Below are 57,671 nucleotides of genomic sequence, written 5' to 3' on the forward strand. Positions count from 1 at the left end.
CGCCTCAACAAACCACCCGGACCAGCCCCGAAAACAACAAACCCCTGAACCCGCGACCGCAGGTTCAGGGGTTTCCGATGTCTCGAGACATCACATCGCGCGCCCGGCAGGATTCGAACCTGCGACCCCTTGACCCCCAGCAAGTGGTAGGCCCAGCGACGTGCTCAGTGACGTTTCCCAGGTCACTGGAAATCATATCAGGCCGAGTAAAGGTGTCGCTACCAATCACCTCCCGCCGATCCCATCGCAACCATCCTACCTGCGGTTTCGTCGCGCGGGTTTCCTCAGAAGAGTTCTCTCGAGCGTCTTACGTGGGTTCCAGCGACGCCGCGGCGGCCAATTCGGGATAACGAGCGGCGTGCTAACCCGAAATCGAAGCGATCCCTTGACTCGCACCTACGCACCTGCCGGTCTGGTTCAACCCTATTCTGCCAATTCTCGCCGAGTGTTCAACAAATAGTCGACCATTCTCTGCTGCTTCTTTGCTGAAGCGCAAGCTGGCATCTTTATCGCATCGGCGATCGCTTGGACCCTGATAGCCGCTTTCCATACCTCCGGGTACGCGTGGCTTGGCAAACCCTACGGACCTCAGGGACGACGGCTGGCGATGTCTCGCCCGGCCGGTTCCGCCGCGAGCCTGCCTGACCTTCGGGCAACGTCATCAATTCCGCGATCCGGTCCGTGGCCTGCAGGCGCCTGGCCGCGTTGACCCGGGTGTAGTAGCGCATCAGCGTGGCCGGGTCATGGCCGAGCCGTTCCGCGACCTCGTGCACGCCGTAACCCGCGTCGAGCAGACTCGACGCGGTCAAATGCCGAATCTGATGCGGGCCGATCGGCCGCACGTTCGCCGCCACGGCCAGCTGGTTGAACCGGTCCGTGAGATTGTCCGGCCGCATCGGCCGGCCCGTACGCCCGGCGAACAAGTACCGCGACAGCGGCCCTGCCGCGGCCGCCGTCAGCAGATCGAGGGTCACCGGGTCGAGCACCAGCGTGCGCGCCCCGTTGTGCGACTTCGGCGGTTTCACCCGGAGCCGGCTCCCGGGAGCCTCGACCACCAGTTGCCGGCGCACCGTTAGCGTGCCCTGGATCGGTTCCAGGTCACCGCACCGCAAACCACACAGCTCCCCGCGCCGCAGGCCGGACACCAACAGCAACCGCCACATCGGGTACAGGCGGTCCTCAGCGACATAGTCGCCGAAGCGTCGCGCTTCGGTGAGCGACCACACCGGCCGCTCGTCGTCGCTTTCGCGCGGCTTGCGCACCCCGAGGCTCCGGCCGGTCTGCTCGACGAACGCCTTCGCCAGCACCAGATTCAAGGTTCGCAGGGTGGTGCGGGAGTAGCCGCAGCCTTCCAGCTCGCGATAGGCACGCTCGACCATCCGGGCGCTGAGTCGGGAAGCCCGCACGTTGCCCACATACGGGTAGATCAGGCCAAACAACCACCGGTACTGATACACCGTGTTGGGCTCGAGCTCCTGCTCCCGGGCCAGCACCCAGCCCTCGCAGATGCTCTGCACGCTGTCACTGGGCCGCGGTCTCGGATGAAGCGCGTCCCGCTGCCGGCACAACCGGCCGTACTCGGTCTGCGCCGCCTTCACCGTGGCGAAGCCGGCCCGCCGCGCCTGCATCCGGGTCCCACCGTGGTCGCGGCCCATCTCCAACCGGAACCCGTACAACCCTGTCACCGGATCTTCAACGATCGCATCGGTATCGGACATCGTCCGCACCTCCGCTCCTGTCATGGCTCCAAGATAAGAGGAACCTTCACCTTGACCAACGAGCCAGCCGGGGAGAGGCAACCCGCAACCGTCGATATCACTCGATCAGGAAGCGTCGGAGCGCGGGCGGACAGGGGCACTCGAGGATCGGCGGTACAGGTCTCGGCCCAAACGAAAGACTTACCCGGGTTCGACGCGGTCGGCATCGCCCCTGCTCGGCCGGCAATGAGGCCCGACCGGCTCCACTTCACTGACAGCGATGCCCTGCTATGGCCGTTATGCCGGTTCACTTGGTTGGCACAAATGGCACAGCCATCTTGGATGGCACTGTGCTATCTGTGCCATCGTCGGACCATGACGCCGATCCCGCTGTCCCAATGGGCCGACCGCAACGGCATCCCCCGACGCACCGCCTACAACTGGGCGAAGTCCGGCAAACTCAACGTCCCGATCCACCGCACCCTCACCGGCCGCCTAGTCGTGCTCGACGACTCCGACCAGGGCACTCAGGACGCGCACCCCTTCACCGCCGCGTACGCCGAAGCACTCAGCCTTCCGGTCGGACTGCACGCCGACGACCTCCACCACTCCCCCGTCCTCGAGGCCTGGGGCATCGACCTGTACGACGCGGTCGCCGACGAGCTCCGACCGATCGTGCTGCAGCTGGCCGTGCCCGCCGCGAGCTCCCGCGTCAAACGCGACACCTGGTGGCGACTGACCGACTGGCTCGGCCGCGTCGAACTCGCCGACTGGTACACCTCCACCGGATTCCCGCAGATCGCCGCCCTGTTCACCGAGCGCACGCCGATCGCCGACAAAGACAGCTACCTCCACTGGTGGCCCTGCGGCGTCGGCTCCTTCGAGTTCTGGCGCGACTTCGACGACCACGCCACCGACGCGGTCAACGCCGCTGGCCTAGGCGTCCCGGACGACAACGGCGCCGCGACCAGCCTGGCCGAAAACGCTCTCGCCGACAACGCTCCGATCGCCGGCCGCCGAGAAACCCTGCGCAACCGGCTCGACAGACTCGCCACCACCGAACTACCCGGCACACCCGCGCCAAAGGCCCCCGACCGCAGCGACCTGTGGAGTCTGCGGGCCATGTACGCCGAACCACTCTGGGCGGTCGCCCGCCCCTACGCCCGCCGCACCGCTGAAGAAGTCTGCGCACTGATCGGCTGGGACCCGCTCAGCCCCGCCCCGCCGGCCGGACACCCACTACACGAAGTCGGTCACCCGGCCTGCCTGCACGCCTCCGAGACAGCCCAGGTGCCATACGTCCACGACGCCCACATTCGCGAGATCGACGCCTTCCGGCGCATCGCCCTCGGCAAACCGTTCGACAGACGACCGCCTGAACCCCTCCGCCACGGGTAAAGCGCCTTTGCCGCGGACCGCGACACGCCGACCACACCTACGGCGACGTGCGGCGGAACGAATGGCATCGCCCGGACCGTTCACCTGGCGTAGTGACGAGCTACTTTCAGGTAGCGCGCAGGTCGTTGACGACGACCGAACGAACTCGCTCCGCGGCGTCCTCAAAGACGCTCCTTAACCTGCTTGCCGCTCGCGACAGATCCCGCAGTGGACTCGAACGGCAACAGCGTCAGGTGACGCCATCTCCTATCGCGCATCACTCCGGCCTCGCTGCCGCATGGCGCCCGTCAGGTCGTGCACTCGTACCGGCTCTGCCGGCCGCCTGCAGGCAGGGCATTCCGGGACGCCCGGAATTTGGGGAGACCTGCCGTTACACCCGTAGTGCTGTCCGCGGCGCTCCCTCGGGGCTCAAGTCCCGATCGGAATGTTGCAAAAATGATCTCGGAATATTTTGGGCTTGCTGTGTTACTGTGCGTCAGGAAATCCTAGACAGTGCAGAGGTGACTGTGCGAGGCAGCGGAGCGGCACTGGCAGTTGTACGTCAGGCAAAGGGTGGAGGCTGGACCCAGGCCAGGCTGGCCAAGGAGGCCGGCCTGTCCCAGGGCTTCCTTTCCAAGGTCGAGAGCGGACAGGCCGAGATAGAGGGCGAGGCTCTGATCGCAGTTGCATCGGCCCTGGAGGTGCCGGCCGATCTGCTCGCGTTGCGGGATCCACACCTGGGCGGCGGCGTTTCGTGTGTGCACCACCGACGTCGACGCAGCCGACTGGCTGCCGGAAGTGCACGGCGCATTGAAGGCCTGACCCAGTTGGCCAGCCTGTCAGCTACCCGGCTGCTGGAAGAGGTCCCTCGCCGGCTCGCCTTCGACCTGCCAGAACTGCCCATTGAGAACCACAGCCCCGAGCAGGCTGCTCAACTGTTCCGCTCACAGGCTGGCATCAAGGACGGGGAACCAGTCGTTGACATGATCAGGCTCGTCGAAAGCTTCGGCGTCGTGATCGTCCGGCGCGACCTTGGCACCGATGCACAGGACGCGGTCAGCCTTCGCGTACCCGGCCGCAGCCCGATCATCGTGGTCAACACGGCATTGTCCCCCGACCGGCAGCGCTTCAGCGTCGCCCACGAAGCCGGCCATCTGGTACTCCACGGTTGGCAGGTATCAACCGGCGAGGACGATGTCGAGCAGGAGGCCAACGACTTCGCTCGCGAGATCATTGCCCCGGCCGCCTCGATACGGCCGTTTCTAGCCGGCCTGACACCCCGAGACTTCCGGCCGCTGATCGGCCTCAAATTGCATTGGGGTATCTCGATCGCCGCACTGCTTGAGACCGCTAAGCGTGTAGGCACCATCGATTCCGATACGCATCGGGCGCTACGCATGAGACTCAACACGCTTGGTTGGCGTCTAGTAGAGCCCGGCGTCCTCCCGGAGGAGAACCCCCAGTTGATCAACAGCGTAGTTGACCTTCACCTCGACACACTGCACCGCTCAGTAGAGAAGGTCGCCGCTGTGGCCCTCATGCTTCCGCAGCCATTCGAGTACCACTATATGAGCCATCGTGCCGCCCGTGGCCGCTGCGGGGCGGAGGCTGTGAAGTGATGCCCCCAGACCTCCCGGAGGCCAGCAAGCGACGAGTGCCCACGTATGCGGCGCAGCTCCAGGAGACGCTGCTGATCCAATGCAGGAGCGAGCAGGCATTATCAGCGGCGGTCACGGCCAATACCGACGGCTGCGGCCTGGTCATTACCGCGGCGGGTCACCGAGGCCACGCCGGGCAGATACAGGCCTTCCGCGCTGCCAGCCATCTACGGAACCGGCTCGGCTTCCAACGGCCAATACTTCTGGATGCCGAACGATACGCGGGTAAGAATCGGCTAACAGCAGCAGCGGAATTCGATCAGGGATGGATCAGCCGACAGCGCGAATTGGGGTTGCCGGTGCTGACAGACTCCGGGTACGTCGCCGAAGGCGACGACACTGGAATCGGAAGCATCCTGGAGCGCACCGCAGCCCTCGGTGACGCGATCGCACTGCTACCGCTGCACCTCTCATGGCTCAGAAACCCCGGAGCCACCACCAACCTGGCCGACCAGATCGCTACCGCCAGCCTTCCAGTCGCCCTCGTCCTGGAACATAAGGACGACCCGTTCGGGCTCGTCGGCGTCGCCGCCAGCCTCATGCGCATCATCGAGGCTGGACCACCCGTATTGCTGTTGCGGTGCGACATCTCAGCGGTGGGATCACTATGCGCCGGCGCACTCGCGGCGGCAGTCGGTACCACTACGTCCCTACGACACCTCTACCCAGCCCCGAAGGACGGAGGAGGCGGGGGCGGCAGCACCGAGTCACCGATGATCGCAGCGGTCATCCGAGAGTGCATGGCCTACATCAACCTGGCGAAAATCCTCTTCGCGGCGAAAGCCGATCCGGACGACGTTCTCTGGCAGTGCCACTGTGACGCCTGCTTGCGCGTACCGATCAGCCAGCTTGCCTTGCACCCCGAAGAACGTCAGGAGGAACTCGCGTTCATCCATTCCGTCACCGCTGTGCTCGAGCTGCGCGCCAAGCTTCTGACACCCGGGTCCACTCGCGCCCAACGCCTGGCCAGCTGGCAAGCCCACTGCCAACAAGCTCAGGTCAGGCACATGGAAATAGAAGAGACCACCGACAGATTCGACCCGCCGGCAGCGCTTCGCCGCTGGCAGGAAGCGCTAGCCCAGCTGAGCCGGAAGCATCGCGTCCGGTGACTCTGCACGCCTCAGCAGCGTTCCGTAGAGTTGCTCCTCGACCCACCTGTCAGCCACGGTGCGCCGGGCAGTGGCAAGCCGTCCTGGACATCCCTGCTGGAGTACCTCGACACGCTGCCCGGTCCCAGCCACGACCGCGATACCGGAGTATGCACATTCGAGCTGCTGTTGCTTCGAAAGTCGGCGCCCGCTCGGGACCAGAACCGCGCTAGCGGAGAAGCCGCGCCACTTGCGAGCGGTTCCGACCAACGTTTTGACTGACTGCGCCTCGTGAGCCAGCACGCCAACAACCGAGATCACACTACGCGGAAAGGTCCCATCAGCCTGCGGCCACTCCCACATAGCCAACGTGTCGGCATCGACCATAGGCTGCGCCGTACCGCCTTCTTGCCGGGCTATGTGCGCATCACGGTCGAATTTGACCACCATCGACGTGACAGTGCCGAGCAGCGCCACTCGAGCAACGAGAAACCCCTGCCACCCCAAAGCATCGATCGCCAGGTCCGGCAACGACAGCTGGCCAGGTGGGGCCGCGACCGTATCGTGACGGCTGGCCATCTATTGTCCCCCCACGATCATGACCCGATGGTCGCGCATCGAGCACCTCACCGCACTACCGAACCCGTACCCACGCGGTCACTCTTCGCAACAACGAAGGTGACGACCCGTCAAGCTGGCTGCTCAACAGCCTATAGAACAGATGTACGGCTGTTGGTGGAGAGTCGGTAACACAGCACAGTTCCCTCGTTCAGTGGACTGCATCAGCCGTCGGTGGCAGAGCGATACACCACCTTCGTCGGCGATCATCGCAGCGATCGGATCGGGCCGGGCGCGACGGCCGGCGTGACGTGCGCGCGCACGGTCGCCAGGTATGGAGACGGAGTCGATGAGTTCGGGATTCCGGAGCTTCCGTGCCATCGATTTCCCTCGATCAGGATGACGGCACGTCTGTCGGCTCCGGCTGAAACCGAACACGTGCTTCCCAGAACCCGCCCGGAACACGATGGTCAAGATTCGGGCGGCGTTGATACTCGGCCTTCAAGAGTAAGACGGCGATGCGCCGGCGAGCAGGGCGGCGCTTCCGCCGACCGCGTCTTCGAGGTGGTCCTCCGGGTGTAACAGGTCCGGGAAATCATTGGGGTGCCGAGTCCCACATGTCCAGGATCGCCTGCTCATGCTGCCGGTACCCGTCTTCGCTCAGCCAGTCCCGCAACGTCGCCGCCGCGTAGTCGCTGGATCCGGATCGGTAGCGGTAGACCTTGGTGCGTTCGCTGCGATTCGCGGCGCCGCGCCGTTGGTAGGCGCTGAGGTCGACGACCTCCGCGAGCCCTTTGGGTGTTGTCAGCGACAATCGCAGGAGTGCGGTATCAGGTAGGGGCGTTTGGTCGTCGAACCTCGTCCACAACTCCTTCGCGGTCTGCGTGCATTGAACGAGCGCATCAATGAGTTCGAACAAGCCCTGCAGAGTGAGCCCGGCGGAGGCGGAAGCCACTGGGGTCTCCGCCGGTGTGGTCGGACCATGTTCTGCGAGTTCGGCCAGGTGGAACCCGATACCGATCGTCATCAGCAGTGACTGCGGATTCGGGCTTCCTGCAGCCTGTCCGGTAAGCAGTTCGACGCCGAGCCTGACAGGCGATGCTTGAGGAGAATAGGCATCAGGCGCGGCGGCCGGGGCGTCGGAACGCGCAACGGTGTAGTACCGGCCGTCAACCTCGCTGATGACCCAGGGCTCGGCGGCGACACCCCATTCGTCGAGACGATTACGAAGCCAGGAGCTGATCGGCGAACCTTGCATTGCGGCGAGAAGGAACTTTTCCCGTGCGTCCGGGGCAGGGCCCCATCCGTTGTTGACCCGAGCAGGAATTTCGTTCGACGCGGGTATCAAGACGGAGACGTGCAGCGTCAGGTCGATCGGTTCGCCACCACCGTCCACCAGTACGCGGCGATTCGCGAAGGGGTGCAGCGATTCCTCAGCCGGGCTCGGCAACAGCATCCCCGGTTCCGTGGTGCCCGCGAAAAGCGCCTCGACGAGGCAGCCGGCAGCGAACCGACGCCGATTCGCCCACGACACGTCGGCCCGGTCGATAGCACCCGGCCGGGTGCCTTCCGCGGCCTCACCCAGCTGCGACCTCCCGGCGGCGACGCGCTGACGTCCAACGCGGCGTAAGAAGGCCGCCGTATCGAACCCGCCGATACGGGTCTGGTGGCCGGCGGATCCGTAGACGGTCTCGGTTTCGACGAGGCGGGCCGCGAACTCCGCGATCGGCAGGCCGTTGTTGACAGCGGCGGTGATCCGCCGGTCGATCTCGGCGTCACCGAAAGCCGACTCCAGCCGAGAGACGTACAGGCCAACCGGCTCGATCGGGGCAGCATCTCCGAGCCCCGTATTCTGCACGACCCTCGTCCACGCCGCCTCGTACGCGGCTCTCACCATATCCGCGATCCACGACGAGCCAGCGGTCTGAGCGGCCAGGCGCGCAATGGTGACGTCTCTTGGCTCGGGAACGGCCAGCCGGATCGCATTCAACAGATACTGCAACTGACCGGATTCACTAGGCCCGGTGTCCGGCAGCGGCGCCCTATCGGCTCGTTGCAGCAGCGCCGCGAGCCAGACGGTGGCTTCCTCATCGGGCCCGAAGCCTCCGGCCGCAGGAACGCGGAGATGACTGAACTGTTCGAACACGTACGGGATGACCGCAGCGGCCTCGCTGCTGGACAAGTCCGCGGACAGCGATGCGGCCCGGCGCAGGGACCGTGCCGCTCGGGCGCACGCGTGGGCGTCGGTGAGGTCCGGTCGTAGAGCCGCGGTTAGTTCCGTGGTCGCCGTGCCGCGGCGTCCCTCGGCCAGTTCCCGAATCGCCCGGCCGATCGCACCGTCGCTGATCTCCCCGATGATCGAGGTCAGGGCGAAGTACCGCTCGGTGTAGTCGGGGTCGCTGATCCGTTGTTGCCCGCTCCGCCGGTGCTGAGTCAGCATCGCTCTGATCGTGTCAGCGGCCAGCAGCGGAAAGAGCCGTTGCAAGGCGGCGGCTACCCGGCCGGTGTGCGGCGCCGGCACGTCAAGTTTGGCCAGCGCGTCCTCATCGAACTCGGCGCGGAGATCATCGACCTCGCTGTTATCGACGAGCGCGCCACGGTGCATGGCGATGGTCTGATACAGGCGTGGATAGGTGATCCGCAGGAAGGTGAGGGTGATGAAGTCGACGACGTCGACCTCGGCTGCGTCGACCAGCGGCAGGTAGATGTCGACCTGAGCGAGCAGCCGGGCGATGCCGCGCGGCTCGGTTAGGACCGGCAGCAGGAGCGACTCGCGTTCCTCGACCATCCGGCGCTGCGCGTCCTCGCTCAGGGTCGCGGACGCCCGGCTCAACGCACCGGCGCAGCCGGTGTTGAACAGCGATTCGGCGTGCTCCAGCCGGACAGGCGGCTGCTCGAGGCGCAGCGTGACGATCTTCTCCAGGAATGCGACCGCCCGGGCGCCGTGCTTGTCGGCGATCGGGGTCGTGGACAGCACCTCGAGGACGGTCTGCTGGTCGTACGCGAGGACGTAGTGCACATGCGGCAGTCGGCCCAAAACCCGCACCGCCCGGAACACTGCCAGGAGTTGGTCGGGCTGCAGCCGGTCGACATCGTCGATGACGATCAGCGTCGGGCGAGCCAGCTCAAGCAGCGCCTCTCGGACCTGGACGGCCTGGTCCTCGAGCGTGCCCTGGTCGGTGAACCGCTGCAGGGCTTCCTTCGCCACCTCCGACATGGCCCCGCCCACCAACGGCACCACATTCAACGCTGGCGCGGCCAAAGCTCCGTACTTAGAAAGCTGACTCCGGACCCGGGCGCCGGCGCGGCTCTTCTCTGGGACCGCGCTGCGGATCGCGGCGAGCAATTCGGTGACCACCGCGTCAGGGCCGGACAACGCCCATGGGTTGATCCAGGCGACGCCCCACGAGTCGGGTTTGAGGCCCGCCACCATCATCTGGATCGTGCTCGTCTTGCCGCTGCCCCACGGGCCGACCAGACCGACCACCGTGCTGCTCGGCCGGGAGCCGATCTGCTCGAGCAAAGTGACCGCGCGTGCCACGAAAGGGCCGCGCCCGAACAGGTCCTCGCTCTGTTCGTCGATCGGGTCGTCGACCCACCAGCTGCCGTCGGCCAGGCTGGACACTGCCATAGGTAAGCTACCTCCAAAGCCGCGACCAGCGTAGCGAGCCGACGCTCCCACGACGCACCTGACGCAGGATCACTTGGACGTTCACCCTGCCGCGCGACACTCAGCCATCGGCGTACCGCTGCAGGGTTCGGCTTGGCCCAGGCTCAGCGCCGAAACCCCCGGCGGCCGTCCCGCGGAGCTGGCCGCGTGGTGCGGGTTAATACAAGGATCCGCGACCGGGCGACCTCAGCTGTCGATCTCAGCTGGTCGCGAACGGGGGGCTATCGCGGGCCGCGATGCCAGGCCGGCGATCAGTGCAGACGGATGCGTCAGCGCGAACGCGCGGGTGGCGTAGAAGTCGGCGTACGCGCGCACGGCACCGTCGTCATCTCGTCGCCGTGGCCGGACGGCGTCGCGGAACTCCCTAGTCACGATGGCGTTGACCCCCATGAGATAGCGCTCGGCCAGGATCGAGTCGATCGATTCCCATAGCCTGTAGAACTCCGGTCCGGTTGGCCGGCCAGGTTTGACGGCCTGTCCGCGTCGGGCCGCGGCGCGACGCTGCAGCTGTTCCAGGGCCGAGATCGGTTCCTGGGGTGGAGGCAGGAGCCGCAGCCGGTCCGCATCGAGATCGCGTTGGAAGCTGTCGAGCCGCTCGGTCAGCTCAGCATCGTGATCGGGCACCAGACCGTGTCCGTCGAGGTCCACCATCTGCACCGCGGCGATCGCGTCCGCGGTCACCGCCAACGACAACGACCCTGGCGACTCGTAGACGTTGAGGTAGCGGACCGCTTGCAAGCCCTCGTCGCGACGCTCGGCATTGGACAAACGTGCCGCGCGCTGCTCGTTCTCGTCCCGGTAGCCGGTCTCGACCCGGGTTGGATCGAGGTTGAGTACCACCCGGTATAGGAAGAACCGGGAGTCGCGATCGTCCTGATACTTCATCCGACGCAGCACGTTCTCAATCGCAGCCTCGTACGTGCCGACGTGCAGTGCGAGATCCGAAAGCATGGCGATCTGTTCGTCGGTGACGCGGCCGAAGTCGCGCAGCCGTTCCCGCACCTGCTCTTCGTAGGTCAGCGACGGCCAGTCCGGCGACGTACTCGTGTGGTACCAGGCCAAGCGACCGAGCTGTTCGTTCCTCAGCGCGGAATCCATAAGATCGCGCAACGCGGCAACGCCCCGACCGAAGTGGATACTTCCTCCGCAGCGCGAACACGGTATGTGGGCCTCGTTGATCTCGGCCTCGTAGTCGACCGCGCTCAGATCCTCCACGCCACCGCAGCCGCAACGCATGCGGTAGTTGTAGGCGAAACTGACCGGCCGGTCGATCAGGTCCGGAACCGTGGTCACGAAATGAACACCGCCACACGTCTCTCTTCGCGCACTGGTTCCCTTGGCGGCCGACAGTGTCACATCGCGGTCCGAACAGTCCGTGTCCCGGACGCAGTGCGATGCCAACGATAGCCAACGGCGCGACGCCGCCGGCCCTCGGTCTCACGCCGGTCCCGACGTACTGCGACGACCCAACAGCCGCATCAATGCGTCAGCACTCACAGCACCGTCGAACTGGCTCGTGGCCGAACGCCGTCAACGGGCGCCTCCAGCACACCGAACGAGTGACGGCGCCACTCCGGCTATCAGTGATCCTTTCGCGAGTCCGTAGATGAACTACCACACCCGCCACCGCAGCTACGTTCTGCCGCTGGCCGGGCAGAAGCCAGCGGATCGCCATGAGAGTGTATTGATCTTCCACGCTATATCATGCCTATTACATGTAGCTCTGTGAAGCCCGATCTTGTCGTCCGGGCGCCGGCCTGCATTTGTCGATCTTTAGTCAACGTTGCGCACCGGGCTGTGATTTGTACGATGAATTCTTCCGGCCGTAGGAGAAGCTGGTGGGCGTAGATCGTGTGGTTTGGAACTTCTTCATCAGTCATGCGAGTGAAGACCGCGACTGGGCTCAATGGATCGCGGTGCAGCTTGAGGGCGCCGGGTACTCAACCTGGTACCAGGCGGCGGACTTTCGTCCGGGTCGGGACTTCTTGCACGAGATGCAGAAAGCGGTCATGTCGGCGGATCGGACGATTGCGGTGTTGTCGCCGGCGTACCGAAAGTCGCAATTCGGTGAGGCGGAGTGGCGGGCGGTGTTTGCGCGGGATCCGTCCGGTGAGAAGGGTTTGTTGATTCCGGCTCGCGTGGAGCCGTGTGAGCCGCCGGGTCTGCTGCTCACCCGGGTATACGTGGACTTGATAGGTGCGGACGAGACAGCGGCGCGCAAGAAGCTGCTCGCCGCAGTGGACAAGGACCGGCCACGGCCAACAACGGCTGTATTTCCCGGCTTGCGCGGCGGGCTGCCGGCTTCAGGTGCGGTGCGCTTTCCCGGCGTGAGGCCTGTGTTAGCGAATGACGGCGGAGTTGTCGAGCAGGTGAATGACGGGTTGTGGCGGGAGCACGCCACGGCCGGTGGCGGCCCAACGCAACCGAGGATCGTCCATCCCCTGCCTGGATTCGTGCCTCTCCGCGTGATGGGCCGCGACAAGGTGCTGCGTGATCTGACCGCGGCTCTCCAGCAGCCCGACACCGTGCTCACCGCTCTCGTCGGCAAACCCGGTATCGGAAAGACCGCGGTGGCCGTCAAACTCGCTCGCGAACAGGCCGAAGGGTGCGCGATCGACTACCTAGCCGCCCGTGGCTATCCCGCGCTAAATGCTGCCGCGGTACTAGAGGGAATGGCTGGGGCACACCCCGATGCCCACATCCGGGCCGCATTGCTTGAACGGCTGAATGATCGTGATCTCAGCGTGCTGGCAAAGCTCGACGCAGTCCTCGGTGCCCTCGGAGGGCGCCGAGCGCTCATCATCCTAGACGACCTCGAACAGCTGCTCGACGACGACCGCAAGCTACGCGACGAGACGCTGCTGGCGCTGCTCGAAGATCTGTCCGGCCGGGACCGGCACGGTGTCCAGGTCCTTCTCGTCAGCACGCGGCAACCGCGGTCGCCCGTGGTCGTGTCTGTCAAGATGCTGGACGGGCTACCCTCGGATGGGTTACGGGATTTCCTATCGGGTCTGGCGTCGGCGACCGGGGCCGGGCTGCTGCCGATGTCGTCGCAGCAGTGGAGACAGTTCACTGGGATTACCCGGAACTGGCCGCGTCCCGCCGAGCGGGTCCACGGTATGGCGGCAGGGGGACCGGCAACTCTGCAGGCTGTCCTCGACACCATGGTAAGTGGAGGGACGCTCGGCCAAATCTCCGCTGCTGCGCTCGACGATGTTGAGCGCGATGTGGCCCAGGCGCTCGCGATCTATGGCCGCCCGGTGCCGCAGGAGGCGGTCGAGGCGCTCACCGGCGAGGCACGCCGCGACCGCATCGGTGAGGCTCTGACCAGGCTTACTGACCGGCGAATCGTTCGGCGAGAAGGTGGACCCTCGGAGGAGGAGCGTTTCGCGCTGCCTGCCGCCGAACGGTCCGAATTTCTGACGCCAGACGCCGAGGTGGTGCCGAATCTGCGCCGTCGGGCGGCCCGCTATTTCTATCGCTGCGCACACGAGGTGGAAGCCATTGGCAGGTTGCGCGACGTGGGCGATCTCGAGCCTTACCTCGACGCAATTGAGCTCTATCTGGACTGCGGAGACAGTGAACGCGCGCTGCAAGTGATAAAGGACATCAACGACCGCTATCTGAAGGGTTGGGGGCAGACTAGTGTACTTGTCGTCCAATTAAGACGCCTGTCGTCGATGCCGGTCGACACCCATGCGCAAGTTCTCATCGAGAGCCTCCTGGGCCGCGCACTAATGCAGCTAGGAAGACCGGACGAGGCCATCGATCACATCAAGCGAGCAGGCCGGCAGAACGCGGAGCTCGAAGACAATGAGACGCAGCTAATTCTGCTTAACCAGCTCGGGGCGGCGTACCTCGCCCAGGGCCTGGTCGGCACGGCGGTCGACACTTTTCAGCAGGCGGTCGAACTTGCGGGATCCGGCCGCGAGCTCTGGAGCCGGGCCGACGCCCGCTACAACGAATCAATCTGCCTGATCGAGTTGGCCGAGTTCAATGCCGCCGTACGATCCATCGCACGGGCCCGCCAGGATCTTGCTGACTGCTCCTCGACCGCGCCCACAAGCAGCGTAGACGACGCTGACAATGACCGGTTGGTCGCAAGACTTCTATTCTCCGAGGCCAAAATCGCGCTCGAACGCGGCGAGTACGCCACCAGCGTCGCGCTGGCCGAACAGGCCTGCGACCAAGCAAGTGCCCATGGCGCCGACATCCTTGCCGGAAGGTGCGACGACCTGCGAGCGTGGGCCTTCCTGCTCGATGGCGATGATGCGAGCGCCATGATTGCGGCACAAATGGCACACCGGGTCGCTGCGGGAACCAGCCATCCTGACCTTCTGCGGATCACCGGTACGACACTCGCTCTGTTGCACATGCGGCGCGGCGATCTCGCAAACGCTCACGCCGCCGCTGACTTGGCAGTGCGATCCAGCCACGGTATGCCGGGGGCGGGGGCATATGCGTTGCGTGCCATCGTGGAGTGGCGGCGGAGGCGGCGGCGTCCAGCGGAAGACGACTTTCAGCGAGGGCTTTCAATCGTGCGAGAGACACCCGATTCGGAACCGGCACTCTACGACGCCCTTGACTTCGCGGCGCTGCAGCAAGCGGGACTTGCCCTCATCCGGCATTCCATAGCAGAAGAGGAGACGGCCTTCGCCACGTACCGGTCCGCCATCGAAATCGCCGATCTTCCAGGAGTCCAAGCGCGCAGGCGCAGCCTGTTCCGCGAGCTCGTGGCGGACGATCGCGACGCGCTGCCCCGCCTGCGGGCGCTGCTCAAGGTCAGAGCCACCCCTTAGCCTGAGCCGTGACCAGTGCATCCGCACGTCCTTCTGCGCCGATACGGGTGTAGAGCTCGCGCAACAGCCGGAACATCATCCGCTCCGAATATCCGGATGCGGCGGCAAGGCGGCCGACTGTCAGGCCGCGGGCGAGGCCGCGGAGCCACTCCCGTTCCTGCAGAGTCGGGCGGTCATCGGGCGGCACCGATGCTCCAGTGTTGATCAGTGCCCGCAGTACGTCGAGCGAGACGATGCTCTGCCCGTTCAGCGCCGCGCTAAAGGCCTCACTCAGGCCCGCCGGGCTGGTGCTGCGAGGCAGAATGCAAGCGGCACCGGCGCGAAACGCCCGGACGGACATCTCAATCGTGACTCGTTCGAGCAGGACGACGAGCACCGTGTCGGTCGTGCTGCGGTGCAGCGCCTCCAAAAGGTCCCAGTCGGCGTCCGACAGCAGCGTAACGATCAGTGCGGCAGTCTGCCCGCCGTGCACCCAGGCCACCGGGTCATCCGGCGCCTCCGGCTCGAAGCCCGCGTCTCGAAGGATCGCCATCACTCCACGCCGGAAGACGGGCAACGGGTCCGTGACGGCAATCCGTAAGACCATGCGAGCCGGTACCTCCGGGCGAGCGGGATTTGGTGCCCGCCGATCATCGCTGAGACAGCCGCTGTTTGACCAACTGAGCCGAGGAATGGCGTGGGTCTGCCGACCGGATGGCGTCATGGACCGGCGCGCGGCGGACGCCCTAACGTGAGGTAAAGCCAATCGGCGAAGGGAGCCAGAGAATGATGACGGTGGGAGGCGAGGGCTCGGATCGGTCCGTAGGCCACAGGCCGGCCCAACCACACTCTGACTTTCGCGTTGCGCGGGCCTTCGGCGGTGGCACAACAGACGCGCCAGAGTCAAGCCCGAGCGGACGTGTTCGCATCCACGAGAGGATCGCGGCGATCATAAACGACCTGAACAGGTACGGTCCCGAAATGGTCGACCGTGTGGCTCGCACGGCACCCCACGGGTCCGCCCACCGCGCCAGCCGGGATCTTGATGACGCCGTGGGCCATCTCCGGGCTGCACTAGAGGCCGTCCGGAATCTGAATGCATCGTAGAGGAACAACAGTCGGCCGGCGCGACGTTCTGCGATCATGTCGCAGTCCAGGCCTTGTCTCGATCGACCTGGCCGCACTCGGCCGCGACTTTCGCGCGCTGACAATGGCGCAAGAATCTCGGTATCTTGTGGGCACTGCGGGCAGGCCGGACGAAGTCCGTGCCGGGTTTCGACACAGGCCCTACGCGGGCGGTCTGGCCGCAGTTGGCCCAACCATCTGCAGACCAAGATCGTCTCGCACCTGATAGATCAACTGTCGGAACGACGATGGCTGCCGACAAGGACGTCCCACAACAGGCCCGTGTGAGGTGAGCGGTGAGTGACGCCTCGGACTTCGTCCTGGCCTACTGGAACGAACACCGCCAGCAACTGCGCCAGTGCGAGAACCAACGCGCCACCATGACCAACTTCGTCATGGTTATAACCGCCGCATTAAGTGGTTTCATGATCCAGCAAAAATTTGCCGCGACCACCGTGCCTCTCGGGGCACTCATTATCTTGATCGGACTGTTCGGCGCCGTCGTTTCCGCGAAGTATCACGAACGGGCCGTCTACCACCTCAGCCAAGCCCGCGCTCTGACCGCCACCCTGAAAGACATGAAACTTCTCACCGACGACGCAAATATTGTCCAACACCGCCAAATTCACTATGATACGTTCCCCCGCATGCACCGCATCCGTCTGCATGCATTGTGGACCGGCCTTCACCTCGCTATCGCCGCCTACTGAATTACCCTCACAACGATAGCGGCATTCGCATAGTCCGGATTTCAATACACCCGCATCGCATTTCTAAGAAACGCGATAGCTACACCACTCGGGTCGGAACGCCAGCCTGGCGTGGCGGACGGCATGCCGAGGCCACCTAAACCTGCTTGTCATTCAACGACGCCGAGAAGGCGCGCTCTCATCGCAAATTCGGACGTCGCCGGGAGCCTCGACACCACCCGCTGCAGCCGACGCGTTCCGGGTGCCGCTCCAGCTCGTCCTCCTGCCACACCACCTGCTTCACGCCCCTACACCGACATAGGCATTGCCAACCGCTGACTGGCGTTCAGCCGCCACAACGGCAACTGTCCCGGGACCACCGGAGACCACCGCGGACCACTTCCGCGGCCCGCCCACGGAGCGGGATCATGAAGCCATGGCCAGAGGACAACCACGCGGGCGATCTGCACCTTGCCGGGACTCTGTTCGAGCCGCCGCCGCAAGGACCCAGACAGACGCCGGCGGCCTGAAGCCGCCCACCGGTCGGCAATCAACAGGCATCCGCCGTGCCCACCGGCCACGGCCTGCACGCTGGCGACCGACCAAGATCACCGTACGAGCGTTCGTGTCACTGATGTGTCGTGATCGGCCTAAGTGGACATCGAACAACCGCGATACTCAAGGTCGCAGCTATGCGCCGATGGCCGGCGGCCATGGGAGGGAATGCCTGCTCAACTGCAATTTCGGGATGCATACGCTCGCGTGCAGACCGGACGCGGCAATCCCCCACGGGCCGACGCGGAGGACGCGATCAGCGACGATCCGGTAAACCGTACGCGCGTTCGGGCAGAAATGCGTGTCGTGGTGATCCGGAGGCATTCACGGCGGGAAATGAAAAAGGCCAGCTGAGCTGGCCTTTCACAAAGTCGGGCTGACAGGATTTGAACCTGCGACCCCTTGACCCCCAGTCAAGTGCGCTACCAAGCTGCGCTACAGCCCGATGCCACCCAGCCCGAAGACCGCGCGGCAACTTCTACACCTTACAACCCCTACCCGTGGGCCTTTCCACGACCCCCCGGGCCGGTCTTCTTGCGGGGCTTCACGGAGACCTCGATGGGACTGCCCTCGAAGCCGAACTCCTCGCGCAGCTTGCGCTCGATGAAGCGGAGATACCCGGCGTCCAGCGGGGCCGTCGTGAACAGGACGAAGCGGGGCGGGGCCACGCCGGCCTGGGTCGCGAACAGGATGCGGGGGGCGCGGCCGCCCCGGACGGGGTGGGGGGTGGCCTGGGTCAGGGCGGTCAGCCACTGGTTCAGGGCGCCGGTCGGGACTCGCTGCTCCCACGAGTCGAGGGCTCGGCGCAGGGCGGGGGCCAGCTTGTCGACGGCTCGGCCGGTCTTGGCGGAGATGTTGACCCGGATCGCCCACGGAATCCGCTTCAGCTCGCGGTCGATCTCCTTGTCCAGGTAGAACCGGCGATCGGCGTCGACCAGGTCCCACTTGTTGAAGGCGATCACCAGGGCGCGGCCGGCCTCGACGACCTGGGTCAGGACCCGCTGGTCCTGCTCGGAGATGACCTCGCCGGCGTCCAGCAGGACGACCGCGACCTCGGCCGCTTCCACGGCGCCCGCGGTGCGCAGGGACGCGTAGTACTCCGTACCGGACGCCTGGTTGACTCTTTTGCGCAGGCCGGCGGTGTCGACGAACTGCCACACCTCGCCGTCCATCTCGACCAGGCTGTCCACCGGGTCGACCGTCGTGCCGGCGACGGAGTCGACTACCGCGCGCTCCTCGCGGGAGACCTTGTTCAGCAGGGACGACTTGCCCACGTTCGGGCGACCGACCAGCGCCACCCGCCGGGGACCGCGCGGACCGCCCTCGATGATCGGCGGCGGGTCGGGCAGGGCGGCCAGGATGTCGTCCAGCAGGTCACCCGAGCCGCGGCCGTGCAGGGCCGAGATCGGGTGCGGCTCGCCCAGGCCGAGCGACCAGAGCGACACCGCCTCCATCTCGAGGTTCTGGTTGTCGGCCTTGTTGGCGACCAGGATGACCGGCTTGTGCGACCGCCGCAGCATCTTCACGGCGGCCTCGTCGACGTCGGTCGGGCCGACGGTCACGTCCACCACGAAGATGACCACGTCGGCCGTCTGCACGGCGATCTCGGCCTGGGCGGCGATGGCGGCGGCCCGGTCCTTGGCGTCCGGCTCCCAACCGCCGGTGTCGACGACGGTGAAGCGGCGGCCGCTCCACTGCGCGTCGTAGGGCACCCGGTCGCGCGTTACGCCGGGCACGTCCTCGACGACCGCCTGGCGACGGCCGATGATGCGGTTGACCAGCGTCGACTTGCCCACGTTGGGGCGGCCGACGACGGCAACCACGGGAGCCGGCCCGGTTTCGGAAGAGATATCCGGGTCGGCGAAAACGTCACTCACTTATTTCACCCTGCTGCTCAAAAGCCTTTGGAGGTACGCGACGACCTCGTCGATGCCCATGCCGGTGGTGTCCACCTCGAGGGCGTCGGAGGCCTGTCGGAGCGGGTCGGTCGCCCGCGACGAGTCAAGCTTGTCGCGCCGGGCCAGGTCGGCCTCGGTCGCGGTCACGTCGGTGGCGTCTTCCGCACTTCGCCGGGCGGCCCGGGCAGCGGCAGACGCGGTCAGATAGACCTTCAGGTCGGCATCGGGGGCGACGACCGAGGCGATGTCCCGGCCCTCGACGACGATCCGGGGCTGGCCGGCGATGATCGCCCGCTGAAGCGCGACCAGATGCTTGCGCACGGCCGGCACGGCGGCGACGGCCGAGACCGCGCCGGTCACCTCGGCTCCGCGAATGGGACCGTCGACGGAGACCCCGTTGGCCGCGAAGTGCGGCGCGGACGGGTCGGTACCAATGGACAATTCGGTCTCGAGGGCGATCTTCGCGATCGCCTCCGGGTCGCTGAGATCGACGCCGGCCTGCAACACGGCCCACGTCACGGCGCGGTACATAGCGCCCGTATCGAGGTAAACCCCGTCGAGGGCGGTAGCGAGTCGCCGGGAAACGGTGGATTTGCCGGAACCCGAAGGCCCGTCGACGGCCACCACACACTTCTCCGGCCGCACTTCTTCCGCCACCGTTCCTCCCGAGTTCGCCCGCCCGACCCAACCCTCCCATTGTGCCCGGCGTGGAAAGCATCGACGAACTAGGGTATGTTACCGACGAGTAGGACCGAGGGAGCGACCACATGCCCACGCTCGATCGCCACGACGCCGTCTTCGTCCTCGACCTCGGCGACACCGACAACCGCTTCCACCCCGACTGGATGACCGCGGTGAATGCCCTGCTCGACGAGGTGGAGAAGGGCGACGACCCGCGCGCCCTGGTCACCACCGCGAGCGGCAAGATCTGGTCGAACGGGCTCGACCTCGAGTGGTTGTTCGAAAATCCGGAGCAATATCCGGCGTACGCCGCCCAGGTCCATGTGTTTCTTGCCCGGTTCCTGAGCCTTCCGATGATCACGGTCGCCGCCCTGCAGGGTCACACGTTCGCGGCCGGCGCGATGCTCAGCCTGTGCCACGACTTCCGGATCATGCGCGCCGACCGCGGCTTCTGGTGCCTGCCCGAGGCCGACATCAACATCCCGTTCACGATCGGCATGGGCGCGCTCATCCAGTCGCGGCTGACCCCCCAGACGGCCCACGAGGCGATGCTGGCGGCCACCCGATTCGGCGGCGTCGATGCCCAGGCGCGCCAGATCGTCGACGAGGCGGTCCCCGAGCAGGAGGTCCGCGAACGGGCGGTCGCTCTCGCGGCGGGTCATGCCGGCAAGGCCGGACCGACACTGCAAACCATCAAGCAGCGGATGTACGCCTCCGTGATCGCCGCCCTGCGGTCCGAGGGCGAGCGCGCGCCGGCCGTGGCCCCGTTCAGCCACCCGTAGCGGGAAGCGGGCTGGCCCCCTCCGGCCGCAACCCGTCGAAGATCAGTCCCAGGTAGCGTCGCCAGAGGTCGGGTGGCGCGCCGGGGACGAAGCTGACCACGTGCGCCGGCGCACACATCAGCAGGATCACGTCCACGCCCGAAACATCGGCGCGCACCGCCCCGGCCGCCTGAGCGCGCTCGACCAGGGCGACGATCACCGCGAACAGGCGCTCACGAGCCGACGCCAACCGGTCGTTGATCTCGCCGGCGTCGCGCAGGAACGAGAAGTCCAGCTGCTGCTGCTTGTCCGCGGCGGCGGTCAGGAACTCGAACAGCGCTCCCCCGGCATCGTCCGCGAGGTAGAGCTCCCGGGCCAGCGCCGCCAGCGAGTCGACCCGATCGAGCACGACCGCGGCCAGCAGATCGTCCTTTGTCGGGAAATGCCGGAAAACGGTGCCCTTCCCGATGCCGGCCCGCTTGGCGATGTCGGCCACCGACGCGCCCATGCCCCGGGACGCGAACTCGGCCGCCGCCGCGGCGAGCAGCAGCGACCGGTTGCGCGCGGCGTCGGCACGCATCGGGCGGGTCACGACCGCGGCCGGACGGCGCACATCGGGCGGGTCACGACAGCGGCCGGACGGCGCACATCGGGCGGGTCACGACGGCGTCCTGACGGCACGCATCGGCCAGGTCACAACAGCGGCCTGGCGGCACACATCAGGCCGGTCACGACGGCGACCGGACGGCACGCATTCGGGCGGGTCACGCCAGCGACCATAACAGCGGCCCCCGGCCGCGACTCAAACAAGTTGACCGGGCGGTCCGCTTGTGCCTAACGTGACCGCACGGTCCGCTTAACGGGAGGCACGCGACATGAAGGCTGTGCTGGTCAGCAACTACGGCGAGTTCGCGGTCGGCGAGATCGACACGCCGCGCGCGGGACCGGGGCAAATTCAGGTTCGGGTCGAGGCGGCCTCGCTCAACGCGATCGATCGGCGGCTGGCGACGGGCGGGTTCGAGGGGCTGATCGCGTTGCCGTTTCCGCACATCCCGGGCACGGACTTCGCGGGAACGGTCACCGAAGTGGGGGACGGCGTCACCGCGTACCGGAAAGGTGATCTCGTCTTCGGTCATGGCATTCCGCGGGCGATGGCGGGCATGCTGCCGTTCCCGAAGCCGAGCCTGACCACGGGGACGCTGGCCGAGTACGCCGTTTTCGAGGCGGACACCCCGTTTGTCGCGCATCGGCCGGCGGGGCTCGATGCGGCGACGGCGGCCGCCCTGCCGACCGTCGGGCTGACCACCAAGGCGATCACCGCGCGGGCGAAGATCGGCAGGGACGAGAGCGTGCTGGTGATCGGCGCGACCGGGGGTGTGGGCACGACGCTGCTGCCGACGCTCGAGGCCGGCCGGGTCATCGCCACCGGACGGCCCTCGGACGAGGCCATGCTACGAGAACTCGGCGCCGACCTGGTCACCCAATACGGGATTTATCCGGAAAAAGTCGACGTGGTGCTCAATCTGGTGCTGCCCACCGACCAGCTCGCCGACGCCGCCAAGGTCATCAACCCCGGCGGCCGGCTCTACACGATCACGTTCCCGGCCCCGAAGCCCGAGTTCATCAACCGCGACGACGTGCTCTTCGAGATGATCCTCGACATGGAGACCGGCGTAGCCGACTTAACCGGACTTATGCCGAGAATTCGGCGTGAATACCGACTGAGCGATGGCGCCCGGGCGATGGACGACTTCGCCCGGGAACACACCGTGGGAAAGCTAGTCGTCGTCCCGTGAGACGGCCTTGAACAGGGCCGCGATCTCCGCGTTGGACAGATGCCGGAAGCCGCCCGGCCGCAGGTCGCCGAGCCGGATCGGGCCGACCGCGGTGCGGATGAGCCGGGTGACCGGGTGGCCGACGGCGTCCATCATCCGCCGGACGATGTGCTTGCGGCCCTCGTGCAGGACGATCTCCACCTGGGCGGTCTTGCCGAGGGCGTCGACCAGCTTGAACGCGTCGGCGCGGGCCGGCCCGTCCTCGAGCTCGACCCCGGCGAGCAGCTGCCGGCCCACGTTGCGGGGCAGCGGCCCCATCACCTCGGCCAGGTACGTCTTCGAGATCCCGTACGACGGATGGGTCAGCTTGTTGGTCAGCTCCCCGTCGTTGGTGATCAGCAGCAGGCCCTCGCTGTCGGCGTCGAGGCGTCCGACGTGGAAGAGGCGCTGGTCGAACTGGCCGAGGAAGTCGGCGAGCTCGGTGCGGCCCTTCTCGTCGTCGAGCGAGGTGACGACCCCGCGCGGCTTGTTCATCGCGATGTAGACGAGCTTGGTGTCGGTGATCACCCGCTGACCGTCGACGAGGATCTCGGCGGTGGCGGGATCGACCTTGTCGCCGAGCTTGGCGACCTTTCCGTTGACGGTGACCCGCCGCCGGAAGATCAGGTCTTCGCAGGCGCGGCGGGACCCGACACCGGCGGCGGCCAGCACTTTCTGGAGGCGTTCGGCGGTGTCAGCCTGAGGCATCGAGCACTTCTTCCACATCGTCGGGCAGGAATGGGGCGAGCGGCGGCAGCTGGTCAACCGAGTTGAGCCCGAGCTTCTCGAGGAAGAGGTCGGTCGTCCGGTACAGATGTGCCCCGGTTTCGCCCTCGGTGCCGCACTCCTCGATCAGGCCGCGCGTAGCAAGCGTACGCATGACCCCGTCACAGTTGACGCCGCGGATGGCCGAGATCCGCGACCGGGTCACCGGCTGCTTGTACGCAACGACCGCCAACGTCTCGAGCGCGGCCTGCGTCAGCCGCACCGACTGCCCGTCGAGAACGAACCTTTCCACGTACGCCGCATATTCCGGCCGGGTGTAGAGCCGCCACCCACCGGCCGCCCGCCGCAGGTCGAACCCGTGCCCCGCCGCGGTGTACCGCGCCGAGATATTCTCCAGCATCGCCCCGACGCGCTCGGTCGGCTGCTCCAAGATCTGCGCAAGCTGCATCTCGGCGACCGGCTCATCAACAACAAGCAGGATGGCCTCGAGCGCGGCGGCAAGCTCGGCGTCGTCGGTCAATTCCCTTAATTCATCGCCCGTACGCTCATCAGCGCCGGCTTCCACCGCAGGCGCGGCGGCCCGGCGTCGCCCCTGCTCGGGAACCGCGTTCGCCCGAGGAGCCGGCGCCGGTTCACCCTCGCCCGAGTCCACCGCGAACGGCAGATCATCGGCGCCGTCATCGCTGACGTCATCGTCGGCCGCCTGGTCGAACACGTCCCCCGCGTCGTCCCCGTCCTCGGCCAGAGGCGCGTCGGCCGGCTGCCCGTCCGCGTCCCACTCCTCCTCGGCCGCTTCCTCGATCGCTTCCGGAAGCGGCAGCTCGGGCCCCACCTCGCCAAGGGTCGGCTCGGGCGCGAGCTCCTCCTCCGCCCCATCGACGGGAGCGTCAACGCTGACCGGCGCATCCTCACCGTTCAGAGCCGCCGCTTCGGGTTCGTCCTGGTCCTCGTCCTCGTCTTCGGGCTCGTCTTCGTCCTCGTCGTCCGCCTCGGGTTCGTCCCGCTCGTCGCTCGCCGCTTCGGGTTCGTCCCGCTCGTCGCTCGCCGCTTCGGGTTCGTCCCGCTCGTCGTCCGCCGCTTCGTCATCGCCCTGGTAGCCGGGCGGATTCCCACCCTCGAAGGCGGGGTCGAAGTCGTCGTCATCGTCGGCAAGCCCCGACTCGAACCGCTCTTCGTCCTCGTCGGGCCGCCGCTCCGGCTCGACGGCGTCCTCGTCGGGCCGCCGCTCCGGCTCGGTCGCGTCGTCGTCGAGGTCGTCCCCGGCCTCACCCCGCGCTTCCGCCTCGGCCGCCGCCTGATAGGCCCGGTCCGGCGGCCGCTGCTGACGCTCCCACGGCGGCACCCAGGCCGCCGCCTGAGCCGCAAGCGATTCGGACTGCCGCTCGTCGTCGTTGCTCACGATCGTTCCTCCACCGCGACCGCGGCCGCGTCGTCATCTCCCCCGCCAAGATCACGGCGGTCCTCGGGCGTGTCAAATCTGCCCGCCGGAGATCCCCCCGAGTCGGACACAATCGCACCCGGATTGCCCACGACGCCCACCCCCGAATCGCCATCACCGCTCCGGCCCGACAAACCCGAAATTTCGGTTTCGTCGGCCGGGGTGATCGCGCGCGATTCGTGAGTGGACCGGTGGATGTGAGCGGTGTGCGCATCATCATCATCGCCGCCGGCGGAGAGCTCGGGCTCGCCAAACTCGTCGCCGTCGCCGTCGCCGTCGGACAAACCCGAAATTTCGGTTTTGTCGGGTGAGAAGAACTCGCGCGGCCCGGTGCCGGGTTGGTGAGAATGGGCGGCGTGCTCGTCGGCGGCGGAAAGCTCGACCTCATCAAACCCGTCGCCATCGTCGAAAGGCTCGTCGCCGCCATCAGCGGAAAGCTCACCCCCGCCGAAGCCGGCGTCACCGTCATCGGCGGAAAGATCCCCCGCGTCGGCGCCCCCGTCATCGGGCGCCACCGCGTCCGGGTCGATTTTGCTGCCCTCGTAGTCGTCGATGTCGAGGTCGGCGTCCACCGCGTCGCCGCCGACCCAGCGGACCGTCATCTCCTCGAGCGAAACCGGCTGGTCGAACTCGATCAGGCCCTCGCGGTACAGCTCCAGCAACGCCAGGAAGCGGGCCACCACCTCGAGCGTGTTCTCGCAGTCGGCGATCAGCAGCGTGAACGTCGCGCTGCCCGCACGGCGCAAGCGGTCGCGCAGCAGTTGGGCGTGTTCGCGTACGGAAACACGCACCTGGTGAATGTGGGCGATCGACACCTGCGGCGGGCCGGGCTTGGGCGTGAACTGCTTCAGCGCCAGCTTGAACAGCCGCTCGACGCCGATGCCGAGCACCAGGTCGGGCAGGGCCTCGGCGTAGCGCGGCTCCATCGACACCGCGCGCGGCCAGCGCTTGGCGCCCGTGCCCTCGAGGTCGGCGATGACCGCCGCCGCCTCCTTGAACGCCTTGTACTGCAGCAGGCGCGCGAACAGCAGGTCGCGGGCCTCGAGCAGGGCCAGGTCTTCCTCGTCCTCGACCTCGGCGGCGGGCAGCAGCCGGGCCGCCTTCAGGTCCAGCAGCGTCGCCGCCACCAGCAGGAACTCGCTGGCCTCGTCGAGGTCCCAGTCGTCGCCCATGGCTCGGATGTAGGCGATGAAATCGTCGGTGACCTGGTGCAACGCGACCTCGGTCACGTCCAGCTTGTGCTTGCCGATCAGCTGGAGCAACAGGTCGAACGGACCCGTGAAGTTCTCCAGCCGCACGGTGAATTTGCCCGGGTCGAGGTCGGCGGGGACCTCGGCATCGGGGGGCACAAGCTCTTCGGGCACCTGCTGACCGTAGACCACGGGTAGAACGACCTGCTCCGGGCTCACACCGCCACCTCCGACGACAACGCTGCGTCCCGGTTCAACGGCGCAGGAGACCGCGGGTGACTGGCGGAAACGAAGATCAGCCCCACAGGCGGACGAAGACCAGCCCGAGCGCGTTGACGATGCGGAGCAGGAACGGGCCGGGCTGCGGGAACAGGCAGCAGATCAGCAGGATCAGCACGCCGATGTTCTTGTCCTCGAACCACAGCCGCATCCACTGCATGCTGGGTCCGGGGCGGCGCAGCGCGAAGTAGAGCACGCCGAAACCGTCGAGCGGCGGGATCGGGATGCACGCGAGCAGACCGAAGCACAGGATCCCGACGGCCAGCGACAGCAGGACCGTCTCGCCGAAGCCGTAGTCGACGCCGAGCAGCACGTCCGCCGGGCCGAGCAGGGAGAGCTGGTTGTCGGGGAACGACAGCGCGTACACGCCGAGCAGGATCTCGCCGAGGATGATGCAGGAGAGCGGTCCGGCGGCGAAGACGGCGGCCGCGCGGCCTCGGCCCCGATATCGGGGGATCTCGTCGACGGAGAGCGATTTGCCCCAGCCCATGCCCCCGATGGCGGCGGCTACCGCGCCGAACGGATCAACATCTTCGCGCAACCGCGGCCAGATGGGTTCCTTGCGGTCGGCGAGACCAAGGCTTCGAGCAGTCAGCCGTACGGCCACAGCACGCACGCACAGGGCAAGCACGAAGGACACGACCAGGGCAGCGAACGCCACCGGCGTGCGAAGGGCGAACAGCACCGGTCAGCCGCGCTCGACCTTGGCGGCGATGACCTCGCGGGCGAGCTGGCGGTAGTTGCGCGCGCCGGAGGAGGCCGGGTCGAGGCTGGTGATCGGCGCGCCGGCCACCGTGGACTCCGGGAACTTGACGGTCTTGGTGATGACCGTCTGGTAGACCTTGTCGCCGAACGCCTCGACCACCCGCTGGAGCACCTGCCGGCAGTGGGTGGTGCGCGAGTCGTACATGGTGGCGAGGATGCCCTCGAGCTCGAGGTCGAAGTTCAGCCGCTCGCGCACCTTGTCGATCGTGTCGAGCAGCAGCGCGACGCCGCGAAGCGAGAAGAACTCGCACTCGAGCGGGATGAGCACGCCGTGCGCGATGGTCAGCGCGTTGATCGCCAGCAGGCCCAGCGAGGGCTGGCAGTCGATCAGGATGAAGTCGTACTCCTTGCGGACCGAGCGCAGCGCCCGGGCCAGCGCCATCTCGCGGGCGACCTCGTTGACCAGCTGGATCTCGGCGGCCGACAGGTCGATGTTGGCCGGCAGCAGGTGCAGGCCGGCCACGTCGGTCTTGATGATCACGTCTTCGGTGGCGACGTCGTCCTGCATGAGCAGGTTGTAGATGCTCAGGTCGAGGTTGTGCGGGTTGACACCGAGACCGACCGAGCAGGCGCCCTGCGGGTCGAAGTCGACGAGCAGAACCTTGCGGCCGTACTCGGCCAGCGCCGCGCCCAGATTGATGGTCGTCGTCGTCTTGCCGACGCCACCCTTCTGGTTGGCCAGGGCGATGATCCGCGCCGGGCCGTGCCGATCGGTCGGCATCGGCTCGGGGATCGGACGGCGCATCGTGTACGCCGTGGGGTCGGCCGGACCGAGGTCGGCGCCGAGATCCAGGGAGTTCTGTTGATCTCGCAGCGCGGAGGTCCAGGCTTCCGCCCGTGATCCGTTGTCCGCCATGGCCCTCGCCCCCTCTCGACTCGCTTCAGCCGGAGCCGATGCCCGACTGTACGCCACGCGCGCGGCCCGATCGGGGTCAGCCGTCGGCGTGTCGCCATCTATGGGTGCGCAGCTTTTAACGAGCGCGCGGGTGTGCGGTCGCGTACACCTCGCGCAGACGGTCCACGGTGACCAGCGTGTAGACCTGGGTCGTGGTCACCGAGGCGTGGCCGAGCAGTTCCTGGACGACGCGGACGTCGGCGCCGCCGTCGAGCAGGTGCGTCGCGTACGAGTGGCGCAGCGTGTGCGGGCTGACCGCGTGCGGCCCGTCGACGGGCAGTCCGGCGGCGCTCGCGGTCCGGTGCAGGATCGTCCACGCCGACTGCCGCGACAGCCGGCCGCCGCGGGCGTTGAGGAAGACGGCCGGGATCCCGGTCCCCTTGGCCGCCAGCGCCGGCCGAGCCCGTACGAGATAGGCCTCGATCGCGGCCTTGGCGTACCCGCCCACCGGAACCATCCGGGTGCGCCCGCCCTTGCCGTGCAGCGTCGCGGACGGAACGGCGACCAGGTCGAGATCGTCGATGTCGGCGCCGACCGCCTCGGAGATCCGCGCCCCGGTTCCGTAGAGGAACTCCAGCAACGCCTTGTCCCGCAGCCCGAGCGGCGTGTCGTCGCCGACCTGGAGAAGCCGGGTCACCTGGTCGACGTCGAGCGCCTTGGGCAGCCGCTTGGGCGGGGCCGGGGGCTTGACCTCGGCGGCGACGTCGACCGCGACCAGCCCCTCCCGCACGGCGAACCGGTGCAGCCCGCGCACCGCGCTCATGGCCCGGGCGGCACTGGCCGAGGCGAGACCTTCCTCCCGCAGCTCGGCCAGGTGCCCGCCGACGTGCTTGGCCCGCACGTCGGCAAGATCGTCGATGCCGGACGACGCCAGCCCCCGCGCGTACCGGTCGAGATCGCGCCGGTACGACGCCAGGGTGTTGCGCGACAGCCCACGCTCGACGGTCAGATGGTCGAGGTAGGAGTCGATGGCCCGGGCGACGCTCAGGCGATCACCTCGGCGGTGGAGAGGGTGGGCATGCCGTGCGCCTCCGCGACCGGTCCGTAGGTGACGTGTCCGTCATGCGTGTTCAGCCCGAGGGCGAGCCCGGGGTCGTTCTTGAGGGCCGCGCGCCAGCCGAGGTTGGCCAGCTCCAGAGCGTACGGCAAAGTGACGTTGGTCAGTGCGTAGGTGCTGGTGTGCGGCACCGCGCCGGGCATGTTGGCGACGCAGTAGAACATCGACTCGTGCACCCGGTAGACCGGATCGGCGTGCGTGGTGGGCCGCGAGTCTTCGAAGCAGCCACCCTGGTCGATGGCGATGTCGACCAGCACGCTGCCCGGTTTCATCCGGCTCACCAGATCGTTGGAGATCAAATTCGGTGCCTTCGCGCCGGGGACCAGCACGGCGCCGATCACCAGGTCCGCGTCGAGGACGGCCTTCTCGATCTCGTACGCGTTGGACGCGATCGTCTGCAGATGGCCCCGGTAGTCGGCGTCGGCGGCCCGCAGCTTGTGGATGTTGCGGTCCAGCACGAGAACCTCGGCCTGCATGCCGAGCGCGATCGCCGCCGCGTTCATGCCCGAGACGCCGGCGCCGATGACCACGACCTTGGCCGCGTAGACGCCCGGCACCCCGCCCATCAGCACGCCGCGGCCGCCGCCCGAGCGCATCAGGTGATAGGCGCCGACCTGCGGCGCGAGCCGGCCCGCGACCTCGGACATCGGGGCGAGCAGCGGCAGCGAGCGATCGGGCAGCTCGACCGTCTCGTACGCGATGCCGGTGACCTTGCGATCGAGGAGCGCGTCGGTGCACTCCTTGGACGCCGCCAGGTGCAGGTAGGTGAACAGCACCTGCCCGGCCCGCATCCGCGGGTACTCCTCGGCGATCGGCTCCTTCACCTTGAGCACGAGATCGGCGGTCTGCCAGACGTCGTCCGGCCCCGGCAGGATGGTCGCGCCGGCCGACTTGAAGTCACCGTCGGTGATCGATGAGCCGGCGCCCGCCCCGGCCTGCACGAAGACCTCGTGCCCCGCTCGGGTGAGCTCGTAGACGCCGGCCGGGGTGATGGCCACCCGGAATTCGTTGTTCTTGACTTCGCTGGGAATGCCGACCTTCACAGCCGACACCGTCCTTTCTCAACGCTGAGTGACGTCCCACGGCGGCACCGGGCCACCTCGCCCGCAGAGTACCTCCGACGAGCCCCGACCCACGACCGATTCGTCCGCTTTTGGGCATCGAACTGCATCGAGGTATCGAAGGGACGGTGGGGTACGTTCTTCCCATGCCTGTGGATCTCAACACCTCGGTGCCGCACTCGGCGCGGATCTACGACTTCCTGCTGGGCGGCAAGGACAACTTCGAGGCCGATCGCCAGGCCGCCGCCGCCATCGTCGAGTCGTCACCGAGCCTGCCGATCTCCATGCGGGCAAACCGGCAGTACATGGCCCGCGTGGCCCACTACCTGGCGGCCGAGCGCGGCATCCGGCAGTTCCTCGACATCGGCACCGGCCTGCCGACCTCGCCGAACCTGCACGAGGTGGTCCAGGGCGTCGACCCCCGGTCACGCATCGTCTACGTCGACAACGACCCGATCGTGCTGGTCCACGCCCGGGCGCTGCTGACCTCCGCGCCCGAGGGCACCACCAGCTACATCGACGCCGACCTGCGCGACGTCGAGACGATCCTGGCCTCGCCCGAGGTGAAGAGCCTCGACGCCACCCGCCCGGTCTCGATCAGCCTCATCGCGGTGCTCCAGTTCATCACCGCCGAGGACGAGGCCCACCGCATCATCGACGGCCTGCTGGCCCCGTTCCCCGCCGGCAGCACCCTGTCGATCTCCACCGTGACCGCCCACAACCCGCAGGCGGTGGCCGGCGCGGCCGCCTACCGGGCCCGGGGCATCGCCGCCAAGGAGCGCACCGACGACGAGGTGACGGCCCTGTTCCGCGGCCTCGAGCTGGTCGACCCGGGCGTGGTCCTGGTCAACCGCTGGCGCCCCGACACCGAGATCGACGACTCCCACGTCCAGATGTCCGGCGGCGTTGCCGTCAAGCGCTGAAGTTTTCTCGGATCGACGGCAACCGTTGCCGGGCGTCCCCGCGTCTTGGAGGGCGTGGAGAACGCCGACGACGAGTTCGACTCATTCGTGCGAGCCCGAACGCACGCCCTACTACGGTCCGCCTACCTGCTGACCGGCGATCAGCAGCTCGCCGAGGACCTCGTGCAGTCGGCGCTCACGAAGACGCACCAGTCCTGGAAGCGTCTGCATGACATCGGCAATGCCGAGTCGTACGCCCGGCGCACCATGTATCACCTGCAGGTCTCCTGGTGGCGGCGGCCGAAGGTGGCCGAGTCGCTGCCGGGATGGATGCCCGACCGCGCCACCGGCGACGACCACGCCCGCGCGGTGAGCCTGCGCCTCGCCCTGCGGTCCGCGCTGCTGCGACTGTCGGCCAAGCAGCGCGCCGTTCTCGTGCTGCGGTTCTTCGAGGACCGTACGGAAAGCGAGATCGCCGACCTGCTCGGGGTGAGCGTCGGCACCGTGAAGAGCCAGACCGCCAAGTCCCTCGCCCGACTCCGCGCCATCGCCCCCGAGCTCGCCGACGTCGACAGCCGGAAAGGAGCCCTGTCGTGAACCCCTTCCGCTCCAGCCCCCGCGTGGCCCTCAACGACTACATGGACCAGCTGGCCGACGACGTGGTCAACGTCGACCTGCGCGATCGCGTGCACGCCGCCTCGCGGCGAGTGACCGTCCGCCGGCGCATCGCCATCACCGCCGCCGCGGCCCTCGCCGTGATCGCCGTCGCCTCCGGCATCGCCGTCGCCGGGCTGCCCTCGGCGCAGCGCGACCGGAACACGCCGGTGGTCGGCTCGAGCGTTCCCAGCGTCCCGACCACCTCCGGGGCCCCGGTCGCCTGGAGCAAGCTGCCGCCGACGCTCTACTACCAGGTCCGCCACGATCAGGGCGACGGCTTCCGCTACGACCTGTGGTGGTCGGACTTCCGGACCAGCGAGCAGCAGTTCCGGCCGCCGGGCAAGGCCTGCGGGATGTTCCTCTCCCCCGACCTGACGACCGTCGCGTGGGTCGCCGTCGACGAGACCCCGGGCGCCACCGGCGATCTGTGGATCTCCGGCATCGACGGCAACGACCAGCGGCGACTGGCGTACGACGTGACCTGCACCGGCATGAGCTACCCGCGCTGGACCGGCCCCACCGGCCTGGTCTTCTGGAAGGAGCTCGGCGGCCGGCCCTCGGTCGTCGAGACGAGCACCGGCAAGGTCGTCGACGCGGGCTTCCCGGCCGGCACCACCGACCTGGTCTTCTCGCCCAACGCCGAGTACGCCGCCTACGGCAAGGACGGCGAGGTCGTGGTGTGCCGGCCGGATGGCACCGAGATCCGCCGGTTCGCGCACGGGGACGAGACGCCGACCGGCGGCTTCACCCTGCAGGGCATCTCCGACGACGCCCGCACGGTGGTGCTCGGCATGAACCCCAGCGACCCGGGGCCGGTGCGCACCGGGTTCCGGCTGGTCGACACCGTCAGCGGCAAGAACCAGGACCTGCCGAAGCTGGTCAAGGTCACCAACCCGCTGTCGACCGAGATCTACCCGGTGCCCGGCAACCAGCTGCTGGTGCGGGTCGACGGGGACGCGCACAAGCGGGTCTACCTGCTCGGCGAGGACGGCACGATCATCGACAGCCACAACGAGATCGCGTCGCTGAAGGAGGCCCAGCTGCTGCCGCCGACCGCCTCGTAGGAGTTATTCGACCCGCCATCGGCCGGACTGGTCGCGCCAGCCCTTGGCCAGGCGGTTGCCGGGGAACGGGCCGACCTTGCGACGCGGCGGCAGGGTCGACTCCAGCTCCACCATGTAGAGGTCCGATCCCATGTTCTCCCGGTGCTCCACGGCGGCGACCCGGCCGTAGTGCTGGAAGTTCAGGATGTAGGGGTCCCGGTCGTACGGCGGCAGCACCGTAACGAGGTCGCCGACATCGTACGAATCGGCGTGGGGCATCGTCGCCTCCCTGGACGGCGGATCCGGGACGACACAACCGCCGTCACCTACGAAATGTAGGTGAGCGGAACGTCACAGGGAAGTCACCGGCCGGGCGTGAAATCTTTCTCGTCTCCGGGTCATCCACCAGCGTGACGCGCCCTCGACCGGATCGGGAACATGACTAGGATCCAGCGCCATGCGCGCCGCGTTCGGCACGGTTCTCGGCGAGCTCGGGGACGTCGACCTTTGCGTGTACGCCGCGGGCGTCGGCGAGGCGCACGACCTGCCCGCCCAGACGCGAGCGATCGAGGTGAACCTGCTCGGCGCGGCGCGCACGGCCGAGGTGGTGCTGCCGCGCATGGTCGCGCGGGGTGACGGCCATTTCATCGGGCTCTCCAGCCTCGCCGACGCGGTCGTATCCGCCGGGGCGCCCGGCTATGCCGCCTCCAAAGCTGCGATGCGTGCGCACCCGGCCGGCGGTGGTCTCCTACCCGCGCCGGATGGCCGCTATTACCGGAACTCTCGGGCCCGCGCTACGGCTACGCGCGAAGTTTCGTTGATCGGATCGTCCACATGGTACGAACGGACAGTAACGAAGTTGATCTAAAACGATGCGAGCCGTGACGCCGTGTGTGTTGTCGGTGGGCGAGGGGCCCGCCATCCAACGCAGGGGGGCAACATTGTTCAGCACGACTCGGTCGCGCGTGCGCGCGCTGTCCGTGGCCGGCATGGCGGCCGTCATCGCGGGTGTCGGAGCGGTGACCTTCAATGCATCGGCCGCTGAGGTCGCGGCGCCGGCCGCCGTCGGCCCGGACGCACGAGCCGTCTCCATCCCGTCCATCCCACCGGAGATCAAGCCGCCGGACGGCTCCCGCCCGGTCGGCGCCTACATCGTCACCAGCGGCACCCAGAACTACACCTGTGTCGTCCCGACCGGCGCCACGGTCGGCGGCTACACCGGCAAGTCGACTCCCGAGGCGCAGCTGCTCGGCACCGGCGGCCGGCTGCACCACTTCGCCGGGCCGAGCTGGCAGTCGCTGCGCGACAACTCGCTGGTCACGGCGACGCCGACCAAGTCGTTGCCGAAGGACGGCACGATTGCCGAGCTGCTGCTGCAGGTGCAGACCCACAGCGGCAAGGGCGTGCTCTCCAAGGCCGACTGGATCAACCGGCTCTACACCTCGGGCGGCGCGGCCCCGGCCGGCACGTGCACGGCCGGCCAGACCGTGAACGTGCCGTACAAGGCCGTCTACGTCTTCTGGGACGACCCGGCCGTGCCGGCTGTCTAAGCTTTTCGCAGCCAGAACCGCAGATCGTCGTCGGTGAAGACCCGGTCGTCCGGGCCGGGCTCACCGGCGGCGAAGGCGGTCGCCAGCACCTCGTCGGCGACCAGCGCGGCGTGCTCGGCCAGCGCTCGCGCCGTCTCGGAGTCGTCCGTCGCGTAGTGCAGGACGATCCGGTCGGCGACCTCGAGGCCGCTGGCCTTGCGCGCCTCCTGGATCTGCCGGATCGCCTCGCGGGCACGGCCGGCCCGGAGCAGCTCCGGCGTCAGCTCCAGATCGAGCGCGAGCGTGTGGCCGGCCTCGGAGGCCACGGCCCACCCGGCGCGCGGCGTCTCGGTGATGACCACCTCGTCGGGCCCGAGCGTGATCGTCTCGCCGTCGACGGTCAGCGACGCGGCGCCGCTTTCCCGCAGCGATCCGGCGAGGACGCCGGCATCGGCCGCCGCGATCGCGCGGGCCACCTCCTGCACCCGCTTGCCGAAGCGCTTCCCGAGCGTCCGGAAGTTCGCCTTGGCCGAGGTGTCGACCAGCGAACCGGCCAGCGGCGCCACCTCGCCGACGTTGAGCTCGGCCGCGATCTCGGCCAGCAGGTCGGCGGGCAGGTCGGCGGACGAGGCGAGGGCCCGGGACAGCGGCTGGCGCACCTTCATGCCCGACTCGGCGCGCGCGGCCCGGCCCAGCTCGACCAGCCGCCGGGTGACGGCCATCCGCGCCGACAGGCCGGGGTCGCGGCGGGACGCGTCGGGCTCCGGGAACGACGCCAGATGCACCGACGGCGGCGCCTCGGGGTCGACCGGAACGACCAGGTCCTGCCAGACCCGCTCGGCGACGAACGGCGTCATCGGCGCCATCAGCAGCGTCACCGTGCGCAGCGCCTCGTGCAGGGTGGCGAGCGCGGCCGGGTCGCCGCGCCAGAACCGCCGCCGGCTGCGTCGCACGTACCAGTTGGAGAGGTCGTCGACGAAGCCCGCGAGCAGCCGGCCGGTCTCCTGGGTGTCGAAGTTCGCCAGCGCGGCGTCGACCTTGGTGACCAGGTCGGCGAGCTCGGACAGCACCCAGCGGTCGAGCACCGGCCGGTCGGCCGGCGCCGGGTCGGCCGCCGACGGGACCCAGCCCGCGGTGCGGCCGTAGAGGGCCTGGAACGCGACGGTGTTCCAGTAGGTCAGCAGGATCTTGCGGACGACCTCCTGCAGGGCGGTGTGCCCGACCCGGCGCGCGGACCAGGGCGACCCGACCGCGGCCATGAACCAGCGGACCGCGTCGGCGCCGTGCGTGTCCATCAGCGGGATCGGCTCGAGGATGTTGCCGAGGTGCTTGGACATCTTGCGGCCGTCCTCGGCGAGGATGTGGCCGAGGCAGACGACGGTCTCGTACGACGAGCGGTCGAAGACCAGCGTGCTCACGGCCATCAGCGTGTAGAACCAGCCGCGGGTCTGGTCGATCGCCTCCGAGATGAACTGCGCCGGGAAGCGCTTCTCGAAGAGATCCTTGTTCTTGTACGGGTAGCCGAACTGCGCGAACGGCATCGAGCCCGAGTCGTACCAGGCGTCGATGACCTCCTCGACCCGCGTGCTCTCGGCGCCGCAGGACGGGCAGTCGAACGTGACCTCGTCGATGAACGGCCGGTGCGGATCGAGCCCGGACAGGTCCCGGCCGGTCAGGTCGCCGAGCTCGCCGAGCGAGCCGACGCAGGTCAGGTGCCCGTCGGCGCACCGCCAGATCGGCAGCGGCGTTCCCCAGTACCGGTTCCGCGACAGGGCCCAGTCGACGTTGTTGACCAGCCAGTCCCCGTAACGGCCGTGCTTGACGTTCTCGGGCTGCCAGGTGGTCTTCTCGTTCTCGCGCAGCAGGTCGTCCCGCACGACGGTGGTGCGCACGTACCAGGACGGCTGGGCGTAGTAGATGAGCGCGGTGTGGCAGCGCCAGCAGTGCGGGTACTGGTGCTCGTAGGGATCGAGACGGAACAGCAGCCCGGTCCGCCGCAGCTCCGCCACCAGCGGCTCGTTGGCCGTACGGAAAAAGAGCCCGCCGACCAGCGGCACCTCGGCCTCGAAGGTCCCGTCCCGCCGCACCGGGTTTACCATCGGCAAGCCGTAGGCGCGGCAGTTGACCAGGTCCTCCGCGCCGAACGCGGGCGACTGATGCACGAGACCGGTGCCGCTGTCGGTGGTGACGTAGCCGGCCAGGATCACGTAGTGCGCCCCCGGCACCTCGACCAGGTCGAACGGCGGCCGGTAGGTCCAGCGCTCCATCTCGCGGCCGGCGAACGACTCCCCCGTGCTGGTGAATCCCTCCGGCACGAGGGCGGAGGCGACCACGATCTGCTCGGTGCCGTCGGTGGCGACGACATAGGTGACGTCGGGGTTGACGGCCACCGCCGTGTTCGAGACCAGCGTCCACGGCGTCGTCGTCCAGACCAGCAAGGACGCGCGCCCGGCCAGCGGGCCACCGGTGAGCGGGAAACGGACGTAGACCGCCGGGTCGACGTCGGTCTCGTAGCCCTGGGCCAGCTCGTGATCGGACAGCGTCGTCTGGTCGCGCGGGCACCACGGCGCGACCCGGAAGTCCTCGACCAGCAGACCCTTGTCGAAGATCTGCTTGAGCGACCACCACACCGACTCGATGTAGTCGGGGTCCATCGTCCGGTACGCGTCGCCGAGGTCGACCCAGTAGCCCATCCGCTCGGTGAGCTCGGCGAACGCGTCGGTGTGCCGGGTCACGGACGCCCGGCACCGCTCGTTGAACGCGGCTATCCCGTACGCCTCGACGTCCTTCTTGCCGTTGAAGCCCAGCTCCTTCTCGACCGCGAGCTCCACGGGGAGGCCATGGCAGTCCCAGCCCGCCTTGCGCTCGACGTGGAAGCCCTTCATCGTGCGGTAGCGCGGGAACACGTCCTTGAAGACGCGGGCCTCGATGTGGTGGGCGCCGGGCATGCCGTTCGCCGTCGGCGGTCCCTCGTAGAAGACCCACTCCGGGCGGCCGCGGGACTGCTCGAGGCTGCGCTCGAAGATCGCGTTGTCGCGCCAGAACGCGAGGACTTCGTGATCGACCTTGGGCAGGTCGACCTGGGCCGGCACCGGGCGATACATGATCTCTCCTCTGTCGACGCTGATGCTGCCAACAGAGGGACGAGGCCACGTGCGCCCCGCGGTACCACCCTCCTTGACCGTGCGTTGGCCACGGCCCACTCATTCGAATACGCACGGGCTCCGGGGGTGATCTTCGCGCCGCGCACGCCCCCGGGCTTCCACCATCCCCGGGTCTCTCTCGGCTGCGTGCGGCGTTACTCGTCCCCGTCAACGCCCTGCGCGGGACATGCTACTCCGGGACCGACGCAGGGCGCCTCGGGATTACCGGCCCGCATCACCGGCCCGCTTCACCGGCCCGCGAGTTGATCGCCGAGGCTGGTGCGCTGGTACAGCAGGCGGCGGCCGGCCCGCGCACCGGCGATCAGGCCGGCGTCGCGCAGCGTGGTGAGGTGGTGCGAGGCGGTCGCGGCGGCCAGGCCGAGCCGGGTGGCGACATCGCCGGTGCTGCTCGGGGCGGCGAGCAGGGTCAGCACGGCGGCGCGGGTCGGGCCGAGCAGGGCGGACAGGGCGTCGGGCGGGGCCGGCGACCAGACGTTGCCGAAGCCGCGCGGGGCGTACCAGAGGGAGCGCCCGGCGGCGGCATGGGGCATCGCGTAGACCTCGGCGCCGGCGAACGAGGTCGGCAGCAGGGTGAGGTCGTGACCGTCGAGGGTCCATTCGCCGCTCTTGTGCGGGTAGCGGATCTCGAGGGCGGCGCCGTCCCAGTTCAGGCGCGGGTGCAGGTCGTCGAGCAGCGTGCGCGGGCTGTGCTCGGCGGCGGACCGGACGCGGGTGGCGATCTCGGCGTCGGCCGCGGCCCGCAGTCCCGGCCAGAGGGGCGCGATCGCGGCCGCGAAATAGTCCCGGATCTCGGCGACCAGCGTGGCCAGGCCCGAGCGCGGGTCGCCGGCGAAGCGGTCGATCTCGGGCGGCGGGTTGTGGCCGGCCCAGCCCGCGCCGACCTGCTCGGCGACGAGGTCGAGGGGCGTGGCGGCGATCGCCGACAGCTCATCCTCCAGGCGGGGGCGGGCACGGGACGGAATCGGCGTGAGGAAGTCGGGCGCGTAGCCGCGCGGGCCAAGGACGATATGCCGAAAAGTCGGACCTGACGCGGCCAGCGCCCGGGCGCGCCACGGCGCCGCCGACCACGGCACCGAGGGGCCACGCAGGGCGAAGGCGCTCGCGACGAGCTCGGCCATCGGCGAGTGCGCGAAGCGCAGGCCGGCCAGGTCGGCGGCGCCGAACTCCCATCGGATCACCCGACCATTCGAGCACGGTCGAACGGCTCGGACCACCGCCCGGGCGGCCCTAGCGTGGCGCCATGGAACACACCCACCTCGGCCGCACCGGCCTGACCGTGAGCCGGCTCTGCCTCGGCACCATGAACTTCGCCTGGCAGATCGGCGAGCGGGAGAGCCACGCGATCCTCGACCGCGCCCTCGGCGACGGCATCAACTTCGTCGACACGGCCAACATGTACGGCCGCGAGACCGGCGACGGGATGAGCGAGCGGTTCATCGGCTCCTGGCTCGACAAGTCCGGCCGGAGGGACGAAGTCGTGCTGGCGACCAAGGTCTACGCGCCGATGAGCGACCGGCCCAACGATCGCGGCCTGTCGGCGCGCAACATCATCGCCTCCTGCGAGGCGTCACTGCGCCGGTTGCGTACGGACTGGATCGATCTTTTCCAGATGCACCACGTGGACCGCGCAACCGGATGGGACGAGATCTGGCAGGCGATGGAGACGCTCACGGTCCAGGGCAAGATCCGGTACGCCGGGTCGTCGAACTTCGCCGGCTGGCACCTGGCCTCCGCGCAGTCCGCCGCCGACCGCCGGCACTACCTCGGCCTCGTCTCCGAGCAGTGCCGGTACAACCTGCTCACGCGGCACGCCGAGCTCGAGGTGCTGCCCGCGGCGGCCGCCCTCGGGATCGGCATCCTGCCCTACTCCCCGCTGCACTTCGGCGCCCTCTCCGGCGCCCTGCGCAAGCAGCGCGAGGGCGTGCCCGGCCGGACGGTGCTGCACGCGCCCGACCGGGTCGAGCCGCACCGGCCGGCGATCGAGCGCTACGAGCGGTTCTGCGCCGACCTGGGCCGCGAGCCGGCCGAGGTGGCGATCGGCTGGCTGCTCGCGCGCCCCGAGGTCACCGCCCCGATCCTGGGCGCGCGCACCCCCGAGCAGCTCGACGCGCCGCTCGCGGCGCTGGCGTCGCCGCTGTCGGACGAGACGCTCAGCGTTCTCGACGAGATCTTCCCGCCGATCGGCAAGGGCGGCCCGTCCCCCGAGGCGTGGGCCTGGTGAGGCCTCAGCAGAAGCCGTCGCCGCCGTAGTAGAACGTCCGGGCGCTCGGCACGTTGATCGAGTACGCGTCACCGGCCGTCTCGGGGCTCACGAACACCTTCGGCGCCACGGCCGGCCCGCTCACGTACGCGATGCTGGCGATGAAGGCGGGCCGCGGGCTGCCGGTCGCCCCCGCCGCGCCCTTCGAGCCGTTGACGCCCATGGTCGTGCACGGCTGCGTCGTCCCGGCCGCGACCTCGCCGAACGCCTGGACGTTGTCGGTCTCGGTGAAGTCGGCCGGGATGTCGGCCCCGGTCCACTCCGACGACGGGAAGTAGCCGATGAACGCGCCGTCGTACTTGACCCACCAGGCGCCGCCCTTGGGCGAGTTGGCGTCGTACTGGATCCCGAACTGCTTGGCCGTCCCGACCGGCAGCGCGGCGCCGGCCTTGATCTTCGCGTCCGAGTACTCGACCCAGCCGCAGCCGTTGTAGCAGCCCGGCTTGCCGTTGACCCAGCGGTAGACGAACAGGTGCGGCAGCCCGTCTTTGTACATCGAGTTGTCGACGGTCCAGCCGACCTCGACGATCTGCCGGCCGTTGTCGCTGTGCTTGATCGCGGCCAGCTCGGCGAGCGAGTGCGTGTCCGCCTTGTCGACCGTCGGGTTGGTGATCCACATCGTCGCGAACAGGCCCGCGGTCGCCGCGTCGTGGTAGGCGGTGTTGTAGAAGAAGCACGTGTTCGGGCAGTCCTCGGCCGCGGCGGCGGTGAGGGCCTTGGTCCGCGTGCGGGCGGTCGACGAGACACCGGGGCCGGTCGGCGGGGCGCCCTTCTCGGCGAACGTGCCGACGGTCGCCGTGTCCTCGGAGGTCGCGGCCGGCGGCACCGACAGGCCGGGAACCGTCTCCGCCTGGGCCACCGACGGACCGGCGATCAGGGCGGCCGCCGTCGCCACCGCGGCGGAGGCGGCGAGCAGCGTGAACCGGACGCCGTGCAGACGAGTTGCCACTCTTGTGTCCCTCCCGAGGCCGTGATCAATCGAGGAGTCTAAACGCTTTGATCCACGATGGACACGGTCCGGACGGACCGCCGTCAACTCGGCCGAAAGTGCCGGTCTCCTCCGATCAGGGGATGGTGAAAGCAAACGTGTACGGCTTGTCGATCGGGACGCTGCCGGCGCCGGTGCTGCTCACGTGCGCGACCGTGCCGTCGTAGGAGCCGGGCGGCAGCGGCTCGGTCGGGGTCCAGAGCAGGGTGCCGGGCTGCGGCTCGGTGACGGTGCCGGCGACCGTGCCGAACACGCTGCTGACCTCGACGGCGCCCGCGAACGACCCGGTGGGGTCGCCGGTCGGCTCGACGTCGCGCTGGAACTTGACCGTCACCGACGCGGCCGACGTCGTCGTCGAGACCACGAGCGGGTCGCGCCAGTACTGGATCGCGAGGTGGTCGTCCGGCACGCCGGGCACGCCCCACTGGGTGGACGTGTCGTCGACCAGCATCTTCTGCGTGATGCCGCCGTCGACCACCACGTCGCGGTTGGTCGTGCCGACGATCGAGCCCCAGTCCTCCACCGTCTCCCAGGTGCCGCGGGTGTATTTGTACTGGATGTCGGTGCCGTCCAGCACGGTGATCGTGGCTTCCCAGATGCCGTTGCCGCGGTTGGTCATCGCCTGCTTGTGCGGGTCCCAGGGGCCGAGCTGGTCAATGTTGCCGGGCACGTACAGCGTCGCGTCGGGCGGCGTGCCCGGCGGCGCGAGCACGCGGAAGGTCACCGCGACCGGGCGGATGGGCACGGTGAGCGAGGCGGGCACGCTGGTCGCGCTTCCGTCGGGGTTGCGGTAGGCGACCCGGGCGATCACATTGGCCGTACGGGGTGAAGCACCGCTCGGCGTGACGTCGTAGGTGACCGTGAAGGTCGCCCCGGCCGCCAGCGTGGACCTGGTCGTGCTGGTCTTCGGCGTGATCACCCAGCCGTCGGGCGTCGCGACGCTCGCCGCCACGTCGCGGATCGTGCCCGGTCCGGCGTTGCGGACGGTCGTCACGAGCCGGCTGGTGGCCCCGGACTGCAGCCCGTCCGGCGCCTCGAACGTGACGTCGACGGCCGGCTGCTGGGCGACCGTGAGCGGGTCGCCGTCGTGGGTGACGGTCACGGCCCGGCCGCTCGCGGTCGGCGGGAGGGCCACGGTGAGCAGGTGCTTCTTCGGGTCGTAGGCGAACGCGGCCCGATGCCCGCCGACGGTGACCGTGTGCGGACGGCTCACCCCGGCGAACGCGACCGTGTAGGTGCGGGTGGTGGGCGCGCCGGGATAGCCGCCGGCGACCGGCCCGACGGTGACCGACTTGGTGCGGCCCTCGCTGTAGCGCACCGGGATGGTGGCGGACTGCCCGGAGCGGTAGCCGAGCCCGTCGCCCGCGTCCTGGTAGACGCTGGTCGCGCCGCTCGCGTGCGGGTAGACGGTGAGCGTCAGCTTGTCCTTGGGCCGGCCGGCCACATTGGTGCCGGCGGGCGCGGTCGCCTGGGCCACGATGCCGCCCGCGCGCACGTAGACGGGCATGTGGTCGGGCGTGGCGCCGACCGTGCGGGTGGCCGGGCCGCGGAAGGTGGCGCCGGTGAAGAAGTCGGTCCACGTGCCGGGCGGGAACCACACCGCGGCAGTGGTGCTCAACCCGGGCGTGGTGACGGGCGCGACCAGCAGGTTGTCGCCGAGCAGGTATTGCGTGTCGTGCTGGTACGCCTCGTTCACCTCCGGCCACTCGAGGTAGAGCGCCCGGGCCATCGGCATGCCCGTGTCGTAGCTCTGCCGGGCCGCGGTGTAGAGGTAGGGCACCAGCGACTCGCGCAGCCGCAGGAAGTCGGCGGCCGGGCCGTTCACCGCGTCGGAGTACTCCCACGGCAGCCGGTCGCCGTGGTCGGAGTGCAGCCGCAGGATCGGCTGGAACGCGCCGAGCTGCACCCAGCGCAGGTAGAGGTCGTCGGGCAGGTGCTTGCCGGCGAAGCTGCCGATGTCGTGGCTGACGTAGGACTCGCCGATGCTGCCCTCGGCCGGGGTCATCTTCGCGGCGAAGGCCAGCGTCGGCCAGTCGGGCCGGGTGTCGCCGGTGAAGTGGACGGTGCTGCGGTGCTCGGCCCACGGGCCGGACGGGCCGGGCGTGGTGTACGCCGGGAACGCCGCTCCGATCCGGGCCAGCGAGAAGCCGCGCTGCCCGCGGGCGTCGCCGTCCCGCTTGTACAGCTCGTTGACCCAGCTGTCGGCGGTCACGCCCGGGGTGCTGACCACGCTGTCGTCGCAGCAGTAGTCGAGCCACCATTGGCGTACGCCCTGGTCCTCGAAGGGATCGTGGAGCGCCTCGTAGGCCGCCGCCTGGTCGGCGTCGCCCCAGTCGAACCGGTACGGGTTCGGCGCGAAGCTGCTGGTGGCGGGGACGAGCTTGTCCTTGGCGATGGCCTGCGCGGCGGCGAACCGGGGATCGTCACCGCTGATCGCCGCATGCACGTTCAGCGTCGCGTTGATGCCCTGTTTCTTCAGGTCGGCCAGGAACGCGTCGGGGTCGGGGAACAGGCTCGGGTTCCAGTTCCAGCCGGCCCACTGGTTCGGCGCCTTCCAGTCGGTGTCCATCACCAGCGAGTCCAGCGCGACCTTGTTGTCCTTGAAGGCGGGCAGCAGCTGGTTGCGGTAGTCGGCGGTGCTGTACGCCTGGTATTTCGAGAACCAGGTGCCGAAGGCCCACTCCGGCGGCAGCAGCGAGGGGCCGGTCAGCGTACGGAGATCGGCGAGGCCCCGCTTGTAGTCGTGGCCGTAGCCGAAGAGGTAGCCGTCCTGGTAGGCGCCGGTGTGCGCGGCCCGCGGGGTCAGCCAGTCGTCGCCGGTGCGCAGCGCGGTGGCGGTGTCGTCCAGCAGATACCACCCGGAGCGGTTGAGCATGCCGGGGTGCAGGGTGAGCTGGTCGACCGGGCCGGCCTGGCCGGCGTAGTAGTCGAGACCGCGGTACCACCCGCCGAGGGAGTCGTCGCGGGCCGGCGCGCCGAACGCGGGGTGCACGCTGGTGCGGCGGCCGGCGACGGTGAGGTCGAGCGTGGTGTTCGCCGCGGTGACCTCGCCGCTGCCGAGGCGGTGGTGGAGGGTGACGGCGCTGGTCTCGACGCGCAGCTCGCCGCCGGTCGTCGAGGCGCGGAACCAGGTGCGGCCGGGCGCGCGGTCGACCGCGTTGAACGTCGCGCGGTCCTCGAAGGTGTCGGACGCCGAGTACTCCAGGCGCAGCAGCGTGGAGCTCAGCACCTGCACGCGCAGGTGCCCGGCGTGGACGGTCTGACCCTGGACGCGGCAGGCCGGCGCGGCGAGTGCCGCGCCCGGCGTGACGACCAGGCCGAAGAGCACCGCCAACAGGGCGGCGACCCGCTTGACCATGACGACCCCCGATCGCGTTGCTGTCCCGTCACACAGTGGAGTCTCCCCCGGGGGGAGAGTCAATAGCAGCGCGTCAATATGGGCCGAACGCCCGGGTCCACGGGAGGGCTGTGCCCGTGGACCCGGGCGTTACGGGTGTTTTCAGTTGGAGACGGTGGCGAGGCGGTTCTTCAGGCCGAGGCCGTAGTTGGTGGCCGTGCCGTCGTGGTTGCTGATCAGCGACGGCCCGGTCGAGCAGTCCCAGGTGTTCCAGGTCCAGCCCAGGTAGCCGATGGCGTGCGCGTCGGCCCAGTCCATCAGCCCGTCCACGAAACCGTGGGCGCAGTCGTTCTCGCCGATCTCGGTCAGCGTCACCGGCACCTGCTGGGCGGTGGTCGCGATCTGGCTGTCCCAGCAGGACGTGTTCGCGCAGGTGTTGAAGTTGTAGATGTGCGCGAAGGCGGCCAGGTTGTTCAGCGAGTCGGTGGGCTTGTACGTCAACCACTGGCTCAGGTTGTTCGAGTACGCGAGGCCGCCGATCATGATGACGTTGGTGGCGCCGGTCGCGCGTACGGTGTTCACCAGGGTTTGGAATCCCGCCACCTGATAGGTGATGCCGTTGCAGGTGCCGCCGTCGCGCCAGCACTTCCAGCCCGAGGTGTCGTCGCCGGTGGCGCGCTCCGGGTACGGCTCGTTGAACAGGTCGAGGACGACCGCGTCGTTGCCCTTGAACGCGTTCGCCACCCCGGTCCAGAAGGACGGGGCGTACTGCGCGTCGGGCATCGGCTTCTGGCAGGTCGCCTTCACGTCACTGCACCCCGACGAGTTGCCGGTGTAGAGGCCGTAGTTCCAGTGCATCTCCACGATCGGCGTGATCCCGTTCTGGACGAGCAGGTTCACGTACGCCTTGACCTGATTCTGATAAGCGGTTCCCCCGTACGCCGCCGGCACATCCGCGGTGCCGAGCCAGCACTCCTCGTTGAGCGGCACCCGCACCGCCCGGATCTTCCACGACCGCATCGCGTTGATCGAGGTCTGGTCCATCGGGCCGTCCCAGAAGCCGTTGCCCTGGATGCAGGCGAACTCGCCGCCGGAGCGGTTGACGCCGTAGAGCTTGACGGTGGCGCCGGTGCTCTTGTTGACCAGCTTGTTGCCGGCGACCTTGATCGCCGGAGCCGCGCCGGTCGGCGGGGGCGGGCTCGTGGTCGGCGACGTGGGCGGGGTGGTCGGCGGCGTGGTGGTCGGCGGCGTGGTGGTCGTGCTGCCGGTGCAGGCCACGCCGTTGAGGGTGAAGGCGGTGGGCACCGGGTTGCTGCCGCTCCACGAGCCGATGAAGCCGGCCGAGGTGGTGGCGTTCGTGCCGAGCGCGCCGTTCCAGGCCTCGTTGGTGACGGTGACGTGGGCGCCGGACTGGGCGAACTTGCCGCCCCAGCCCTGGGTGACCTTCTGCGCCGCGTTCGGGAAGTCGAAGCCGAGCGACCAGGTGGAGACGGCGTCACCGAGGTTGGTCAGGGCGATGTCGCCCTGGAAGCCACCGGGCCAGGAGCCGGTGATCTTGTAGGTGACGGAACAGCCGGCGGAGGCCGCGGACGCCGGGGACAACGTCACGGCCAGCGCCCCGGCGGCGACCGTTAATACGGCCGCGGCCAGGGACAATGAGCGAGGTCTCATGGGAAGCCAATCGACGGGGATGATTTTGGGAGCGCTCCCAGATTCGGCCACCCACGACATCGTTGTCAAGAGCCCGGCATTCCTGTCGTACCCCCGGTCTAGGTTTCCCGGCATGACTGACTCGGTGTTCTCCGGCCTCGCTTATGACGTGCGCGGTGCGGGCCCCGCCGTGGGCTACTCGCACGGCATCTTCTTCAGCCGCCGGGCCGAGGACGCGATCGACCTGGTCGACTGGGCACCGCTGCTGGCCACGCACCGGCTCGTCCGATACGACGCGCGCGGCCACGGCTCGTCCACCGGCGCCGCCGACCCCGCGCTCTACGAGTGGCCGCGCCTGGCCGACGACCTGATCGCCCTGGCCGACCAGGTGCGCGACGGCCGCCCGATCGACTGGATGGGCCAGTCGATGGGCACCGGCACGCTGCTGCACGCCGCGACCCGCTCCCCCGAGCGCTTCCGCCGCCTGGTCCTGATGATCCCGCCCACCACCGCCGAGACCCGCGTGGCGGCGAGACAGATGTATCGCGACAGCGCCGACTTCGTCGAGAAACGCGGCAAGGAGGCATGGCTCAAGGGCATGCAGCAGTTCGCGGTCCCCGAGATCTTCGCCGACGTGCCCACCTACCGCTACGACGCCGACATCAACGCTGACGTGCTCCCCGCCGTGCTCCGCGGCGCCGCCGCCACCGACCTGCCCCCGGCGGGCGCGATCGCCGCCCTGCCGCACCCCACGCTGATCCTGGCCTGGGAGTCCGACCCGGTCCACCCGGTGTCCACCTCGGAATACCTGCTCGCGACGCTGCCCGACGCCCGCCTGCACGTGTCCGCGACCGCGGCCGACGTGCGCAGTTGGCCGGCCCGCGCGGCCGAGTTCCTGAGCGCGTAGGCCGCCGCGGCGCGAGCGGGCGAGTCCGACGTGAGCGGACGGGGCACGGGCCGGGCGCGAGCCAACGCGGCGCCGCCGCCGGGCGAGGTCAGCACGGGCAGGTGAGCCGGCGCCAGCCAGCGCGGTGCAGCGCGGGTGGGGGTGAGCGCGGGCGGGCGCGTGTGCCAGCCAGCGTGGCGCGGGCCAGCGTGGCGCGGGCCAGCGTGGCGCGGGCCAGCGTGGCGCGGGCCAGCGTGGCGCGGGCCAGCGTGGCGCGGGCCAGCGTGGCGCGGGCGGGGTCTGTTCGGCCGGGCGAGGTCGGCGCGGGCGGGGTCGGCGCGAGCCAACGCGGCGCGACGTGAGCGGGCGCGACGTGAGCGGGCGCGACGTGAGCGGGCGCGGCGTGAGCGGGCGCGACGTGAGCGGGCGCGACGTGAGCGGGCGCGACGTGAGCGGGCGCGACGTGAGCGGGCGCGACGTGAGCGGGCGCGGCGTGAGCGGGCGCCGGCCGGCGCGAGCCAAGAGACGCGGGTGTTGTGCGGGGTCAGCACGGGCGGGCTGGTGCGGACATCGGCCCGACCGTCCGACCCGGATGGTGGTACATGGCTGTACCACCCGGCCCCGGCGTGCGGTTACGGTTCGCAGCATGACGCCACGAGCGAGCACCGACCCGGCCGTCGGGGAACGGATCCGGGCGCGGCGGCTGTTGCGGGGCTGGAGCGTGCGGTTTGCCGCGAGCCGGGCCGGGGTCTCGCACGCCACCTGGAGCCGGATCGAACGGGGGCTTCAGGCGGCGGACAACCGGTTCACGCTGGCCGGCATCGCGGCGGCGCTGGAGTGCTCCCCGGGCGACCTGGCCGAAGGGGCGACGCCGGGCGGTGACCGGGCCGCGGCGGCGGCGCTCGCGGGGGTGCACGGGATCCGGCGCGCCCTGGTCGACATCGACCTGGCCGAGCCGGCTACCCGGGAGGCGCCGGCGGTCGGGGAACTGGCGCGCACGCTCGCTCTCGTCGACACGCTGCGGCAGGAGTGCGACTATGCCGGCGCCGCCGGTCTGCTGCCCGATCTGCTGCGTGACCTGCACACCGAGACCGCGGGGCCGGCGCGGATGGCGGCGTTGCGGATGCTCTGCGACGCGACCTTCATCGCGTCCTCGGTGCTGCGCAACCTCGGCCATCCGGCGGACGCCTGGCTGGGGGCCGAACGCTGCCGGGACGCGGCCGAGGCGACCGATGACCCCGTGCTGCGAGGGTACGCGGCCTACGCGATGGCCAACGCCGCCAACGCCTGCGGGTCGTTCCAGCGTGGGCTCACCCTGGCCGAGCGGGCGGCGGACGATCTCCAGCGGCACGCCCACCGGGCCGGCGGTGCGGAGACGCTGGGTGCGTTGCAGCTGATTTGCGCGTACGCGAGCCAGGGCCGCAAACGCCTCGATGACAGCCGTGCGTGGCTGTCCGAGGCCGATGCGCTCGCCCGCCGCACCGGCGAGACCTCCGCCATGGGCATGTACTTCGGCCCCACCAACGTCGCCATCTGGCGGATCAGCATCGAGGTCGACGAGGGCGACCCGGGCCGCGCCGCCGAGGTCGCCCGCCGCACCAACCCGGCCGCGCTGCCGGTCGGCTTCCGGCAGGTCTTCTACTACGCCGACACGGCCCGCGCGCTGGCCCGCGTGCCCGGCCACGACCGCGAGGCCGTGCGTTTCCTGCTCACCGCCGAGCGCCGCGCACCCCAGCACGTCCACACCTCGGACGAGGTCTGGCAGACCGTCCGCATCCTGCTGGACCGCTCCCACCGCCGCACCGGCGGCACCGAGCTGCGTGGCCTCTGTGAACGCATGCGGGTGGCCGGCTAGCCGTCGCGCCCCTGGTACCAGGGCGCATTCATCCGGCCGGTGATCCAGGAGCGGAGATAGTCCGTCTGCCCGCGGGTCTCCCGATACCCGGCCAGAATGCTCGCGAGCCCGGTGACCACCCCGAACAGGCCGAAGGCGGCCAGCGCCGAGGCGGGACCGGCCGCCGCTCCGACGATGGCGAGCACCACGCCCGTCACCAGCACGCCGGCGAAAGCGCCGAGCAGGCAGCAGGTCAGCGCCCGGAAAGCCGGGTCCCAGCCCAGGACGCCGACGAACGTGCAACCGGACTCCGACGGCACGAGCCGGCCCCGCAGGATCGGCCGCCACAAGTTCCGGCCGTTCAGCTTCGCCGGCGCCTGCCGGATGACGTCACCGGACAGCCAGCCCCGGGCCACCTCGATCGGCATCGGCGACGACAGCACGATGCGTTCGCCACGCCGGGCCGCGCGGAGGTCGGTCAGCCACGCGGGCATGTCGCGATCAAGCGCGGGCCACCCCGCCGTAGACCGAGACCTGCGCGTCCGACGGCTGCGGATCGGTGGGCTCGCCCAGGTCGGGCCGCCACTCGGGGAGGATCCGCACGCCGGGGTCGACCAGCTCCAAGCCGGTGAAGAAACGCTCGATCTCCGGCTTGGACCGGACCTTCATGGTCACGCCCTGCCGGCGGTAGATCTCCGCCACCTGCGCCCACGCCTCGGGCCGGAAGTCGCCGGTCAGGTGGGACAGCGCCAGGTAGCTGCCGGGTGGCAGCGCGGCCAGCAGACGCGAGACGATCGTCCACGGGTCGTGCTCGTCGCCCACGAAGTGCAGGATCGCGATGAGCAGCAGGCCGACCGGGCGGTTCAGGTCGAGCGTCTCGGTCAGCGCCGCGGAGCCGAGGATCGAGTCGACGTCGCGCAGGTCGGCGTCGATGTAGTTGGTGGTGCCCTCGGGATGGCTGGTCAGCAGCGCGCGGGCGTGGGCCAGCACGATCGGGTCGTTGTCCACATAGACGATCCGTGCGCGCGGGTTGATGCCCTGCGCGACATGGTGGACGTTGGGCGCGCTCGGGATGCCGGTGCCGATGTCGAGGAACTGGTCGATGCCCTGCTCGGCCAGGAACCGTACGGCCCGGCGCAGGAACAACCGGTTCTCCCGCGGCGGGATGCGGCTGTCGGGGTTGGCCTGCAGGCCCTTGGCCGCCGCCTCGCGGTCGGCGGCGAAGTTGTCCTTGCCGCCGAGCAGGTAGTCGTAGACCCGCGCCGGATGTGGACGGTCGGTGTGCAGGTCGACGCGGTTTCCGAGCTCGTGCTCCGCCATGTCGCGGATCTTAGAGATCGCGGAAGGCGCCGTAAAGGCCGGTGCACCGCCCCCGTGGCGGTGCACCGGCGTCAATCAGCGCAGCGGCGGGTTGGCCAGCTGCACGAGTTCCAGGGCCTGCTGCGGGAACCACGCGCCGGCGGCCGGGTCGGCGGTGCCGCCGCGGGCCGGGTCGACTCCCGTGCCGGTGCCGCGGTCGCACTGGCCGTCGGACTGGCCGGGCGTCTTGACCCACAGGAACGCGTCGGCCAGCGGGTCGCCGGTCCGGGTGGTCGGGCGCAGGCCCAGGCCACGGTCCGGCGGGTTGCACCAGGTCTGCGCGTCGGGCCAGGTGTTGCCGGCGGGCGCCGTCCACGGTCCCTGCCCGTTGCGGCTGGTGTCCACGACGAAGTGGGCGAGCCGGTGCGGCGAGACGTTGCCGACGTTGGCGTCGTACCAGGCGTCGCTGAGCCCCCAGGTGCTGAAGTCGCCGGGGCTCGCCGGGTAGTACTGGCTGGCGCACCGCTCGAAGTGGCCGCGGTTGTCGGCCGATCCCTCGGTGCCGTAGTAGACGCACTTCGAGATCCAGTTGCCGAACTTCAGCTGCCGCTCGGTGGTCTCGTAGTTCGACACGTTGAGGAAGAACCCGTCGGCCTTGCCCACGCCCGCCTTGACCAGGCGGTCCGCGATGTCACCCGTACCGAGCCAGGCGCTGTGGGTGCCGTCGAGGTAGACGCTGGTGTGCGGCAGCTTGCCGAAGCGGTCGACCGCGTAGTTGAGCATCGCGAACCGGTCAGCGGCGGCGGTGGCCTTGTCGGCCTCGGCCGGCTGGCACCACTCCTGGCTGCCGTTGATGGTGGTGTACCAGGGGATGATGCCGAGGCCGTCGGGCTCGAGCATGATGGCGGCGGTCGAGCCGCCGATGCCGGCGGCGAAGTCGTCGATCCACTGCTTGTAGGCCGCCACCGAGGTGGCGCCGCCCGCCGAGTACTGCGAGCAGTCGCGGAACGGGATGTTGTAGGCGACGAAGACCGGCGTCTTGCGCTGGGCGGCGGCTTTCGAGGCTTCGGTACGGACGGACTTCGTCAGCGACTTGCCGCTGCCGCCCGTGACCCAGACCGCCTGCGGGGTCGCGACCATGGTGGCGACCTGGCGCGCCAGCCCCCACTGGCCGGTGGCGGCGAGGTGGACGATCTGCTGGACGGCGCCGGGGTCGGGCTTCGGCGTGTAGAAGCGCGTGCCGTCCGGGATGGACGCGTTCGCGGGCGACGGTGAGACGGCCACGGTCACCGCGATGGCGGCGGCCGCGGCGGCGAGACGTGCCGGGAAGGATAAGGCCACGGTGGACTCCTGATCGGTGGGGAACGGTGGGAGCGTTCCCATTCTTGATCGAGCCTCGGTGCCGGATAGCCGCAAGTCAATCGGACGGACGGATTAGCGCGACTCCGGTCTCGGCCAGGCGCCGCAATTCCGGGTCATCTGCGTCCACATCGGTCACGATTCCGGCCACCTCGGTCAGCGGCAGCACGGCGAACGGCGACGCGGCCCCGATCTTCTCGGCGCTGGCCAGCACGTAGGTCTCGGCGGCCCGGGCGGCGAGGAGGCGTTTCATGGCGGCCTCGTCCGGGTCGCCGGTGGTCAGGCCGGCGCGGTGATGGACGCCGGTGACGCCGAGCAGGAACAGGTCGGCGCTCACGGTGGCGGCGGCCGCGGCGGTCGCGGCGCCGGAGGCCACGCCGGAGTGTTTGAACAGGCGCCCGCCGAGGATGAACACGTCGGCGGCCGGGTGGCCGATCAGCGCGGCGGCGACCGTCGGGCTGTGCGTGACGATCGTGGCCGAGAGGTCGGGCGGGAGCGCCGCGGCGACGGCCAGCGCGGTGGTGCCGCCGTCGAGCAGCACCGTGCTGCCGGGGTGGATCAGGGAGGCGGCGACGGCGGCCACCCGGCGCTTGCTCTCGGTCGCCACCGACGCGCGGGTGGCCAGGTCGGCCGCGGCCGGGGCGGACGGCAGCGCGCCGCCGTAGACGCGCTGGCACAGGCCGGCGGCGGCGAGGTCGCGCAGGTCGCGGCGGATGCTGTCCTCGGCCACGCCGATCTCGGCGGCGATGTCCTTGGCGACGACCTTCCCCGACGACCGCAGGCGGGACAGCAGAAAGTCGCGCCGTTCGGCGGCCAGCATGCGTACTTCTCCTTGTTGTTGTCGACTGTTGCGTGTTTTGCAGTGTACGGTCGCCGACATGACAACACCAGGGATCGACGTGCCCGACGCCCGGGGCCGCACCGGGCTCGACCTCGTGGGCCGCGATCTGACCGGCAACCCGGATGTCGTGGTCCGCGAGGTCGAGCTGATCGCCGCCGCCTGGCACGTGCTGCGCCGCACCACGTTCGACTACCGGCACGCCGACGGCCGCTGGACCACCGAGCAGCGCGAGACCTACGACCGCGGCGACGGCGCGACGATCCTGCTCTACGACCCCGACCGGCGCACGGTGCTGCTCACGCGGCAGTTTCGCTTTCCCGTGTACGTGAACGGGCACCCCGACGGCATGCTCCTGGAGAATGCCGCCGGGCTGCTGGACGACGACGCCCCGGCCGACGCGATCCGTCGCGAGGCGGCCGAGGAGCTGGGCGTCGACGTCGGCGAGCTGGAGAGCGTCTTCGACGTGTGGATGAGCCCCGGCTCGGTGACCGAGCGCCTGCACTTCTACGCGGCGCCCTACACCCCGGCCAGCCGCACCGGCGACGGCGGCGGCGTGGCCGACGAGGGCGAGGACATCGAGGCCGTCGAGCTGCCGTTCGACGAGGCCCTGGCCGGGACGGTCGACGGCCGGATAGCCGACGCGAAGACCATCATGCTGCTGCAGTGGGCGGCCCTGCACGGACCGTTCAGTTGCCCGCGCTCTCGTAGCGGCGCAGACCACGCCGGAAGATGAGCGCGGCCAGGCCGGCACAGTACGCGGCCACCAGCGGCGTCAGCAGGCCCACCCACTTCGATTGGCCGCTGTCCAGCACGTACGCGATGGGAAAGAAGCTGATGAAGGCGAACGGCAACGCCAGACCCAGCACCGCCTTCAGCGCGATCGGGTAGATCGAGAGCGGGAACCGGGCCAGGTCGCCCACCTGGTGCAGCGCGAACGCGAACATCGGCGACGGGCTGGCCAGCCAGAACGACGCCGCGTTGGTGGCCAGGTTGATCGACACCTTGATGACCACGGCACTGGCCAGCAGCAGCACGCCCAGCACCGCCCGCCACGGAGACCAGGCGATCGCGGAGTGGGCCAGGCCGGCGCCGATCATGAGGCCGCCGACCAGGATGTTGCTCAGCCCGTTGATGCCGACCGCCGCGCTGCTCGACTGCAACGCCACCGGGTACGGCCGGACCAGGTAGTAGTCGAGGTCGCCGCGGTTGATCTGCCAGGACAGCGACCACATGCCGTCGAAGAACAGCGAGCCGACGCCCTCGGCCAGCGCGACCGCGCCGAACATCATCACCACCGACCAGAACGTCCAGCCGTTGAGCACCGGGACCTTCGCGAACAGGGCCGCCAGGAAGACGACGTTCACGACCTGCATCAGCACGGTGGCGGCGGCCAGGATCAGGAAGTCGGCCTCGTACTCCAGGAGGGACCGGAAGTGGGCGCCCAGCAGACGCAGGTAGAGGCGTGCCGTACGCAAGTCATCCTCCGTTGATCGTGAGACGCCGCACGGCCGCACGCCAGATCAGGCGCGCGCCGAACCAGAGAGCCAGAACCCAGCCGAGCTGCACCGCGACGAGCACGAGCCCCCGCGGCACGTCGACCTGGCCCAGGAAGATCAGGGCGGGCGTCGAGGTGAGCCCGGCGAACGGGGACCACTGCGCGGCCGACGCCAGCCATCCGGGCAGGTAGACCAGCGGGATGAGCGCGCCGGAGAACAGGTTCACCACCGCGATGCGCGCCCACTGCACCCCCATGAAGTTCTGCGTCCAGAAACAGGCCAGCGTGCTGACATAGACGATCAAGAATTTCAGGGGTACGAGTAACAGCATGCTCAGCGCGAAGAGGGCGAGCGCCGATCCGGCCGGCACGTCCACGCCGCCCACGATCGCCAGGGTGACGCTCCCGACCAGGACGATCAGAAGCACCTCGATCCACAGACCGCCGAGCGCCTCGGCGAACCGGGCCTTCTGGTAGTCGATCGGCTTGGCCAGGTCGAGCGCGACGTCCCCGTCCAGGATCCGGAACGCCATCCGGAAGTCGCCCAGCACCGAGATGACCGTGCCGGCCGCGAACGCCACCAGCAGGTACGCCCGCATCTGGGGCCAGGTGAAGCCGTTCACCGACGGCGACTCGGCCAGGACCACCCGCCACACCGCCAGCAGCGCGATGAGCTGCATGAGCACGGCGCCCATGCCGAGCACCAGGTTGAGCCGGTAGGTCAGCACCGCCCGCGCGGTCGCCCGGGCCAGGGCGCGGTACGCCCTCATCGGCCTCATCGGTCTCATCGGTCGAGCACCAGCTCGCCCGAGTACACCCGGCGGATCACGTCCTCGATGCTCGGCTCGTCGACCCGGAAGTCGACCAGCTCGGTCAGCCCGGCCATCGCGGTGACCGCCTGCCCGGCGGTCATGGTGAACCGGTCGAAGCGCACCGCGTACCGGCTCTCGCCCTCCTCGACGGTGACCTGGGCGCCCGGCAGCGCCGCCCGCAGCCGCTCCACCGGCGCCGGCGACGCGGTCTCGACGTGCAGGATCCGCTCGCGGGCGAACCGGTCCTTCACCGCCTCGAGGTCGCCGTCGAAGATGATCCGGCCCTCGTCGATGATCACCAGGCGGCGGCAGAAGCCCTCGATGTCGGCCAGGTCGTGGCTGGTCAGCATCACGGTCGTGCCCTCGTCGCGGACCGCGCGAAAGAACTCCCGGACCCGGTCCTTCACGGCCAGATCGAGCCCGATGGTCGGCTCGTCGAGGTAGACCACCTGCGGGGCGTGCACCAGCGCCGCCGCCAGATCGGCCCGCATCCGCTGACCCAGCGACAGCTTGCGGCCGATCACCGGCAGGATCTCGCCGAGCTCGAGCACGTCGTCGAAGCGGGCCAGCCGCTTGCGGTACGTGCCATGATCGATGCCGTAGATGTCGCGCAGCACCGCCAGCGACTCGGCCACCGGCAGGTCCCACCACAGCTGCGTGCGCTGCCCGAAGAGGACGCCGATCTTGTGAGCCACCGCGTTCCGGTCGCGTTGCGGGTGCAGGCCGTCGATGCGGACCTCGCCCTCGGTCGGCACCAGGATGCCGCTGAGCAGCTTGACCGTGGTCGACTTGCCGGCGCCGTTGGGCCCGACGTAGGCCACCGCCTCGCCCGCCTCGATGGACAGATCGACGTGATCGACCGCGACCTTGTCCTGGAAGCGGCGGGCGAACAGATGCTTGACCGCTCCGCCCAGGCCGGGGCCCTTGTCCGCCCGCCGGAACACTTTCGTGAGTGATCGCGCTTCGACGATCGCCATGTGTAGCTTCCCCCGTCCGGATGCCGACATAGACCGGCATCACCCTACGGAACCGGTTCCGGGGCGCAAACCGATTTACCCGGACGGGGACCTGTGGACGGGCCGCGAAAAATGTCGTATCCCGGCCGTAGAGTCGGCCCACCCACAACGGGTGGGCCGATCTCGGCTCAGGGCTCGGGCGTCTCCACCGGGCGCAGCAGCGCCCACCCCTCGTCGCGGGCCCGGGCGGCGGCCAGCAACCCGCCGACCGCCGCGGCGTTGGTGATGTCGCCCCGGAAGACCATCGCGACCGCCTCGTCGAGGTCGAACCAGGCGATCTCGAGGTCCGCCTCCTCGTCGGTGCGGTGGTGCCGCTCGGCCTCGTCCACCGCGGTCAGGTCGCGGGCCAGGAAGATCCGGATCTTCTCGTCGGTGAAGCCGGGCGACGTGTGCAGGTCGATGAGCAGGTCGTAGCGGCCGGCGTGCAGGTCGGCCTCCTCGGCCAGCTCCCGGGCCGCGCCGGCGACCAGGTCCTCCCCCGCGACGTCGCGCAGGCCGGCCGGCAGCTCCCAGAGGCGGCCGCCGACCGCGTGCCGGTACTGCTTGATCAGCACGACCCGGCCGACGTCGTCGAGGGCCACCACGCCGACCGCGCTCTTGGCCGCCACCACGTCGCGGTGGGCGGTCCCGCCGTCGGACATGGTGACCTCGTCGGTGAAGACCGTGAAGATCGGGCCCTGGTACTTCGACTCGCGGGACTTCGTCTCGTGGGCGAACGCGGTCACGACGGGTCCACCGCCACCGGCAGCTCGTCCGCCTTGGCGTACTCGACCGCGGCCTGCACCAGGCCGTCGAACAGCGGGTGCGGCCGGGTCGGGCGGCTCTTCAGCTCGGGGTGGGCCTGGGTGGCCACGAAGTACGGGTGTGCCGACCGGTCCAGCTCGATGAACTCGACCAGCCGCCCGTCCGGCGACGTCCCGGAGAAGACCAGGCCGGCCTTGGCCAGCTTCTCCCGGTAGTCGTTGTTGACCTCGTACCGGTGCCGGTGCCGCTCGGAGATCTCGGTCGACCCGTACACCTCGGCCACGATCGACCCCTCGGTCAGCTGGGCCGGGTAGGCGCCGAGCCGCATCGTGCCGCCGAGGTCGCCCTTGCCGGCCACGATGTCCTGCTGGTCGGCCATCGTCGAGATCACCGGGTACGGCGCCCGCTCGTCGAACTCGAGCGAGTTCGCGCCGGCCAGGCCGGCCATGTTGCGGGCCGCGTCGATCGTCATGCACTGCAGGCCCAGGCACAGGCCGAGGATCGGGATCTGGTGCTCGCGCGCGTGCCGGGACGTGTTGACCTTGCCCTCGATGCCGCGGACGCCGAACCCGCCGGGGATGACGATGCCGTCGACACCCTTGAGCGCCACCGCCGCGCCCGCCGCGGTCTCGCAGTCGTCGCTGGGCACCCAGCGCAGCTGGATCTTGACGTTGTTGGCGAAGCCGGCCGCCCGGATCGCCTCGCTGACCGAGAGGTACGCGTCGGGCAGATCCACGTACTTGCCGACCAGCGCCACGGTGATCGTCCGCTTCGGGTGGTGCACCCGGTGCAGCAGATCGTCCCAGGTCGCCCAGTCGACGTCGCGGAACGACAGACCGAGCCGCCGGACGACGTACGCGTCGAGGCCCTCCCGGTGCAGCACCTTGGGGATGTCGTAGATGCTCGGCGCGTCCGGGCAGGCGATGACGGCCTCGCGGTCGACGTCGCAGTACAGCGCCAACTTGTGCTTGAGCTTCTCCGGGATCTCCCGGTCGCTGCGGCAGATCAGCGCGTCCGGCTGGATACCGATGTTGCGCAGCGCCGCCACCGAGTGCTGGGTCGGCTTGGTCTTCAGCTCGCCCGACGGCGCCAGGTACGGCACCAGCGAGACGTGCAGGTAGAAGACGTGGTCGCGGCCGACCTCGTGGCGCACCTGGCGGATCGCCTCGAGGAACGGCAGCGACTCCATGTCGCCGACCGTGCCGCCGACCTCGGTGATCACGACGTCCGGGACCCGGCCGGACTCGTCCGGGTCGGCCATCGCGAAGATCCGGCTCTTGATCTCGTTCGTGATGTGCGGGATGACCTGCACGGTGTCGCCCAGGTACTCGCCGCGCCGCTCGCGCGCGATGACCGTCGAGTAGACCTGCCCGGTCGTCACGTTCGCCTTGCCCGACAGCGCCCGGTCGAGGAACCGCTCGTAGTGACCCACGTCGAGGTCGGTCTCGGCGCCGTCCTCGGTGACGAACACCTCTCCGTGCTGGAAGGGGTTCATCGTGCCGGGATCGACGTTGAGATAGGGGTCGAGCTTCTGCATGACGACCCGCAGTCCGCGCGCGGTCAGAAGATTGCCGAGGCTCGAGGCGGTGAGGCCCTTGCCCAGCGAGGAGGCGACGCCCCCGGTGACGAAGATGTGCCGCGTGTCGCGCACTGATGAGGCCAACGCCCGCTCCCGTGGGTTGTCTGTAGTCGGTCTTGCAGACCGGGGCTCGAGGCCCCATCCACGGGAGTCCACCGTAACACCTGAGAACGCGGCCGCACGTTCGGGCTGGTCGCGACGCGTGTCAGGCCCTCCTTCCGGGACCGCTACGCGATCTTCGTCGGATTTGCGACGCCGGCGCCGCGCAGCAGCGGGCCGCCGGGGCCGTCCGTCTCCCCGTCCGGGCGGGTGCGGTCGGCGGCGTGCAGCAGCACGCGCAGGGCGCTGAGCACGGCGGTCGGCACGGCGGCGGCCGCGGCGGCGCCGGCCACGGTCAGGGCCGAGCCGCCGAGCACGCCCGCGATCAGCGTGGCGACCGTGGTGCCGGCGCCGGCCGCGCGCAGCGCCGGATGCAACCCGAACAGGCGAGTGAGACCACCCCATGGTGAGAACTGG

46 protein-coding genes, 1 tRNA gene and 1 pseudogene (1 of these 48 running past the window's edge) are annotated in these 57,671 nt (G+C 69.2%); 16 read left to right on the forward strand and 32 right to left on the reverse strand.

Features of this window, described 5'->3' with window-relative positions:
• Nucleotides 1–506: 506 nt before the first annotated feature.
• Nucleotides 507–1,718 (reverse strand): tyrosine-type recombinase/integrase, encoded by a 1,212-nt coding sequence (locus ACZ6TB_RS46110; RefSeq protein WP_465567334.1) that lies wholly within the window; start codon nucleotides 1,716–1,718, stop codon nucleotides 507–509.
• A 354-nt stretch (nucleotides 1,719–2,072) separates the two neighbouring features.
• On the opposite strand from ACZ6TB_RS46110, the gene ACZ6TB_RS46115 reads away from it, so the two are divergent.
• The 3 genes from ACZ6TB_RS46115 to ACZ6TB_RS46125 all read left to right on the forward strand — a co-directional run bounded on the left by ACZ6TB_RS46115 (nucleotide 2,073) and on the right by ACZ6TB_RS46125 (nucleotide 5,841).
• Nucleotides 2,073–3,095 carry a hypothetical protein gene (locus tag ACZ6TB_RS46115; RefSeq protein WP_465567337.1) on the forward strand — a complete coding sequence of 341 codons (1,023 nt, stop codon included), beginning with the start codon at nucleotides 2,073–2,075 and terminating at the stop codon, nucleotides 3,093–3,095.
• 500 nt (nucleotides 3,096–3,595) lie between these two features.
• Nucleotides 3,596–4,693, forward strand: a complete 1,098-nt coding sequence (locus tag ACZ6TB_RS46120) for an ImmA/IrrE family metallo-endopeptidase (protein ID WP_465567340.1) — start codon at nucleotides 3,596–3,598, stop codon at nucleotides 4,691–4,693.
• 35 nt (nucleotides 4,694–4,728) lie between these two features.
• Nucleotides 4,729–5,841 (forward strand): hypothetical protein, encoded by a 1,113-nt coding sequence (locus ACZ6TB_RS46125; RefSeq protein WP_465567343.1) that lies wholly within the window; start codon nucleotides 4,729–4,731, stop codon nucleotides 5,839–5,841.
• On the opposite strand, the gene ACZ6TB_RS46130 is transcribed toward ACZ6TB_RS46125, so the two are convergent.
• The 3 genes from ACZ6TB_RS46130 to ACZ6TB_RS46140 all read right to left on the reverse strand — a co-directional run bounded on the left by ACZ6TB_RS46130 (nucleotide 5,806) and on the right by ACZ6TB_RS46140 (nucleotide 11,341).
• Complete coding sequence (locus ACZ6TB_RS46130) at nucleotides 5,806–6,399, reverse strand: hypothetical protein (protein WP_465567346.1); 594 nt, start codon at nucleotides 6,397–6,399, stop codon at nucleotides 5,806–5,808. The two genes, ACZ6TB_RS46125 and ACZ6TB_RS46130, sit on opposite strands and share 36 nt — an antisense overlap.
• A gap of 574 nt (nucleotides 6,400–6,973) precedes the next feature.
• Complete coding sequence (locus tag ACZ6TB_RS46135) at nucleotides 6,974–10,003, reverse strand: KAP family P-loop NTPase fold protein (protein ID WP_465567349.1); 3,030 nt, start codon at nucleotides 10,001–10,003, stop codon at nucleotides 6,974–6,976.
• A 231-nt stretch (nucleotides 10,004–10,234) separates the two neighbouring features.
• On the reverse strand, nucleotides 10,235–11,341 hold the full coding sequence (locus ACZ6TB_RS46140; RefSeq protein WP_465567352.1) for a hypothetical protein: 1,107 nt from the start codon (nucleotides 11,339–11,341) through the stop codon (nucleotides 10,235–10,237).
• 545 nt (nucleotides 11,342–11,886) lie between these two features.
• On the opposite strand from ACZ6TB_RS46140, the gene ACZ6TB_RS46145 reads away from it, so the two are divergent.
• Entirely contained in the window at nucleotides 11,887–14,847 is a 2,961-nt protein-coding gene (locus ACZ6TB_RS46145) for a TIR domain-containing protein (RefSeq protein WP_465567355.1), read from the forward strand.
• Here ACZ6TB_RS46145 and ACZ6TB_RS46150 read toward each other — a convergent pair.
• Entirely contained in the window at nucleotides 14,831–15,379 is a 549-nt protein-coding gene (locus tag ACZ6TB_RS46150; protein WP_465567358.1) for a helix-turn-helix domain-containing protein, read from the reverse strand. The two genes, ACZ6TB_RS46145 and ACZ6TB_RS46150, sit on opposite strands and share 17 nt — an antisense overlap.
• 868 nt (nucleotides 15,380–16,247) lie before the next feature.
• Between ACZ6TB_RS46150 and ACZ6TB_RS46155 the strand changes: the two genes are divergently transcribed.
• Nucleotides 16,248–16,661 carry a hypothetical protein gene (locus tag ACZ6TB_RS46155; RefSeq protein WP_465567361.1) on the forward strand — a complete coding sequence of 138 codons (414 nt, stop codon included), beginning with the start codon at nucleotides 16,248–16,250 and terminating at the stop codon, nucleotides 16,659–16,661.
• 905 nt (nucleotides 16,662–17,566) lie between these two features.
• On the opposite strand, the gene ACZ6TB_RS46160 is transcribed toward ACZ6TB_RS46155, so the two are convergent.
• The 3 genes from ACZ6TB_RS46160 to cmk all read right to left on the reverse strand — a co-directional run bounded on the left by ACZ6TB_RS46160 (nucleotide 17,567) and on the right by cmk (nucleotide 19,750).
• Nucleotides 17,567–17,640, reverse strand: a tRNA-Pro gene (locus ACZ6TB_RS46160).
• A 49-nt stretch (nucleotides 17,641–17,689) separates the two neighbouring features.
• Nucleotides 17,690–19,072, reverse strand: a complete 1,383-nt coding sequence (der, locus tag ACZ6TB_RS46165) for a ribosome biogenesis GTPase Der (RefSeq protein ID WP_465567364.1) — start codon at nucleotides 19,070–19,072, stop codon at nucleotides 17,690–17,692.
• The gene (gene cmk / locus ACZ6TB_RS46170; protein ID WP_465567367.1) at nucleotides 19,073–19,750 is read right to left on the reverse strand and encodes a (d)CMP kinase; all 678 of its coding nucleotides are present in this window, start codon (nucleotides 19,748–19,750) and stop codon (nucleotides 19,073–19,075) included.
• A 110-nt stretch (nucleotides 19,751–19,860) separates the two neighbouring features.
• On the opposite strand from cmk, the gene ACZ6TB_RS46175 reads away from it, so the two are divergent.
• Entirely contained in the window at nucleotides 19,861–20,556 is a 696-nt protein-coding gene (locus ACZ6TB_RS46175) for an enoyl-CoA hydratase-related protein (RefSeq protein WP_465567370.1), read from the forward strand.
• Here ACZ6TB_RS46175 and ACZ6TB_RS46180 read toward each other — a convergent pair.
• Nucleotides 20,543–21,148: a TetR/AcrR family transcriptional regulator gene (locus ACZ6TB_RS46180; protein WP_465567373.1), complete on the reverse strand. Its 606-nt coding sequence runs from the start codon at nucleotides 21,146–21,148 to the stop codon at nucleotides 20,543–20,545. The two genes, ACZ6TB_RS46175 and ACZ6TB_RS46180, sit on opposite strands and share 14 nt — an antisense overlap.
• 262 nt (nucleotides 21,149–21,410) lie before the next feature.
• Here ACZ6TB_RS46180 and ACZ6TB_RS46185 point away from each other — a divergent pair, with 262 nt between their 5' ends.
• Nucleotides 21,411–22,331, forward strand: coding sequence for an NADP-dependent oxidoreductase (locus ACZ6TB_RS46185; protein WP_465567376.1), 921 nt, complete (start codon nucleotides 21,411–21,413; stop codon nucleotides 22,329–22,331).
• Here the strand turns inward: ACZ6TB_RS46185 and ACZ6TB_RS46190 are convergent.
• The 7 genes and pseudogenes from ACZ6TB_RS46190 to ald all read right to left on the reverse strand — a co-directional run bounded on the left by ACZ6TB_RS46190 (nucleotide 22,314) and on the right by ald (nucleotide 29,742).
• The gene (locus tag ACZ6TB_RS46190; RefSeq protein ID WP_465567379.1) at nucleotides 22,314–23,075 is read right to left on the reverse strand and encodes a pseudouridine synthase; all 762 of its coding nucleotides are present in this window, start codon (nucleotides 23,073–23,075) and stop codon (nucleotides 22,314–22,316) included. The two genes, ACZ6TB_RS46185 and ACZ6TB_RS46190, sit on opposite strands and share 18 nt — an antisense overlap.
• Nucleotides 23,044–24,474, reverse strand: coding sequence for an SMC-Scp complex subunit ScpB (gene scpB, locus ACZ6TB_RS46195; RefSeq protein WP_465567382.1), 1,431 nt, complete (start codon nucleotides 24,472–24,474; stop codon nucleotides 23,044–23,046). The genes ACZ6TB_RS46190 and scpB overlap by 32 nt, the downstream gene beginning before the upstream one ends.
• Before the next feature lie 362 nt (nucleotides 24,475–24,836).
• Nucleotides 24,837–25,877, reverse strand: a pseudogene (locus ACZ6TB_RS46200) (segregation and condensation protein A); the annotation flags it as partial.
• A gap of 121 nt (nucleotides 25,878–25,998) precedes the next feature.
• Nucleotides 25,999–26,667 carry a zinc metalloprotease gene (locus tag ACZ6TB_RS46205; protein WP_465567385.1) on the reverse strand — a complete coding sequence of 223 codons (669 nt, stop codon included), beginning with the start codon at nucleotides 26,665–26,667 and terminating at the stop codon, nucleotides 25,999–26,001.
• Between the two features lie 3 nt (nucleotides 26,668–26,670).
• Nucleotides 26,671–27,603 (reverse strand): ParA family protein, encoded by a 933-nt coding sequence (locus ACZ6TB_RS46210; RefSeq protein ID WP_465567387.1) that lies wholly within the window; start codon nucleotides 27,601–27,603, stop codon nucleotides 26,671–26,673.
• Between the two features lie 115 nt (nucleotides 27,604–27,718).
• Entirely contained in the window at nucleotides 27,719–28,630 is a 912-nt protein-coding gene (locus ACZ6TB_RS46215) for a site-specific tyrosine recombinase XerD (RefSeq protein WP_465567503.1), read from the reverse strand.
• Nucleotides 28,627–29,742, reverse strand: coding sequence for an alanine dehydrogenase (ald, locus tag ACZ6TB_RS46220; RefSeq protein ID WP_465567390.1), 1,116 nt, complete (start codon nucleotides 29,740–29,742; stop codon nucleotides 28,627–28,629). The genes ACZ6TB_RS46215 and ald overlap by 4 nt, the downstream gene beginning before the upstream one ends.
• Nucleotides 29,743–29,906: 164 nt before the next feature.
• Here ald and ACZ6TB_RS46225 point away from each other — a divergent pair, with 164 nt between their 5' ends.
• The 3 genes from ACZ6TB_RS46225 to ACZ6TB_RS46235 are packed head-to-tail and all read left to right on the forward strand — an operon-like array spanning nucleotide 29,907 to nucleotide 32,383.
• Complete coding sequence (locus ACZ6TB_RS46225) at nucleotides 29,907–30,683, forward strand: SAM-dependent methyltransferase (protein ID WP_465567392.1); 777 nt, start codon at nucleotides 29,907–29,909, stop codon at nucleotides 30,681–30,683.
• 54 nt (nucleotides 30,684–30,737) lie between these two features.
• A complete protein-coding gene (locus tag ACZ6TB_RS46230) occupies nucleotides 30,738–31,259 on the forward strand; it encodes a SigE family RNA polymerase sigma factor (protein WP_465567395.1) in 522 nt (173 codons plus the stop codon).
• The gene (locus ACZ6TB_RS46235; protein WP_465567397.1) at nucleotides 31,256–32,383 is read left to right on the forward strand and encodes a TolB-like translocation protein; all 1,128 of its coding nucleotides are present in this window, start codon (nucleotides 31,256–31,258) and stop codon (nucleotides 32,381–32,383) included. Before ACZ6TB_RS46230 ends, ACZ6TB_RS46235 begins: the two co-directional genes overlap by 4 nt.
• Nucleotides 32,384–32,386: 3 nt before the next feature.
• On the opposite strand, the gene ACZ6TB_RS46240 is transcribed toward ACZ6TB_RS46235, so the two are convergent.
• Nucleotides 32,387–32,641: a hypothetical protein gene (locus ACZ6TB_RS46240; protein WP_465567399.1), complete on the reverse strand. Its 255-nt coding sequence runs from the start codon at nucleotides 32,639–32,641 to the stop codon at nucleotides 32,387–32,389.
• 178 nt (nucleotides 32,642–32,819) lie between these two features.
• Here ACZ6TB_RS46240 and ACZ6TB_RS46245 point away from each other — a divergent pair, with 178 nt between their 5' ends.
• Both ACZ6TB_RS46245 and ACZ6TB_RS46250 read left to right on the forward strand, forming a co-directional pair.
• Nucleotides 32,820–33,230 (forward strand): SDR family NAD(P)-dependent oxidoreductase, encoded by a 411-nt coding sequence (locus ACZ6TB_RS46245; RefSeq protein ID WP_465567402.1) that lies wholly within the window; start codon nucleotides 32,820–32,822, stop codon nucleotides 33,228–33,230.
• 97 nt (nucleotides 33,231–33,327) lie between these two features.
• Entirely contained in the window at nucleotides 33,328–33,912 is a 585-nt protein-coding gene (locus ACZ6TB_RS46250) for a DUF3455 domain-containing protein (protein ID WP_465567405.1), read from the forward strand.
• Here ACZ6TB_RS46250 and ileS read toward each other — a convergent pair.
• On the reverse strand, nucleotides 33,909–36,995 hold the full coding sequence (ileS, locus tag ACZ6TB_RS46255; RefSeq protein WP_465567408.1) for an isoleucine--tRNA ligase: 3,087 nt from the start codon (nucleotides 36,993–36,995) through the stop codon (nucleotides 33,909–33,911). The genes ACZ6TB_RS46250 and ileS overlap by 4 nt on opposite strands.
• 287 nt (nucleotides 36,996–37,282) lie before the next feature.
• Nucleotides 37,283–38,233, reverse strand: a complete 951-nt coding sequence (locus tag ACZ6TB_RS46260) for an ArsR/SmtB family transcription factor (RefSeq protein ID WP_465567411.1) — start codon at nucleotides 38,231–38,233, stop codon at nucleotides 37,283–37,285.
• A gap of 62 nt (nucleotides 38,234–38,295) precedes the next feature.
• On the opposite strand from ACZ6TB_RS46260, the gene ACZ6TB_RS46265 reads away from it, so the two are divergent.
• Complete coding sequence (locus ACZ6TB_RS46265; RefSeq protein WP_465567414.1) at nucleotides 38,296–39,276, forward strand: aldo/keto reductase; 981 nt, start codon at nucleotides 38,296–38,298, stop codon at nucleotides 39,274–39,276.
• A 4-nt stretch (nucleotides 39,277–39,280) separates the two neighbouring features.
• Here ACZ6TB_RS46265 and ACZ6TB_RS46270 read toward each other — a convergent pair whose 3' ends face one another.
• From ACZ6TB_RS46270 to ACZ6TB_RS46280, 3 genes are all read right to left on the reverse strand, one after another.
• Nucleotides 39,281–40,264 carry a neprosin family prolyl endopeptidase gene (locus tag ACZ6TB_RS46270; protein ID WP_465567417.1) on the reverse strand — a complete coding sequence of 328 codons (984 nt, stop codon included), beginning with the start codon at nucleotides 40,262–40,264 and terminating at the stop codon, nucleotides 39,281–39,283.
• 115 nt (nucleotides 40,265–40,379) lie between these two features.
• The gene (locus ACZ6TB_RS46275; RefSeq protein ID WP_465567420.1) at nucleotides 40,380–43,661 is read right to left on the reverse strand and encodes a TIM-barrel domain-containing protein; all 3,282 of its coding nucleotides are present in this window, start codon (nucleotides 43,659–43,661) and stop codon (nucleotides 40,380–40,382) included.
• 141 nt (nucleotides 43,662–43,802) lie between these two features.
• On the reverse strand, nucleotides 43,803–45,311 hold the full coding sequence (locus ACZ6TB_RS46280) for a cellulase family glycosylhydrolase (protein WP_465567422.1): 1,509 nt from the start codon (nucleotides 45,309–45,311) through the stop codon (nucleotides 43,803–43,805).
• 112 nt (nucleotides 45,312–45,423) lie between these two features.
• On the opposite strand from ACZ6TB_RS46280, the gene ACZ6TB_RS46285 reads away from it, so the two are divergent.
• Both ACZ6TB_RS46285 and ACZ6TB_RS46290 read left to right on the forward strand, forming a co-directional pair.
• A complete protein-coding gene (locus tag ACZ6TB_RS46285) occupies nucleotides 45,424–46,197 on the forward strand; it encodes an alpha/beta fold hydrolase (protein WP_465567425.1) in 774 nt (257 codons plus the stop codon).
• Nucleotides 46,198–46,822: 625 nt separating this feature from the next.
• Nucleotides 46,823–48,031, forward strand: a complete 1,209-nt coding sequence (locus ACZ6TB_RS46290) for a helix-turn-helix domain-containing protein (protein WP_465567426.1) — start codon at nucleotides 46,823–46,825, stop codon at nucleotides 48,029–48,031.
• On the opposite strand, the gene ACZ6TB_RS46295 is transcribed toward ACZ6TB_RS46290, so the two are convergent.
• The 4 genes from ACZ6TB_RS46295 to ACZ6TB_RS46310 form a co-directional block, all read right to left on the reverse strand.
• The gene (locus tag ACZ6TB_RS46295) at nucleotides 48,028–48,504 is read right to left on the reverse strand and encodes a hypothetical protein (protein ID WP_465567429.1); all 477 of its coding nucleotides are present in this window, start codon (nucleotides 48,502–48,504) and stop codon (nucleotides 48,028–48,030) included. The genes ACZ6TB_RS46290 and ACZ6TB_RS46295 overlap by 4 nt on opposite strands.
• Before the next feature lie 7 nt (nucleotides 48,505–48,511).
• Nucleotides 48,512–49,330, reverse strand: coding sequence for an SAM-dependent methyltransferase (locus ACZ6TB_RS46300; protein WP_465567432.1), 819 nt, complete (start codon nucleotides 49,328–49,330; stop codon nucleotides 48,512–48,514).
• Between the two features lie 75 nt (nucleotides 49,331–49,405).
• Nucleotides 49,406–50,650, reverse strand: a complete 1,245-nt coding sequence (locus tag ACZ6TB_RS46305) for a glycoside hydrolase family 6 protein (RefSeq protein WP_465567434.1) — start codon at nucleotides 50,648–50,650, stop codon at nucleotides 49,406–49,408.
• Nucleotides 50,651–50,726: 76 nt separating this feature from the next.
• The gene (locus ACZ6TB_RS46310) at nucleotides 50,727–51,488 is read right to left on the reverse strand and encodes a DeoR/GlpR family DNA-binding transcription regulator (protein ID WP_465567437.1); all 762 of its coding nucleotides are present in this window, start codon (nucleotides 51,486–51,488) and stop codon (nucleotides 50,727–50,729) included.
• Between the two features lie 58 nt (nucleotides 51,489–51,546).
• On the opposite strand from ACZ6TB_RS46310, the gene ACZ6TB_RS46315 reads away from it, so the two are divergent.
• Nucleotides 51,547–52,242, forward strand: coding sequence for an NUDIX domain-containing protein (locus ACZ6TB_RS46315; protein WP_465567440.1), 696 nt, complete (start codon nucleotides 51,547–51,549; stop codon nucleotides 52,240–52,242).
• Here ACZ6TB_RS46315 and ACZ6TB_RS46320 read toward each other — a convergent pair.
• From ACZ6TB_RS46320 to ACZ6TB_RS46345, 6 genes are all read right to left on the reverse strand, one after another.
• Entirely contained in the window at nucleotides 52,196–52,984 is a 789-nt protein-coding gene (locus ACZ6TB_RS46320; protein WP_465567443.1) for an ABC transporter permease, read from the reverse strand. The two genes, ACZ6TB_RS46315 and ACZ6TB_RS46320, sit on opposite strands and share 47 nt — an antisense overlap.
• 1 nt (nucleotide 52,985) lies before the next feature.
• Nucleotides 52,986–53,774: an ABC transporter permease gene (locus ACZ6TB_RS46325; RefSeq protein ID WP_465567446.1), complete on the reverse strand. Its 789-nt coding sequence runs from the start codon at nucleotides 53,772–53,774 to the stop codon at nucleotides 52,986–52,988.
• A 14-nt stretch (nucleotides 53,775–53,788) separates the two neighbouring features.
• Nucleotides 53,789–54,793 (reverse strand): ABC transporter ATP-binding protein, encoded by a 1,005-nt coding sequence (locus tag ACZ6TB_RS46330; protein ID WP_465567449.1) that lies wholly within the window; start codon nucleotides 54,791–54,793, stop codon nucleotides 53,789–53,791.
• 167 nt (nucleotides 54,794–54,960) lie between these two features.
• Entirely contained in the window at nucleotides 54,961–55,557 is a 597-nt protein-coding gene (locus tag ACZ6TB_RS46335; RefSeq protein WP_465567451.1) for an NUDIX domain-containing protein, read from the reverse strand.
• Nucleotides 55,554–57,239 (reverse strand): CTP synthase, encoded by a 1,686-nt coding sequence (locus ACZ6TB_RS46340; protein ID WP_465567454.1) that lies wholly within the window; start codon nucleotides 57,237–57,239, stop codon nucleotides 55,554–55,556. The genes ACZ6TB_RS46335 and ACZ6TB_RS46340 overlap by 4 nt, the downstream gene beginning before the upstream one ends.
• Before the next feature lie 143 nt (nucleotides 57,240–57,382).
• Nucleotides 57,383–57,671, reverse strand: partial view of a hypothetical protein gene (locus tag ACZ6TB_RS46345; protein ID WP_465567457.1) — the final stretch only. Its footprint extends 1,880 nt past the window's final position; the window shows 289 of its 2,169 coding nt (coding positions 1,881–2,169); the start codon falls outside the window, past its right edge; it ends in the stop codon at nucleotides 57,383–57,385.

The sequence above is a fragment of the Actinoplanes sp. NPDC051537 genome, assembly GCF_055586105.1.

Coding starts and splice junctions, on each gene's coding strand:
- ACZ6TB_RS46110 (WP_465567334.1), bottom strand. CDS start 1,718: ATGTCCGATACCGATGCGATCGTTGAAGATCCGGTGACAGGGTTGTAC.
- ACZ6TB_RS46115 (WP_465567337.1), top strand. CDS start 2,073: ATGACGCCGATCCCGCTGTCCCAATGGGCCGACCGCAACGGCATCCCC.
- ACZ6TB_RS46130 (WP_465567346.1), bottom strand. CDS start 6,399: ATGGCCAGCCGTCACGATACGGTCGCGGCCCCACCTGGCCAGCTGTCG.
- ACZ6TB_RS46150 (WP_465567358.1), bottom strand. CDS start 15,379: ATGGCGATCCTTCGAGACGCGGGCTTCGAGCCGGAGGCGCCGGATGAC.
- ACZ6TB_RS46175 (WP_465567370.1), top strand. CDS start 19,861: ATGCCCACGCTCGATCGCCACGACGCCGTCTTCGTCCTCGACCTCGGC.
- ACZ6TB_RS46185 (WP_465567376.1), top strand. CDS start 21,411: ATGAAGGCTGTGCTGGTCAGCAACTACGGCGAGTTCGCGGTCGGCGAG.
- ACZ6TB_RS46190 (WP_465567379.1), bottom strand. CDS start 23,075: ATGTGGAAGAAGTGCTCGATGCCTCAGGCTGACACCGCCGAACGCCTC.
- ACZ6TB_RS46210 (WP_465567387.1), bottom strand. CDS start 27,603: ATGGCGGACAACGGATCACGGGCGGAAGCCTGGACCTCCGCGCTGCGA.
- ACZ6TB_RS46225 (WP_465567392.1), top strand. CDS start 29,907: ATGCCTGTGGATCTCAACACCTCGGTGCCGCACTCGGCGCGGATCTAC.
- ACZ6TB_RS46240 (WP_465567399.1), bottom strand. CDS start 32,641: ATGCCCCACGCCGATTCGTACGATGTCGGCGACCTCGTTACGGTGCTG.
- ACZ6TB_RS46245 (WP_465567402.1), top strand. CDS start 32,820: ATGCGCGCCGCGTTCGGCACGGTTCTCGGCGAGCTCGGGGACGTCGAC.
- ileS (WP_465567408.1), bottom strand. CDS start 36,995: ATGTATCGCCCGGTGCCGGCCCAGGTCGACCTGCCCAAGGTCGATCAC.
- ACZ6TB_RS46265 (WP_465567414.1), top strand. CDS start 38,296: ATGGAACACACCCACCTCGGCCGCACCGGCCTGACCGTGAGCCGGCTC.
- ACZ6TB_RS46275 (WP_465567420.1), bottom strand. CDS start 43,661: ATGGTCAAGCGGGTCGCCGCCCTGTTGGCGGTGCTCTTCGGCCTGGTC.
- ACZ6TB_RS46280 (WP_465567422.1), bottom strand. CDS start 45,311: ATGAGACCTCGCTCATTGTCCCTGGCCGCGGCCGTATTAACGGTCGCC.
- ACZ6TB_RS46285 (WP_465567425.1), top strand. CDS start 45,424: ATGACTGACTCGGTGTTCTCCGGCCTCGCTTATGACGTGCGCGGTGCG.
- ACZ6TB_RS46290 (WP_465567426.1), top strand. CDS start 46,823: ATGACGCCACGAGCGAGCACCGACCCGGCCGTCGGGGAACGGATCCGG.
- ACZ6TB_RS46295 (WP_465567429.1), bottom strand. CDS start 48,504: ATGCCCGCGTGGCTGACCGACCTCCGCGCGGCCCGGCGTGGCGAACGC.
- ACZ6TB_RS46300 (WP_465567432.1), bottom strand. CDS start 49,330: ATGGCGGAGCACGAGCTCGGAAACCGCGTCGACCTGCACACCGACCGT.
- ACZ6TB_RS46310 (WP_465567437.1), bottom strand. CDS start 51,488: ATGCTGGCCGCCGAACGGCGCGACTTTCTGCTGTCCCGCCTGCGGTCG.
- ACZ6TB_RS46315 (WP_465567440.1), top strand. CDS start 51,547: ATGACAACACCAGGGATCGACGTGCCCGACGCCCGGGGCCGCACCGGG.
- ACZ6TB_RS46325 (WP_465567446.1), bottom strand. CDS start 53,774: ATGAGGGCGTACCGCGCCCTGGCCCGGGCGACCGCGCGGGCGGTGCTG.
- ACZ6TB_RS46330 (WP_465567449.1), bottom strand. CDS start 54,793: ATGGCGATCGTCGAAGCGCGATCACTCACGAAAGTGTTCCGGCGGGCG.